The 56,277-nt window shown below is 70.1% G+C and carries 54 protein-coding genes (1 of these 54 only partly in view); 24 read left to right on the top strand and 30 right to left on the bottom strand.

Annotated features, from left to right (window positions below; all coding sequences use genetic code 11):
• The 7 genes from MKL09_RS15110 to MKL09_RS15080 all read right to left on the bottom strand — a co-directional run.
• Positions 1–336, bottom strand: the beginning of a protein-coding gene (locus MKL09_RS15110) for an HD-GYP domain-containing protein (protein ID WP_244021334.1). Its footprint begins 732 nt before the window's first position; the window shows 336 of its 1,068 coding nt (coding positions 1–336); its start codon is at positions 334–336; its stop codon lies off the left edge, out of view.
• 114 nt (positions 337–450) lie between these two features.
• Positions 451–1,176 (bottom strand): 6-phosphogluconolactonase, encoded by a 726-nt coding sequence (pgl, locus tag MKL09_RS15105; RefSeq protein WP_244021331.1) that lies wholly within the window; start codon positions 1,174–1,176, stop codon positions 451–453.
• A gap of 11 nt (positions 1,177–1,187) precedes the next feature.
• Entirely contained in the window at positions 1,188–2,168 is a 981-nt protein-coding gene (gnd, locus tag MKL09_RS15100) for a phosphogluconate dehydrogenase (NAD(+)-dependent, decarboxylating) (RefSeq protein ID WP_244021329.1), read from the bottom strand.
• A 141-nt stretch (positions 2,169–2,309) separates the two neighbouring features.
• Positions 2,310–5,156, bottom strand: coding sequence for a bifunctional transaldolase/phosoglucose isomerase (locus MKL09_RS15095; RefSeq protein ID WP_244021327.1), 2,847 nt, complete (start codon positions 5,154–5,156; stop codon positions 2,310–2,312).
• Positions 5,157–5,307: 151 nt separating this feature from the next.
• Positions 5,308–7,383, bottom strand: a complete 2,076-nt coding sequence (tkt, locus tag MKL09_RS15090; RefSeq protein ID WP_244021325.1) for a transketolase — start codon at positions 7,381–7,383, stop codon at positions 5,308–5,310.
• Complete coding sequence (locus MKL09_RS15085; protein WP_244021322.1) at positions 7,380–9,269, bottom strand: glycoside hydrolase family 15 protein; 1,890 nt, start codon at positions 9,267–9,269, stop codon at positions 7,380–7,382. The genes tkt and MKL09_RS15085 overlap by 4 nt, the downstream gene beginning before the upstream one ends.
• A 125-nt stretch (positions 9,270–9,394) precedes the next feature.
• Positions 9,395–9,988 (bottom strand): hypothetical protein, encoded by a 594-nt coding sequence (locus tag MKL09_RS15080; protein WP_244021321.1) that lies wholly within the window; start codon positions 9,986–9,988, stop codon positions 9,395–9,397.
• Positions 9,989–10,173: 185 nt separating this feature from the next.
• Here MKL09_RS15080 and MKL09_RS15075 point away from each other — a divergent pair, with 185 nt between their 5' ends.
• From MKL09_RS15075 to MKL09_RS15025, 11 genes are all read left to right on the top strand, one after another.
• On the top strand, positions 10,174–10,761 hold the full coding sequence (locus MKL09_RS15075) for an ANTAR domain-containing response regulator (protein WP_244021320.1): 588 nt from the start codon (positions 10,174–10,176) through the stop codon (positions 10,759–10,761).
• Positions 10,758–11,771: a CmpA/NrtA family ABC transporter substrate-binding protein gene (locus MKL09_RS15070; protein WP_244021319.1), complete on the top strand. Its 1,014-nt coding sequence runs from the start codon at positions 10,758–10,760 to the stop codon at positions 11,769–11,771. The genes MKL09_RS15075 and MKL09_RS15070 overlap by 4 nt, the downstream gene beginning before the upstream one ends.
• A gap of 66 nt (positions 11,772–11,837) precedes the next feature.
• Positions 11,838–12,080, top strand: a complete 243-nt coding sequence (locus MKL09_RS15065) for a hypothetical protein (RefSeq protein ID WP_244021317.1) — start codon at positions 11,838–11,840, stop codon at positions 12,078–12,080.
• Positions 12,081–12,591: 511 nt separating this feature from the next.
• Entirely contained in the window at positions 12,592–13,860 is a 1,269-nt protein-coding gene (locus MKL09_RS15060; protein ID WP_244021316.1) for an NAD(P)/FAD-dependent oxidoreductase, read from the top strand.
• Between the two features lie 14 nt (positions 13,861–13,874).
• Positions 13,875–15,686 carry a NirA family protein gene (locus tag MKL09_RS15055; RefSeq protein WP_244021314.1) on the top strand — a complete coding sequence of 604 codons (1,812 nt, stop codon included), beginning with the start codon at positions 13,875–13,877 and terminating at the stop codon, positions 15,684–15,686.
• A complete protein-coding gene (locus MKL09_RS15050; protein WP_244021305.1) occupies positions 15,683–17,287 on the top strand; it encodes a sulfite reductase subunit alpha in 1,605 nt (534 codons plus the stop codon). Before MKL09_RS15055 ends, MKL09_RS15050 begins: the two co-directional genes overlap by 4 nt.
• A 267-nt stretch (positions 17,288–17,554) precedes the next feature.
• Positions 17,555–20,251: a nitrate reductase gene (locus MKL09_RS15045; protein ID WP_244021303.1), complete on the top strand. Its 2,697-nt coding sequence runs from the start codon at positions 17,555–17,557 to the stop codon at positions 20,249–20,251.
• 211 nt (positions 20,252–20,462) lie between these two features.
• A complete protein-coding gene (cysG, locus tag MKL09_RS15040; RefSeq protein WP_409566933.1) occupies positions 20,463–21,941 on the top strand; it encodes a siroheme synthase CysG in 1,479 nt (492 codons plus the stop codon).
• A gap of 89 nt (positions 21,942–22,030) precedes the next feature.
• On the top strand, positions 22,031–22,276 hold the full coding sequence (locus MKL09_RS15035; protein ID WP_244021301.1) for a type II toxin-antitoxin system Phd/YefM family antitoxin: 246 nt from the start codon (positions 22,031–22,033) through the stop codon (positions 22,274–22,276).
• Positions 22,266–22,553 carry a type II toxin-antitoxin system RelE family toxin gene (locus MKL09_RS15030; RefSeq protein ID WP_244021299.1) on the top strand — a complete coding sequence of 96 codons (288 nt, stop codon included), beginning with the start codon at positions 22,266–22,268 and terminating at the stop codon, positions 22,551–22,553. Before MKL09_RS15035 ends, MKL09_RS15030 begins: the two co-directional genes overlap by 11 nt.
• 157 nt (positions 22,554–22,710) lie before the next feature.
• Positions 22,711–23,205, top strand: coding sequence for a cupin domain-containing protein (locus MKL09_RS15025; protein ID WP_244021297.1), 495 nt, complete (start codon positions 22,711–22,713; stop codon positions 23,203–23,205).
• A gap of 15 nt (positions 23,206–23,220) precedes the next feature.
• Here MKL09_RS15025 and nudC read toward each other — a convergent pair whose 3' ends face one another.
• The 5 genes from nudC to MKL09_RS15000 form a co-directional block, all read right to left on the bottom strand.
• On the bottom strand, positions 23,221–24,120 hold the full coding sequence (nudC, locus tag MKL09_RS15020; protein ID WP_244021295.1) for an NAD(+) diphosphatase: 900 nt from the start codon (positions 24,118–24,120) through the stop codon (positions 23,221–23,223).
• Between the two features lie 6 nt (positions 24,121–24,126).
• Positions 24,127–24,546 (bottom strand): HIT domain-containing protein, encoded by a 420-nt coding sequence (locus MKL09_RS15015; protein ID WP_244021293.1) that lies wholly within the window; start codon positions 24,544–24,546, stop codon positions 24,127–24,129.
• 86 nt (positions 24,547–24,632) lie between these two features.
• Complete coding sequence (locus MKL09_RS15010; RefSeq protein ID WP_244021291.1) at positions 24,633–25,238, bottom strand: hypothetical protein; 606 nt, start codon at positions 25,236–25,238, stop codon at positions 24,633–24,635.
• A gap of 61 nt (positions 25,239–25,299) precedes the next feature.
• On the bottom strand, positions 25,300–26,163 hold the full coding sequence (locus tag MKL09_RS15005; protein WP_244021290.1) for a universal stress protein: 864 nt from the start codon (positions 26,161–26,163) through the stop codon (positions 25,300–25,302).
• A gap of 27 nt (positions 26,164–26,190) precedes the next feature.
• Complete coding sequence (locus MKL09_RS15000; protein ID WP_244021288.1) at positions 26,191–27,339, bottom strand: acyltransferase family protein; 1,149 nt, start codon at positions 27,337–27,339, stop codon at positions 26,191–26,193.
• A gap of 210 nt (positions 27,340–27,549) precedes the next feature.
• Here MKL09_RS15000 and MKL09_RS14995 point away from each other — a divergent pair, with 210 nt between their 5' ends.
• Complete coding sequence (locus tag MKL09_RS14995) at positions 27,550–28,254, top strand: DUF4142 domain-containing protein (RefSeq protein WP_244021286.1); 705 nt, start codon at positions 27,550–27,552, stop codon at positions 28,252–28,254.
• 515 nt (positions 28,255–28,769) lie between these two features.
• Here MKL09_RS14995 and MKL09_RS14990 read toward each other — a convergent pair.
• The 3 genes from MKL09_RS14990 to MKL09_RS14980 all read right to left on the bottom strand — a co-directional run bounded on the left by MKL09_RS14990 (position 28,770) and on the right by MKL09_RS14980 (position 30,825).
• Positions 28,770–29,432, bottom strand: a complete 663-nt coding sequence (locus tag MKL09_RS14990) for a carbonic anhydrase (protein WP_244021284.1) — start codon at positions 29,430–29,432, stop codon at positions 28,770–28,772.
• A gap of 43 nt (positions 29,433–29,475) precedes the next feature.
• Positions 29,476–29,991: an NUDIX hydrolase gene (locus MKL09_RS14985; RefSeq protein WP_244021279.1), complete on the bottom strand. Its 516-nt coding sequence runs from the start codon at positions 29,989–29,991 to the stop codon at positions 29,476–29,478.
• Between the two features lie 93 nt (positions 29,992–30,084).
• Positions 30,085–30,825, bottom strand: a complete 741-nt coding sequence (locus MKL09_RS14980) for a DUF429 domain-containing protein (RefSeq protein ID WP_244021274.1) — start codon at positions 30,823–30,825, stop codon at positions 30,085–30,087.
• A gap of 105 nt (positions 30,826–30,930) precedes the next feature.
• Between MKL09_RS14980 and MKL09_RS14975 the strand changes: the two genes are divergently transcribed.
• From MKL09_RS14975 to MKL09_RS14965, 3 genes are all read left to right on the top strand, one after another.
• Positions 30,931–31,812: an HpcH/HpaI aldolase/citrate lyase family protein gene (locus tag MKL09_RS14975; RefSeq protein ID WP_244021272.1), complete on the top strand. Its 882-nt coding sequence runs from the start codon at positions 30,931–30,933 to the stop codon at positions 31,810–31,812.
• On the top strand, positions 31,809–32,279 hold the full coding sequence (gene dut / locus MKL09_RS14970; RefSeq protein WP_244021270.1) for a dUTP diphosphatase: 471 nt from the start codon (positions 31,809–31,811) through the stop codon (positions 32,277–32,279). The genes MKL09_RS14975 and dut overlap by 4 nt, the downstream gene beginning before the upstream one ends.
• A 392-nt stretch (positions 32,280–32,671) precedes the next feature.
• Positions 32,672–34,846, top strand: coding sequence for a TonB-dependent receptor (locus MKL09_RS14965; protein WP_244021269.1), 2,175 nt, complete (start codon positions 32,672–32,674; stop codon positions 34,844–34,846).
• A gap of 214 nt (positions 34,847–35,060) precedes the next feature.
• On the opposite strand, the gene MKL09_RS14960 is transcribed toward MKL09_RS14965, so the two are convergent.
• A complete protein-coding gene (locus MKL09_RS14960; RefSeq protein ID WP_244021267.1) occupies positions 35,061–35,927 on the bottom strand; it encodes an ATP-binding protein in 867 nt (288 codons plus the stop codon).
• A 144-nt stretch (positions 35,928–36,071) separates the two neighbouring features.
• Here MKL09_RS14960 and MKL09_RS14955 point away from each other — a divergent pair, with 144 nt between their 5' ends.
• The 5 genes from MKL09_RS14955 to MKL09_RS14935 all read left to right on the top strand — a co-directional run bounded on the left by MKL09_RS14955 (position 36,072) and on the right by MKL09_RS14935 (position 40,016).
• The gene (locus MKL09_RS14955; protein WP_244021266.1) at positions 36,072–36,515 is read left to right on the top strand and encodes an OsmC family protein; all 444 of its coding nucleotides are present in this window, start codon (positions 36,072–36,074) and stop codon (positions 36,513–36,515) included.
• Between the two features lie 220 nt (positions 36,516–36,735).
• Entirely contained in the window at positions 36,736–37,101 is a 366-nt protein-coding gene (locus MKL09_RS14950; RefSeq protein WP_244021262.1) for a YybH family protein, read from the top strand.
• Positions 37,102–37,192: 91 nt separating this feature from the next.
• Positions 37,193–38,608 carry a serine--tRNA ligase gene (gene serS, locus MKL09_RS14945; RefSeq protein WP_244021260.1) on the top strand — a complete coding sequence of 472 codons (1,416 nt, stop codon included), beginning with the start codon at positions 37,193–37,195 and terminating at the stop codon, positions 38,606–38,608.
• A complete protein-coding gene (surE, locus tag MKL09_RS14940; RefSeq protein WP_244021258.1) occupies positions 38,608–39,372 on the top strand; it encodes a 5'/3'-nucleotidase SurE in 765 nt (254 codons plus the stop codon). The genes serS and surE overlap by 1 nt, the downstream gene beginning before the upstream one ends.
• Positions 39,369–40,016: a protein-L-isoaspartate O-methyltransferase family protein gene (locus MKL09_RS14935; RefSeq protein ID WP_244021256.1), complete on the top strand. Its 648-nt coding sequence runs from the start codon at positions 39,369–39,371 to the stop codon at positions 40,014–40,016. The genes surE and MKL09_RS14935 overlap by 4 nt, the downstream gene beginning before the upstream one ends.
• Before the next feature lie 134 nt (positions 40,017–40,150).
• On the opposite strand, the gene MKL09_RS14930 is transcribed toward MKL09_RS14935, so the two are convergent.
• The 6 genes from MKL09_RS14930 to MKL09_RS14905 form a co-directional block, all read right to left on the bottom strand.
• Positions 40,151–41,029 carry a phytoene/squalene synthase family protein gene (locus MKL09_RS14930; protein ID WP_244021252.1) on the bottom strand — a complete coding sequence of 293 codons (879 nt, stop codon included), beginning with the start codon at positions 41,027–41,029 and terminating at the stop codon, positions 40,151–40,153.
• Positions 41,029–41,427 (bottom strand): Mth938-like domain-containing protein, encoded by a 399-nt coding sequence (locus tag MKL09_RS14925; RefSeq protein ID WP_244021250.1) that lies wholly within the window; start codon positions 41,425–41,427, stop codon positions 41,029–41,031. Before MKL09_RS14925 ends, MKL09_RS14930 begins: the two co-directional genes overlap by 1 nt.
• A gap of 12 nt (positions 41,428–41,439) precedes the next feature.
• Positions 41,440–42,381 (bottom strand): protein translocase subunit SecF, encoded by a 942-nt coding sequence (secF, locus tag MKL09_RS14920; RefSeq protein WP_244021248.1) that lies wholly within the window; start codon positions 42,379–42,381, stop codon positions 41,440–41,442.
• Between the two features lie 235 nt (positions 42,382–42,616).
• On the bottom strand, positions 42,617–44,221 hold the full coding sequence (gene secD, locus MKL09_RS14915; RefSeq protein ID WP_244021246.1) for a protein translocase subunit SecD: 1,605 nt from the start codon (positions 44,219–44,221) through the stop codon (positions 42,617–42,619).
• 57 nt (positions 44,222–44,278) lie between these two features.
• Positions 44,279–44,614: a preprotein translocase subunit YajC gene (yajC, locus tag MKL09_RS14910; RefSeq protein ID WP_244021244.1), complete on the bottom strand. Its 336-nt coding sequence runs from the start codon at positions 44,612–44,614 to the stop codon at positions 44,279–44,281.
• A gap of 120 nt (positions 44,615–44,734) precedes the next feature.
• The gene (locus MKL09_RS14905; protein WP_244021242.1) at positions 44,735–45,619 is read right to left on the bottom strand and encodes an alpha/beta fold hydrolase; all 885 of its coding nucleotides are present in this window, start codon (positions 45,617–45,619) and stop codon (positions 44,735–44,737) included.
• Between the two features lie 123 nt (positions 45,620–45,742).
• On the opposite strand from MKL09_RS14905, the gene MKL09_RS14900 reads away from it, so the two are divergent.
• Complete coding sequence (locus MKL09_RS14900) at positions 45,743–46,135, top strand: YidB family protein (RefSeq protein WP_244021233.1); 393 nt, start codon at positions 45,743–45,745, stop codon at positions 46,133–46,135.
• A gap of 81 nt (positions 46,136–46,216) precedes the next feature.
• On the top strand, positions 46,217–46,558 hold the full coding sequence (locus MKL09_RS14895; protein WP_244021232.1) for a YidB family protein: 342 nt from the start codon (positions 46,217–46,219) through the stop codon (positions 46,556–46,558).
• A gap of 79 nt (positions 46,559–46,637) precedes the next feature.
• On the opposite strand, the gene MKL09_RS14890 is transcribed toward MKL09_RS14895, so the two are convergent.
• Positions 46,638–48,110, bottom strand: coding sequence for a peptidoglycan DD-metalloendopeptidase family protein (locus MKL09_RS14890; protein WP_244021231.1), 1,473 nt, complete (start codon positions 48,108–48,110; stop codon positions 46,638–46,640).
• Positions 48,111–48,300: 190 nt separating this feature from the next.
• Here MKL09_RS14890 and MKL09_RS14885 point away from each other — a divergent pair, with 190 nt between their 5' ends.
• Positions 48,301–48,867: a GNAT family N-acetyltransferase gene (locus MKL09_RS14885; protein WP_244021230.1), complete on the top strand. Its 567-nt coding sequence runs from the start codon at positions 48,301–48,303 to the stop codon at positions 48,865–48,867.
• Between the two features lie 47 nt (positions 48,868–48,914).
• On the opposite strand, the gene MKL09_RS14880 is transcribed toward MKL09_RS14885, so the two are convergent.
• The 7 genes from MKL09_RS14880 to MKL09_RS14850 all read right to left on the bottom strand — a co-directional run bounded on the left by MKL09_RS14880 (position 48,915) and on the right by MKL09_RS14850 (position 54,449).
• Positions 48,915–49,223, bottom strand: a complete 309-nt coding sequence (locus MKL09_RS14880; protein WP_244021229.1) for a hypothetical protein — start codon at positions 49,221–49,223, stop codon at positions 48,915–48,917.
• 296 nt (positions 49,224–49,519) lie between these two features.
• A complete protein-coding gene (locus tag MKL09_RS14875) occupies positions 49,520–50,797 on the bottom strand; it encodes a porin (RefSeq protein WP_244021228.1) in 1,278 nt (425 codons plus the stop codon).
• Positions 50,798–51,021: 224 nt separating this feature from the next.
• Complete coding sequence (locus tag MKL09_RS14870) at positions 51,022–51,870, bottom strand: 23S rRNA (adenine(2030)-N(6))-methyltransferase RlmJ (protein ID WP_244021227.1); 849 nt, start codon at positions 51,868–51,870, stop codon at positions 51,022–51,024.
• Between the two features lie 66 nt (positions 51,871–51,936).
• Entirely contained in the window at positions 51,937–52,599 is a 663-nt protein-coding gene (locus tag MKL09_RS14865; RefSeq protein WP_244021226.1) for a ribonuclease T2, read from the bottom strand.
• 2 nt (positions 52,600–52,601) lie between these two features.
• Entirely contained in the window at positions 52,602–53,063 is a 462-nt protein-coding gene (locus tag MKL09_RS14860; protein WP_244021225.1) for a hypothetical protein, read from the bottom strand.
• Between the two features lie 93 nt (positions 53,064–53,156).
• Positions 53,157–53,396 (bottom strand): hypothetical protein, encoded by a 240-nt coding sequence (locus MKL09_RS14855; RefSeq protein ID WP_244021224.1) that lies wholly within the window; start codon positions 53,394–53,396, stop codon positions 53,157–53,159.
• A gap of 63 nt (positions 53,397–53,459) precedes the next feature.
• A complete protein-coding gene (locus tag MKL09_RS14850) occupies positions 53,460–54,449 on the bottom strand; it encodes an extensin family protein (protein ID WP_244021419.1) in 990 nt (329 codons plus the stop codon).
• 111 nt (positions 54,450–54,560) lie between these two features.
• Here MKL09_RS14850 and MKL09_RS14845 point away from each other — a divergent pair, with 111 nt between their 5' ends.
• A complete protein-coding gene (locus MKL09_RS14845; protein ID WP_244021222.1) occupies positions 54,561–55,793 on the top strand; it encodes an amidase in 1,233 nt (410 codons plus the stop codon).
• Positions 55,794–56,277 lie beyond the last annotated feature (484 nt).

Below are 56,277 nucleotides of genomic sequence, written 5' to 3'. Positions count from 1 at the left end.
CGCCCGCAGGGCCTCGACCACGGTTCCGACCGGCGTGTCCTCCGGCAGGCAGAGCTGCGCTCCGAGCCCGCGCGCCGCCGACAGGCTGCGGGCGCCCATGCTGCGCATCAGGAAGATTCGCGGCAGGGCCGGGGAGGCGGCGATCAGCGTCCGCAGGCCGACAAGCGGAGAGGGCTGCAGCAGGTCGAGGTCGGCCACCAGAGCGAGGCAGGGGCCGGCGGGCGGCATCGCGGCGGCGTCCAGCACCGTGCAGGGGGCGATCGGCTGCAGCGCCAGCAGCAGATCGGCGCGGCGGGCGGGCTGATCGGTGTAGAGGACGACGGTGCCCGCGCGCATCTGGCCCTTCGTGGCATGGAACCGCCGCCGCCCCGCGGGCGGATCCGGACCGCGGGGCAGGCGACCCGGTCTAGCGCGACCGCCTTGCCAGACCGTAACGGCCCGCGCGGGACTTCACCGCGCGGCGGCCTCGTCGAGCAGCCAGGCCACATCACCCAGGCTGGTGACCCGGCCCGCGGGCAGATCCTCCCCGGCGGCGAGCCGGGCCAGGGGTTCGCGCTTGCCGGCGCCGGTGACCAGGAACAGCACGTGCCGCGAGGAAGCCAGGGCCGGGAGCGTCAGGGTGATGCGCGGCACGAACGGCGCCAGGCCGGCCTCGGGCACGGGGGCGACCAGGCGCGTGGTCTCGTCGACCGCCGGCTTGCCGGGAAACAGCGAGGCGGTGTGCCCGTCCTCGCCGAGGCCGAGCAGGGCCAGATCGAACAGCGGCTGCGCGGGGTCGAGGGTCTCGGCGCCGTAGAAGTCGAGCAGGGTGCGCTCGTAGGCCCGGGCCCCGATCTCCGCGCCCGCGTCGGACGGGATGAAGTGCAGGTGCGTCGACGGGATCCGGGAGCCGTGGCCGAACGCCTCGCGGACCATCCGGACGTTGCTGCGTTCATCGTCCCAGGGGACCACCCGGTCGTCGCCGAAGAACCAGTGGATCCGCTCCCACGGCACCCGGGAGGCGTAGTCCGGGCCGGCGAGCAGGCCGTAAAGGACCTTCGGGGTCGAGCCGCCGGACAGGCCGATCGCGATCCGCTCGGATTCAGTCTCGCCGCAGGCCACGATCAGCCGCTCGGCCGCCTCGCGGGCGACCGCCTGCGGGTCGGGCAGGACATGGGTTCCGGTGGGGAGGCTCATGGGGCCGGACCTCAGGACTTCTTCGGCTCCTGGTGCCCGCCGAACCCCTTGCGCATGGCCGAGAGCAGCTTGTCGGCGTAGCTCTCCTGCTCGCGGGAGCGGAAGCGGCGGTACAGGGCGTTGGACAGGACGGTGGCCGGCACGCTCTCCTCGATGGCCGCGTTGATCGTCCAGCGGCCCTCGCCCGAATCCTCGACGTAACCGGAGAAATCCTCGAGGTTCTCGTCGCCGGCCAGCGCCTGGGCGGTCAGGTCGAGCAGCCAGGAGGAGACGACGCTGCCTCGCCGCCAGACCTCGGCGATGTCGCCCATGTTGAGATCGAAGCGCCGCGCGGCCGGGAGCGATTCGGAATTGGCGTGGCGCAGGATGTCAAAACCCTCGGCATAGGCCTGCATCAGGCCGTACTCGATGCCGTTATGGATCATCTTGACGAAATGGCCCGCGCCGGTCGGCCCGGCATGGATGTAGCCCTGCTCGGCGCGGGGGTCGCGGCCCTCGCGGTTCGGCGTTTTCGGGATGTCGCCGATGCCGGGCGCCAGGGTCTTGAAGATCGGGTCGAGGCGGTCGACGGTCTCTGTGTCGCCGCCGATCATCATGCAGTAGCCGCGCTCCAGCCCCCAGACGCCGCCCGATGTGCCGACATCGACGTAGTGCAGGCCCTTGGCCTTCAGCGCGATGCCCCGGCGGACGTCGTCGCCGTAGAACGAGTTGCCGCCGTCGATGACGCAGTCGCCCGCCTGCATCAGGCCGGCCAGCGTCTCGACCGCCTCCTCGGTGATGGCGCCCGCCGGCAGCATCACCCAAGCGGCGCGCGGCACCTCCAGCTTCGAGACCAGATCTTCCAGGCTCGAAGCGCCGACCGCGCCGGCCTCCACCAGCCCGGCCACCGCCGCCGGGTTCTGATCGAACACCACGGCCGTGTGCCCATCGCGCAGCAGGCGCCGGACGATGTTGCCGCCCATCCGGCCGAGGCCGATCATGCCGAGTTGCATTGCCGTCATCTCCTCGGGATTTTCCCTCCCCCTTGCGGGGAGGGGTCAGGGGTGGGGGTGGTTCAGACGGGACCGCTGAGCATCATCCGGAAGCACCCCCACCTCCGGCTCCTCCCCGCAAGGGGAGGAGAGAGCCGGCGCCTAAGCCACGGCCGCCTTCAACGCCGCCGCGATCCGCTTCAGCCCGGCGTCGAGGTCGCCCTTGATGTGGACCCGGAGCGCCCGGCGGCCGCGCTCGGCCAGCACCGCAAAGTCGCCCCGGGCCTGGGCGGCCACCACGGTGGCGAAGCCGAGGGTCCGGCCGGGGATCGGCAGGTCCTCGGTCGGCGCCGAGGTGATCTGCAGGAACACGCCGGTATCCGGGCCGCCCTTGTAGGCCTGGCCGGTGGAGTGCAGGAACCGCGGCCCGAATTCCAGGCAGGTCGCGACCTTGCGGGCGTCGCGCACGGCGATCCGCGCCTCTTGCAGGATCCCGGCGGCCTTCGGGTCGCGCGGGACATAGGCCAGCAGCCCGAGATAATCGCCGTCCTTCAGCCGGGCGACCTGCGCCTTGAGCGCCGCCTCCAGGCCGTCGGACGCCTGGGGCAGGGCCTCGGCGTTCTTCGGGTCGGCGTAGAGGGCGATGGACTCGTCCTCGAACAGCGGCGTCTCCGCGGGGAGGGCGCCGTCGCGCTCGGCCTCCGAGAACAGCTTTTTCGTCTCGATCTTGCTGGCCTCGACATCGGGCTGGTCGAACGGATTGATGCCGAGCACCGCGCCGGCCACCGCGGTGGCCATCTCCAGGCGGTAGAATTCCTGCGGCAGCTGCTCGACCGAATCGAGGGAAATGCGGGCGATCGGGTGGCCGTCGCGTTCCAAAGCGCGCAGGGCTTCGTCCTGCGCCTCCTCGGCATGTCCGTCGAGGCGGAGATAGATGAAGAACCGGTCGCGGCCGTAGACCGCCGGGACGCTCACCGGTTCGCCGTCCACCGGCACCAAGCCCTTGCCCTGCTTGCCGGTCGATTCGGCGATGAGCTGCTCGGCCCAGGCGCCGAAGCTGTCGATGCCCGGCGAGGCGATGATCGTGACCTTGTCGCGGCCGGCGAGTCCCGCCGCGCCCATGGCGGTGCCGAGCAGCACGCCAGGGTTCTGGGCGGGCGGCACCACCGGCCCGCAGGATCGGACCATGATCCGGGCCGTCTCCAGCAGCGCCTTCACGTCGAGGCCGAGGGCCGCGGCCGGCACCAGCCCGAAGGCCGACAGCACCGAGTAGCGCCCGCCGATCTGCTTCACGCCGTAGAAGATTTTTTTGAACCGGTCGGATTGCGCGGCGCGCTCCATGTCCGAGCCCGGGTCGGTCACGGCGACGAAGTGATCGCCCGCCCGGTCGCCCAGCGTCTCCTTGACCCGCCCCAGGAAGTAGTCGCGAAAAACGTTCGGCTCCAGTGTCGAGCCGGACTTGGACGAGACGATGAACAGGGTCCGGCCGAGATCGATGCTCGCCTCCAGGGCACGCACCTGATCCGGATGGGTCGAATCGAGGATCTGGAGCTTCGGAAATCCCTCGCGCTGGCCGTAGGTCAGGCTCAGCACCTCGGGTCCCAGGCTGGAGCCGCCCATGCCCAGTACCACCGCATCGGTGAAGCCCTGCTGCTTCACCCAGTCGGAGAAGGCAGCGTAGTCGGCGGCCTTCTCGAGTTCCTCCTCGACGATGTGCAGCCAGCCGAGCCAGCTCGCCTCGTCGTGGCCGGACCAGACGGTTGCGTCTCCGGCCCAGAGGCGGCGGATGGCGCCGCTCGCCCGCCAGGCCTCGACGGTCTTCTTCGCCTCCGCGGCGAGGCTGTCGTCCATCACCAGGCTCTGGCCGTCGAGGCGCTGGCCCAGCAGCGCGGCGCGCTTGCCGGCGACCGCGCCGAGCAGGTTGTCGGCGGCGTCGATGAAGAGCTGCACGCCCTCCTTCACCAGCTGCTCGGCGACCGTCTCGATGTCGATGCCGGCGCGGGCGAGGCGGGCCATGACGGCCTCGGCGCCCGGCACGTCCTCCTCGATCGTCGCCCGCACTGTGCCGTGGTCGCGGAACGCGTCCATGGTCGCGGGCGGCATGGTGTTGACGGTGTTCGGCCCGATCAGCTCCTCGACATAGAGCACGTCGGAATAGGCCTTGTTCTTCACCCCCGTGGAGGCCCAGAGCAGCCGCTGCGCCTTGGCGCCCTTCTCGGCCAGGGCCGTCCACTTCGCCTCAGAAAAAATCTTGCGGTAGCGCTGGTAAGCCAGCTTGGCGTTGGCGATCGCGACCTTGCCCTTGAGCTGGCCGAGCGCCGCCTTCTCGTCGGGGTCGTTGGCCTGGGCGATCTTCTCGTCGAGCAGCTTGTCGACCAGCACGTCGATCCGGCTGATGAAGAAGCTCGCGACGCTCGCGACCTTCGACACGTCGTGGCCGGCCTTGGCCCGTTCGTCGAGCCCGTCGATGAAGGCGCGGGCCACCGCCTCGTAGGCCTCCTGCGAGAACAGGAGCGTCACGTTGATCGAGATGCCCTCGGCCGTGAGCTGGCGGATCGCCGGGATGCCCTCGGGGGTGGCCGGCACCTTCACCATCAGGTTGTCGCGGGCAACCGCCTTGTGCAGGCGCCTTGCCTCGTGGAGCGTCGCCTCGATGTCGAGCGCCAGGTAGGGCGACACTTCGAGGCTGACGTAGCCGTCCGCGCCGTCGCTCGCCTCGTAGACCGGGCGAAGCACGTCGGCGGCCGCCTGGATGTCGGCGATGGCCAGGCCCTCGTAGAGGTCGATCACGCGGCTGTCGCCGGTCTCCTGAACGGCCTTCAGGCTGGCATCGTACTCGTCCGAATGGCCGATCGCCTTCTCGAAGATCGACGGGTTGGACGTGACCCCGCGCAGGCCGTCCGCCTCGACGAGGCGCTTCAGCTCACCCTTCTGGACGAAGCCCCGGGCCACGAAGTCCAGCCAAACCGCCTGATCCTGTTCGTCGTGCAGGGCCTTGAGCGCGTTCATGTCGGTTCCTCGTCCTTCCCTGATCACGCCCTGCTCTCCTCCCCCTTGCGGGGAGAAGTTGGAGGTGGGGGTGGTGCCGGATGAGGCTCGGCGGTTCCTTCTGAACCACCCCCACCCCTGGCCCCTCCCCGCAAGGGGGAGGGGACACGCTTTATCGCTTGTGCTTGGCGAGCTGCGCCCGGGCGGCTTCCAGCACCTTGTCGGGGGTAAAGCCGAACTTGGTCTGGAGATCCTTGATCGGGGCGGAGGCGCCGAAGGTGTCCATGCCGATCACCGTGCCCTCGGTGCCGGCGTAGCGATCCCAGCCGATCATGCTGCCCTGCTCGACGGTGACGCGTGCCTTGACGGCGGGGGGCAGGACCGAATGCCGGTAGGCCTCGTCCTGCCGCTCGAACAGATCCCAGGACGGCATCGAGACCACCCGGGCCTTCACGCCCTCGGCCTTCAGCGCCTCGTAGGCGCCGACGCAGAGCTGTACCTCGGACCCGGTGCCGATCAGGATCACCTCCGGGGTGCCGTCGCAATCGCCCAGGATGTAGGCGCCCTTGGCGGTGCCGGCGGCCGCGCCGTACTTGGTGCGGTCGAGGGTCGGCAGCGGCTGGCGGGAGAGGGCCAGCACGGACGGCTGATCCTTCAGCGAGAAGATCACCCGGTAGGCCTCGGCAACCTCGTTGGCGTCGGCCGGGCGCAGGGTGACGAGGCCCGGGATGCAGCGGAGCGACAGCAGCTGCTCCACCGGCTGGTGGGTCGGCCCATCCTCGCCCACGCCGATCGAATCGTGGGTGAAGATGTGGAAGATCGGCAGCTCCATCAGCGAGGCGAGCCGGATCGGCGGGCGCATGTAGTCGGCAAACACCAGGAAGGTCGCGCCGTAGGCCCGCAGGCCCGACAGGCCGAGACCGTTCACGATCGAGCCCATCGCATGCTCGCGCACGCCGAAATGCAGGTTGCGGCCGCCCGGCGAGAACGGCCCGAGCGAGCCCGCCCCCTCGAAGGTGAGGTTCGACTTGTTGGACGGCGCCAGATCGGCCGAGCCGCCGAGCATGAACGGCACGTGCTGCGCGATGGCGTTGAGCACCTTGCCGGAGGATTCCCGGGTCGCGATGCCCTTGGCGTCGGGCTCGAAGACCGGGATGTCCTTGTCCCAGCCGTCGGGCAGGCGCCCTTCCAGCAGGGCGGCGAGATCCTCGGCGTGGTCGGCATCGGCCGCCCGGGCCTTGGCGAGCAGGTCCTGCCAGGAATCGTACAGGGCAGCGCCGCGCTGGCCGATGCCATCGCGGAAGTTCTCGTGCACGCCGTCCGGGACCAGGAACTGCGCGTCCTCGGGCCAGCCATAGGCGCGCTTGGCGCCCTTGACCTCGTCCTCGCCCAGCGCGTCCGAATGCGCCTTCGAGGTGCCCTGCTTCTTCGGCGCGCCGTAGCCGATCACCGACTTCACGACGATCAGGGTCGGCCGGTCGTTGGTGGCGAGGAAGGTCTCGAGCGAGCCAGCCAGCGCCTGCAGGTCGTTGGCGTCGGCCACCCGCAGCACCTGCCAGCCATAGGCGAGGAACCGGGTCGCGACCTCTTCGCCGAAGGCGAGTTCGGTGTGGCCCTCGATGGTGACGGTGTTGTCGTCGTAGATCCAGCAGAGGTTGCCGAGCCGCAGATGGCCGGCCAGCGAGGCGGCCTCGGAGGCCACGCCTTCCATCAGGTCGCCGTCCGAGCAGATCGCGTAGACGTTGTAGTCGAACAGCGGCAGCTCGGGCCGGTTAAGACGCGCGCCGAGGAATCGGCCGCCAATCGCCATGCCGACCGAGTTGGCCACGCCCTGGCCGAGGGGGCCGGTGGTGGTCTCGACGCCGGTGGTGAAATGGTACTCGGGATGCCCCGGGGTCCGGCTGTCGAGCTGCCGGAATTTCTTGATGTCTTCGAGCGTCACCGCCGGCGCATTGCCGCCGTCGCCCTCGGCGACGTTGGCGAGGTGCAGCAGCGCGTAGAGCAGCATCGACGCATGGCCGCAGGACAGCACGAACCGGTCGCGGTTCGGCCAGTGCGGATGGGCCGGATCGTAGCGGAGGTAGTGGTTCCACAACGTGTAGGCGACCGGGGCCAGGGCCATCGGCGCGCCGGCATGGCCGGAATTGGCCTTCTGCACCGCGTCGATCGCGAGCGTCCGGATGGTGTTGATGCTGAGCGTATCGATCTCAGCGAAGCCCGCCTTGGCGGGAGTGTCAGCGCCGCTCATGATGTCGCGTCTTCCAGTTCGCCTCTTGCGTGCCGCTTGTCGGCTTCACGCTGCCGAAGGACGGCGGGAGGGGCTCCGTTGGCCTTACCACCCTGCCGATCCGCCGGCCCTTCGCCGCGCGTATAGCTGAGGAGCGTGTTGACGAGCGCGACATGGGTGAACGCCTGGGGGAAGTTACCCACAAGACGCTTGGCTTGCACATCGTATTCCTCGCTGACGAGGCCGAGATCGGTGCAGATGCCGATCAGGCGCTCGATGATCGCCCGGGCCTCGTCCCGGCGGCCGAGGCCGATCAGGTTGTCGGCGTACCAGAACGTACAGGGCAGGAAGGCGCCCTCGTTGCCGGACAGGCCGTCGGTGGTCTGGCCCTCGGTCTCGTAGCGGAGGATGAAGCCGTTGCGCATCAGTCCTTTGCCGATCGCCTCGACGGTGCCGACCACCCGGGGATCGTCCTGCGGCAGGAAGCCGGTATGGGCGATGAGCAGCAGGCTCGCGTCCAGCGCCTTCGATCCGTAGGACTGGACGAAGCTGTTGAGGTCGGGATCGAAGCCCTTGGCGCAGACCTCCGCGTGGATCTCGTCCCGGAGGACGCGCCAGCGCACGGCCTGCTCCTCGGTGGCGCCGGATTCGTGCATCGCGTGCATGCGCAAGGCCCGGTCGAACGCGACCCAGGCCATCACCTTCGAATGGGTGAAGTGGCGCGAGCCGCCGCGCACCTCCCAGATGCCCTCGTCGGGTTTGCGCCATGCCGTTTCCAGGTGGCCGAGGATCGCCAGCCCGACCCGCAGGCCGTCCTTGCTCACCGGCAGGCCGCGGGCATGGGCCTGGTAGAGCGCGTCGAACAATTCGCCGTAGACGTCGATCTGGAACTGCGAGGCCGCGGCGTTGCCGATCCGCACCGGCTTCGAGTTCTCGTAGCCGGGCAGCCAGTCGAGCTCGATCTCCGGCAGCAGGCGCTCGCCGCCGATGCCGTAGAGGATATGCGCCTGTTCCGGGTTGCCTGCCACCGCGCGCAGCAGCCAGCCCAGCCAGTTGCGCGCCTCGTCGATATAGCCGGCATCCATCAGGGCGATGAGAGTCAGGGTCGAGTCGCGCAGCCAGCAGAAGCGGTAATCCCAGTTGCGCGCGCCGCCGAGCCCCTCGGGCAGGGAGGCGGTCGGCGCGGCGACGATGCCGCCGGTGGGTTCGTAGATCAGCGCCTTCAGGGTCAGGAGCGAACGCTGCAGCATCCGGTCCCAGGCCGTGCCGCCGGCACAGCGCGCCGACCATTCGCGCCAGGATTGGTCGGTTTCCTCGAGGCTCTTGCGCGGCTCGAGCGAGGTCGGATCGTCCTCGTGCGAGGCACCGTAGCTCAACACGAATCGGTGGCGCTCGCCGGCATGGACGGTGAACTCGGACACCGTCGTCTGCGTGTCCGAGCCCTTCAGGTGGACATCGGTGCGCAGCACGACCTTGTGCGGCCCGGAGACGGCGCGCAGGTCGCCCAGCTCCGAGCGCGAGACCCACGGCACCGCAGAGCCGTAATCGAACCGGACCGCCATCTCCATCCGCATGGCGACCCGCCCGTGCACGCCCTCGACCAAGCGCACCAGATGCGAACCGTCGCCGACCGGCATGAAATCCGTGACCAGGACCTCGCCCAGCCGGGTCTTGTGCCGGGTCTCCAGCACCAGGCTTCCCGGGCGGTAGGCCCAGCTGGTCTCGACGTGTTCGGCTTCGGGGAAGATCTTCCAGAAGCCGTGCGCCTCGGTGCCGAGCAGGCTCGTGAACAGCGCGGCGGCGTCGAAGCGCGGCCAGCACAGCCAATCGACGCTGCCCTGCCGGCTGATCAACGCGGCGCTGCGGCAATCGCCGACCAGCGCGTAATCCTCGATGCGTGCAGCCATTCGGCCCCGGCTCCGGCGAGGCCAGGTGCCCCGGCCATCCGCTGCAACGCACCTAGGACGCCCGGTTGCGAGGTCCAGGGGGCGCTAGTCCCGACCAGGTGCGATGCCGGATCGCGGTGGGCGGCTCAGCGCAGGCAGTCGGCCACCACCAGGGCGACGGAACCCTGCACGGCCGCCGCGCCATCGCGCATCAGGCTGGCCGCATCGCCGACGGCGCGGGCGGCAGGCGCCAGCGTCTCGACCACCGACGCGGCAAACGGCAGCGCGGCCGGCGGCAACAGCCCGGCCTCGTCGGACTCGGCCGTCTCGGCGCGGCCGGCGGCAAGGGGATCGGTCACGCGTTGCGGCGTCTCCGGGCAGCGGCGACCCGGGCACGGGTGCCGGCCCACGGCCGCGATGTGCGGACCCGCACGCCCGGCGAGCGTCGGCCGGGCAGGCGGCGAAGCGGCGGGCGGGCTGAGCGGATAGGCTTCGGCAAAGGCCAGGGCCGCTGGGCGGCGGACCGGAGCCGTGACCGGCGCGTCCTTGACGAAGGCGGTGGGCGAGGGCGCCTCGGGCACGCTCAGAGCGGCGTGGGCCTCCGGCGGCGTCGGTTGCGAGGACGGACAGTAGAGCGAGGCGACGCCCAGCATCGCCACCACCACCAAAGTCGGCAGGAACGGCATCGACACGCGCCCGGAGGCGGTGTCCGTCAGGGCAAGCTGGTCTGGCCTGCGCATCCGTTTCACCGATCCCCGCGATAGTTTCGAGATCGGCAGAATGCCCCCAGCATTGCGGCGGAAGCTGGACCGTTTGTTTGCGCGCCGGTAACGCCGCCGCCGCTCGCGGGGCATACGCCTTGCTTATCCGATGGCGGCCGAACCGGGCCGCCCCCCACGAGAAGACCCGCCCCGACCGGGCCCCGATGACCGAATCCAATCTCACCGTCGCCGTGATCGACCCAAGCCGCGCCCGCGCGGCGATCCTGGAGGAGGGCCTGCGCGCCGCCGGCATCGGCCGGATCGTGGTGATCCCCGACACCGCCGATCTGCTGGAGCGGGTGACCGCCCTCAAGCCCGACGTGGTGGTGATCCACCTGGAAAGCCCGAGCCGGGACATCCTGGAGCAGATGTCGGGAGTCTCTCGGCAGGTCGAGCGGCCGGTGGCGATGTTCGTCGACCGGTCGGACACGACCATGATGCAGGCGGCGGTCGATGCCGGAATCTCGGCCTACGTGGTGGACGGGCTGCGGGCGGAGCGGATCAAGTCGATCCTGGACATCGCGATCCTGCGCTTCAACGCCTTTGCGCGGCTCCAGCGGGAGTTGTCGGAGGCCCGCAGCGAGCTCGCCGACCGCAAGCTGATCGAGCGCGCCAAGGGCATCCTGATGAACCTGAAGGGGCTGACCGAGGACGAGGCCTACAAGCAATTGCGGCGCAAGGCGATGAACGAGAAGCGCAAGATCGCCGACATCGCCCGGGCCATCGTCACCACGGCGGATCTGCTCGGATGAGGCTCCAGCTCGGCTACGTCCCCCTCTGCGATGCCGCGCCGCTGATCGCGGCGCACGAATTCGGCTTCGCCCGGGCCGAGGGGCTGGACCTCGACCTCTCGGCCGAGCCGTCCTGGGCGACCCTGCGCGACCGCCTCGCCCTCGGGCATCTCGACGGCGCACACATGCTGGCGCCCCTGGCCCTGGCCAGCCGGCTCGCCCTGTCCGGGCCGCCCTCCGACATCGTCGTGCCGCTGCAGCTCAGCGCCAACGGCAACGCCATCACGGTGTCCCGCGCGCTCTGGGCCGCGATGGAACCGGCGAGCGAGGCCCTGGCCGACGTGGCCCGCGCCTTCGCCCGGGTGGCGGCCGAGCGCCGGGACACGGGCCGGCCGCTGACGCTGGGGACCGTGCATCCGTTCTCCTGCCACAGCTACCAGCTGCGGCTGTTCGCCGAAGCCGGCGGCCTCGATCCGTCGGCCTTCCGCACCGTCGTGGTCCCACCCCAGCACAGCGTCGAGGCCCTGGCCCGCGGCCTGGTCGACGGCTACTGCGCCGGCGCTCCCTGGAACGACGTGGCCGTGGCGGCGGGCCACGGGCGGATCGCGGCGCTCAGCTGCGAGCTGACACCCGACGCCCCCGAGAAGGTGCTGGCCGTCTCCGCGCGGCTCGACGGCGCGACGCTGCCCCTGGTCCGGGCGGTGGCGCGGGCCGGCCAATGGTGCGCCGACCCGGCCAACCACGCGGATCTGATCCATCGCCTGGCGCACCGGACCTATCTCGACCTGGATGCCGGCCTGATCGGCCGGGCCTTCGACGGCGAGGCGATCCTCGACGCAGCCGGCACCACCCGGCCGATGCCGGGACGTCTCGACCTTGGCGCGAGCGTACAGGAGCCGCGACCGGAAGCCGCCCGCTGGCTTGTCGCACAGATGCATGCGTCGCATCAGATCCCGGCGGGTAACCTGTCCGAAGAAGCCGCGAGCGCCGTCTACAGGCCCGATCTCTACCAGGCCGCTCTGACGGTCTGAGACCCGTCAGACAAACCGGCCCTTTCGTCATTTGCCGGTCGCGTCGAGGCGTCAGAGCACGGAACGTTGCCGAGTCTCGGCCGTTACGTCCTCGCCATGCCCGGATGCCGTAAACTCGATACCGACTCGTCGACATCGCATCCGCCCAGGCGGGTCGAGCTTCGACGCTATGTTCGCCGCGGCGCCAAGGCCCCGCGCGCCAGCAACGACAACCGCCGTCAAGGCGGTGTCCCCTCCTGGTATTGGGTCCTGGTGGCTGGCGCCATGCCGACGCTCGGCCTGCTGGCGATGCTCTCGACGCTGATCTGATCTGGTTCAGGTATCGGATCCGAAGACCGAGCGTCGGCTGCAGCCCCTGCATCGTTGCGGGCGCAGCGTAGCGACTTCGGGCAGCACGCAATCTCCGAACCTATTCGCATCATGGGATCGCCTCGCCGTGTCGGCGTGAAGCGATCCCTCTGCGCTCGGCCTCCGATCCGAACAGCGGCCGGATATCCTCCCCTTACCGACCGCGCTGATCGTTTAAGCGACCACCAGCCTGCTTTTTGTGCAGTGCGGCGCTCGGGCTGCGGGCAAGCTCATCCCGTCAGGCCACCGTCATTTAATTAACATTTGGAATAACTTATAAGTAATCACCGTGCCTGGCACGGGATCTGCACGTGTCACCGCGTCCGTCAACGACGACGGGCAGCGCCGTCAGCGAGGCCGCTGATCCGGTTCTCCTGAGGCAGAAGCCTGCCCCGGGGAATGACCGGCAGCGGCTTTTTCGTGGGCGGTCCGCCGACGATCCTGCAATCGAGGTTCCAGACGCGATCCAGAGATGGCGACATCCCCTATGGACACCAGCGTACACGATGCGCGCGCCGAGACCGGCCTTCCGCGCGAGAGGCTCGTCGTCGTCGGCAACGGCATGGCCTCGCTCCGATTCCTCGAACGCCTGACCGAAGGGTCGCCCGGCCGCTTCGACGTCACCTGCGTCGGCGCCGAGCCGAAGGCCGCCTATAACCGGGTCCTGCTCTCCTCGCTGCTCGGCGGCGAAGTTGACGAGGCGGCCTGCGAGTTCCGCGGCCTCGACTGGTACGCCGGCCACGGCATCCGCCTCATCACCGGCGCCCCGGTCACCCAGATCGACCGCGAGAACGGCCTCGTCCTGGTCGGCGAGACCCATGTCCTGCCCTTCGACAAGCTGGTCCTCGCCGTCGGCTCCCTGCCGATCCGGCTACCGAAGCCCGGCATGGACCTCCCCGGGGTCATCACGTTCCGCGACCTCGCCGACGTGGCGGCGATCCGCAAGGCCGCCGTGCAGCACGCCAGGACGATCGTGATCGGCGGCGGCCTGCTCGGGCTCGAAGCCGCGGTCGGCTTGGCGCGGCTGGGGGTCGACACCACCCTGCTCCACGTCATGGACCGGCTGATGGAGCGCCAGCTCGATCACCACGCCGCCGGTCTGGTGAAGCGCGCCATGGAGGCGCGCGGCGTCCGGGTGTTGCTGAAGGCCGACACCGCCCGGGTCGAGGGCGACGGCAAGGTCGAGCGCCTCGTCCTGGCCGACGGAACCGTGCTCCCGGCCGACCTCGTGGTGATGTCGGTGGGCGTGCGCCCCTCGGTGGCTTTGGCCCAGGGGGCCGGGCTGGAGATCGGCCGCGGCATCAAGGTCGACGACCGGATGACCACTTCGGATTCCCGCGTCTTCGCGCTCGGCGAATGCGCCGAGCATCGCGGTCTGATCTACGGGCTGGTCGAGCCGGCCTACGAGCAGGCCGACACCCTGGCCCGGCACCTCGCCGGCCACAATGCCGCCTATGCCGGCACCTCGCTCGCCACCAGCCTCAAGGTCTCGGGCCTGCCGGTGTTCTCGGCTGGCCTCGTGGACACCCCCGAGGATGCGGAGGCGATCGTCCTCTCCGATCCCGGCGCCGGCCTCTACCGCAAGCTGCTGGTGCGGGAGGGCAAGCTGATCGGTGCCGTGTTCGTCGGCGACATCGCCGAGCAGGGCGCGTGCAAGGGCCTGATCCGCTCCGGCGATCCGGTCGAGAATCTCGATGATTTGATGTTCGGGCGCCCGGCGCCCGAGCAATTGGCTGCTTAGGTAGGGAGGCGCAGATGGCCGAGACCACCACACAGACCGCCCCGGACGGCTTCAATCCCGAGCAGAAGCGCTACCTCGAAGGCTTCGCCTCGGGCGTCGCCGCGGCCCGCCTGACCGGCGGCTTAACGATCGGGCAGGGCCCGGCCGCGCCAGCCGAGCCCACCGGGCCGGACGCGATCCACATCAAGGCGCAGGACAAGACCGTCAAGGACGGCGGCAAGCTCTGCGAGCAGGAGAAGTGGAAGCGCGCCGAGAGCCCGTTCGACAGCCATAACCGGCTGATCGCGGAGGCCGCCGCCGGCAAGCAGCCCAAGCCCGAAGACAATTTCCGCTGGCGCTACCACGGCCTGTTCTGGGTCGCCCCGAACCAGGTCAGCTACATGGCCCGGCTGCGGATCCCCAATGGGATCCTGCACCATTGGCAGTTCGCAGGCGTCGCCGACCTCGCCGACCAGCATGGTGGCGGCTACGTCCACGTAACGACCCGGGCCAATCTCCAGGTGCGCGAGATCGGCCCCGAGCACGCCCAGCCGTTCCTCGACGGGCTGGTCGATATCGGCCTCACGGCGCGCGGTTCCGGGGCCGATAACATCCGCAACGTCACCGGCTCGTCCACCGCCGGCATCGATGCCCAGGAATTGCTGGACACCCGCCCGCTGGCGAAATCCTGGAACAACTGGATCATCAACGACCGCTCGCTCTACGGCCTGCCGCGCAAGTTCAACGTCGCCTTCGACGGCGGCGGCGTCATGCCGACCCTGGAGGAGACCAACGACATCGGCTTCCAGGCGATCGAGGTGCTGGACGGGGCCGCGGTGGCGCCGGGCGTGTGGATGCGCCTCGTGCTCGGCGGCATCTCGGGCCACCGGGACCTCGCCCGCGACACCGGCATCGTGCTCAAGCCCGAGGATTGCAACGCGGTCGCGGACGCGATCATCCGGGTGTTCATCGAGAACGGCGACCGGACCAACCGCAACAAGAGCCGGATGAAGTACGTCCTCGACGCCTGGGGCTTCGACAAGTACCTCGCCGCCGTCGAGGACAAGCTCGGCCGCAAGCTCGACCGGGTCGATCCGGCCCATGTCGCGCCGCGCCGGCCCACCGACCGGTTCGCCCATGTCGGCGTCCACGCCCAGAAGCAGCCCGGCCTCAACTGGATCGGCGTTGTCCTGCCGGTGGGCAAGATGACCAGCGACCAGGTCCGGGCGCTGGCCGAGATCGCCCGCGACTGCGGCGACGGCCAGATCCGCCTCACCGTCTGGCAAAATTTTATTTTTTCGGGGATCCCCGATGCGCGGGTGGCGGAGGTCGAGAGCCGCGTTCTTGAACTCGGCCTGACCATCAAGGCGGCCGGCATCCGCTCCGGCCTCGTCGCCTGCACCGGCGCCCGGGGCTGCAAGTTCGCCGCCTCCGACACCAAGGGCCACGCGCTGATCATCGCCGACCATGTCGAGCGCACCGTCACCGAGCTCGACGTGCCGGTGAACGTCCACCTCACCGGCTGCCACCATTCCTGCGCCCAGCACTACATCGGCGATATCGGGCTGATCGGCGCCAAGGTGGTCGTCTCCGAGGAGGGCGACACCGTCGAAGGCTACGACATCGTGGTCGGCGGCGGCTTCGCCGAGAACCCGAAGATCGGCACCGAGATCTGGAAGGCCGTGAAGGCCGAGGACGCGCCGTTCCGCGTCGAGGCGCTGCTGCGCACCTACCTGGCCCGCCGGGAAAGCCCGGACGAGAGCTTCCAGTCCTTCACCGCCCGCACCGGCGCCGAAGCCCTGCGGGACGCCGCCGAGGAACAGCCAGCCCTGAAGGCCGCAGCATGAGTGAGCACGTCGCGCCCCCCCTCGTCCTGATCCCCGAGACCGCGCCCTTCGACGCCGACCAGCGCTCGTGGCTCTCGGGCTACTTCGCGGCTTTGCTCGGTCCTGCCGTGACCGGAGCCACCGCCCTCGCGCTGGGCGAGGCGCCCCCCGGCGGCCCCAAGCTCGCCGACAACGACGACGCGCCCTGGCACGACCCCTCGGTGCCGATCGGCGACCGGATGGCGATGGCCCAGGACCGGCCCGAACCGCAGAAGCTGATGGCCGCCATGGCCCAGCAGGATTGCGGCCAGTGCGGCTACAACTGCGCCGACTACGCCAACGCGATCTTCCTGAAGAACGAGGAGCGCCTGAATCTTTGCCAGCCCGGCGGCAAAGAGACCTTGCGCATGCTCAAGAAGCTGGACGAGGAGTTCGGCGCCTCTTCCGGCGTGCCAGCCGCCGCCAAGGCCGAGGACGACGCGCCGAAGCCGGCGGCCGATCTCGGCCCCCTGGGCTTCTGCCGCGAGAACCCGGTCGAGGCCCTGTTCCTGTCCCGCCGCCGCCTCAACGATCCGGGCGGCGAGAAGGAGACCTGGCACATCGAGATCGGGCTCGACGGCACGCCGATCACCTACGAAGCCGGCGATTCGCTCGGCTTGTTCCCGGCCAACGCCCCGGCCCTGGTCGACGCGGTGATCGCCGAGCTCGGCGCCCGGCCCGAGCGGATCATCGAGACCAAGACCCTGCGCGACCACCTGCTCAAGGACTACGCGCTTGGCGCCGCGCCGGACAACCTCTACCAGCTGCTGTCGCTGCTCACCTCGGGCGCGGCCCGCAAGAAGGCGCAGGCTCTGGCGTCCGGCGAGGACCCGGACGGCGATGCCGCCTATCTCGACGTGCTCGGCGCCCTGCACAAGTTCCCCGGCGCCCGGCCGGACGCGGAGGTCTTTTTGGAGGCCCTCGACGAGCTGCAGCCGCGGCTCTACTCGATCTCGTCCTCGCCGAAGATGGATACCGGGATCGTGTCCCTGACCGTCGATGCGGTGCGCTACAACCACCGCTCGCGGCTGCGGCTGGGCGTCGCCTCGACCCATCTCGGCGAGCGCCTGCCCGAGCAGACCCACGTGAAGATCTACCTGCAGAAGGCCCACGGCTTCGCCCTGCCGGCGGACCTGTCCAAGGACGTGATCATGTGCGGCCCCGGCACCGGCATCGCGCCGTTCCGGTCCTTCCTGCGCGAGCGGGCCGCGACCCAGGCGCCCGGCCGCAACTGGCTGTTCTACGGCCACCAGCGCCAGGCGACGGACTTCTTCTACAAGGACGAGCTGAACAAGCTGAAGGACGACAAGATCCTGACCCGCCTGTCGCTCGCCTGGTCCCGGGACGGCAGCGAGAAGACCTACGTCCAGGACCGGATGCGCGAGAACGGCGCCGATTTGTGGAAGTGGCTCGAAGGCGGCGCGCATTTCTACGTCTGCGGCGATGCCAAGCGCATGGCCAAGGACGTGGAGCGGGCGATCATCGACGTGGCGGCCAGCCACGGCGGCAAGAGCCCCGAGGATGCGGTCGCCTACTTGGCCGCGCTCAGGAAGACCGGCCGCTACCAGGCCGACGTGTATTGAGCTGCGCCCTCTCCGTGCGAACCACGGTGGTCACACCGCGGTTCATGCGGAGCGCGACGCGCCCCCTCTCCCGTGCGGGAGAGGGTTGGGGTGAGGGGTCAGGTCTCTCCGGAGAGGTCGCATCCCTCACCCTGTCCCTCTCCCGCACGGGAGAGGGGACCCGCGCCCCATCCGGTAACGGGGACGAACCACTCGCAGTCGGATGACAGCGAGCGCGGCTCGCCTCTTGCGGCGGATGTCGAACAAAAGACTTTCGAGGACCCAGCCATGACCCTGTCCGTGGCAGACCCGACGGTGCGGACGACCTGCCCCTATTGCGGGGTCGGGTGCGGCGTGCTCGCGACCCCGGACGGGGCCGGGGGCGCGGCGATCGCGGGCGACACCGAGCATCCGGCCAATTTCGGCCGGCTGTGCTCCAAGGGCTCGGCGCTGGGCGAGACCCTGTCGCTGGAAAACCGCCTGCTCCACCCGGAGGTCGACGGCGTGCGGGCCTCGTGGGACGTAGCGCTCGCCACCGTCTCGGATAAACTCCGCGCGGTGGCCGAGGCGCACGGGCCGGACTCGATCGCCTTCTACCTGTCGGGGCAACTCCTCACCGAGGATTATTACGTCGCCAACAAGCTGGCGAAGGGCTTCATCGGCACGCCGCACGTCGACACCAACTCGCGGCTGTGCATGTCGAGCGCGGTGGCGGCCCACCGCCGCGCCTTCGGCTCCGACACGGTGCCGGGCTGCTACGAGGATCTCGACGAGGCCGACCTGATCGTGATGGTCGGGTCCAACACCGCCTGGTGCCACCCGATCCTGTTCCGGCGCATGGCCGACGCCAAGACCCGGCGCGGCACCAAGTTCGTGGTGATCGACCCGCGCCGGACCCAGACCGGCCAGGAAGCCGACCTGTTCCTCGGCATCCGGCCCGGCAGCGACGTGGCTTTGTTCTCCGGGCTGCTCGTGTACCTCGCCGATAACGGCTTCCGCGACCGGGCCTTCGTGGATTCCCACACCGCCGGGCTCGACGCTGCCCTCGACCGGGCCCGCCTCATCGGGCCGGACCTGGCCGCGGTCGCCGCCACGACCGGCGTGCCGGCATCCGACATCGCCGCCTTCTACGACCTGTTCGCCGGCACCCGCCGGGTGGTCACTGCCTTCTCGCAGGGCGTGAACCAGTCGGCGCAAGGGACCGACAAGGGCAACAGCATCATCAATTGCCACCTGATCACCGGCCGCATCGGCGAGACCGGGATGGGGCCGTTCTCCCTCACCGGCCAGCCCAACGCCATGGGCGGCCGCGAGGTCGGCGGGCTCGCCAACATGCTGGCCGCGCACATGCACTTCGCCCCCGAGGAGGTGGACCGGGTCCGCCGGTTCTGGGGTGCGCCCCGGATCGTCACCGGCGAAGGCATGAAGGCCGTGGCCCTGTTCGAGGCGGTCGCCCGGGGCAAGATCAAGGCCCTGTGGGTGATGGGCACCAACCCGCTGGTCTCGATGCCGCAGGCCGATCGGATCCGCGACGCGCTCCAAGGGCTCGACCTCTACGTCGTCTCCGAGGTGATGGCCGATTCCGACACGGTGCTGGGCCTGGGCAAGACCACGGTGCTGCTGCCGGCACTCGGCTGGGGCGAGAAGGACGGCACGGTCACCAATTCCGAGCGGCGGATCTCCCGGCAGCGCCGGTTCCTGGCCGCCCCCGGCGAGGCGCGAGCGGACTGGGCGGTGCTGTCCGAGGTCGGCCGCCGGCTCGGCCACGGCCGGGCCTTCGCGTTCGACTCCGCGGCGGCGGTGTTCCGCGAACATGCCGGGCTCTCGGCCTACGAGAACAACGGCACCCGCGACTTCGACCTCGGCGCGCTCACCGACCTCAGCGACGCCGCCTACGACATCAACCTGCCGGTGCAATGGCCGATCCCGAAGCGCTCCGGCCCGAAGGGCGCGCCGCAGGGCAAGGCGCGGCTGTTCGGCGACGGCCGGTTCTACACCTTCGACCGACGCGCCCGCTTCGTGGCGGTGCAGCCGCCGGGCCTGGCGCAGGTGGTCTCGGACGACTTCCCGTTCGTGCTCAACACCGGCCGGGTGCGCGACCACTGGCACACGATGACCCGGACCGGGAAGAGCCAGCGGCTCTCGGCGCACCGCGCCGTGCCGTTCGTCGAGGTGCATCCGGATGACGCAGCCGGGCTCGGCCTGACCGAGGGCGGCATCGCGCGTCTGCGCACCGAGCACGGCGAGGCCGAGCTCGAGGTGATGATCACCGACACCGTGGTGCCGGGCGGCCTGTTCATGCCGATGCACTGGGGCAGCGCCTACGCGTCGAAGGCCCGGGTCGGCGCCCTGGTGCGCGGCGTGCCGGATCCGGTCTCGGGCCAGCCCGAGCTGAAGGCGACCCCGGCCGCCCTGGAGCCGGTCGCCTACCGGGCCCGGGGCTTCCTGCTGTCGCGCCGGCAGGTGGCGCTGCCGGAGGGCTGGTGGTGGGCGCGGGCGTCGATCACCGGCGGCTGGGGTGTGCAATTCGCCACGGCGGCGAGTTCCAGCGCCGTGGCGCTGCTGGTGCGCGGGCTGATCCAGAGCGACGCGCTCGCCGGCTTCGAGCTGGCCGAATATGCCGACCACGCCCGCGACCGCTACCGCTGCGCCGTCTATGACGGCGCGCGACTCGTCGCCTGCCTCGCCTACGCCCCCGCGGAGGCCCGCCCCGACTGGGAGGCGGCCAAGGCCTTGTTCGCCATCGAGGAGCCCGAGGCGGCCGAACGGCGGGCGCTGCTGTCGGGCCGCGCCGCCACCGCCTCGGCCGGTCCGGTGGTCTGCGCCTGCCACGGCGTCGGCGCTGACGTGATCGCCGCCACGATCGGAGCGGGGGCGGGGTCAGTCGAGGCAGTGGGCGCCGCCTGCAAGGCGGGCACGAATTGCGGATCCTGCATCCCGGAGATCCGCAAGATGCTGACGGGGGAGACCGCCCGCGCCGCGTGATTTTCTGATATGATGTCGACGTGAGGACGGACCGGCCTATCCCATCCGCATCCTCATCCTGAGGTGCGGCGAAGCCGCCTCGAAGGAGCCCTCCAGCCAGCCCCGCGATCCCTGGAGATCTCCTTCGAGGCCCTGCGATCTTCGATCGCCGGGCAACTCAGGATGAGGGGTCTGTATGGGACGGCCGACAGGGACGACCCAGGACAGATTCGTGACCGAGACACAGGCCCCCTTGCGCGCAGCCCGCGCGCCCCGCGAGACCCAATCCGCCGGCCTCGAGCCGCTGGCGGTGCTGCCGGTGTTCGTGCCCCTGCGCGGCAAGCGGGTGGTGCTGGCGGGCTCCTCGGGCGGGGCGCCGTGGAAGGTGAAGGTCCTGGCCGCGGCCGGCGCCCATGTCGATGTCTACACGCCTCAGCCCAGCGAGGAACTCCGTGCGGTGCCGGGCGAGATCGTCGACGGCCGCGTCGATCTGCACGAGCGCGCCTGGACGCCGGACGACCTCTGGGGCGCGGCCTTCTGCATCGGCGCCATGGAGGACGAGGCCGATTGCGTCGCCTTCGTCGTGGCCGCCCGCGGGGCCGGGGCGATCGTCAACGCGGTCGACCGGCCGCATCTCTGCGACGTGAAATTCGGCGCCATCGTCAACCGCTCGCCGCTGGTGGTCGGCATCTCCACGGAGGGCGCCGCCCCGGTCTTCGGCCAGACCGTGCGCGCCCGGATCGAGGCGATGCTGCCCCGCGGGTTCGCCCGCTGGGTCGGGGCCGCGCGCGATTGGCGGGACGGCGTCACCGCCCGATTCCATGGGTTCGCGGAGCGGCGCAGCTTCTGGGAGCGCTTCACCGACCGGGCCTTCGCGGAGCCCGACCGGGCGCCGACGCAGCAAGACCTCGCCGAGCTGCTCGGCGAGACCGAGGCGGCGCCAAAGGGCGGTGCGGTGACGCTGGTCGGCGCCGGCCCGGGCGACGCCGAACTCCTCACCCTCAAGGCCCTGCGGGCGCTGCGCAACGCCGACGTGATCCTGTACGACGACCTCGTCGCCCCCGAGATCCTGGATTATGCCCGCCGCGAGGCGCGGACCATGCTGGTGGGCAAGACCGGCCACGGCCCATCCTGCCGCCAGGACGACATCAACGCCCTGATGGTGCAGCTCGCCCGCACCGGCAAGCAGGTGGTGCGGCTGAAATCCGGCGACCCGCTGGTGTTCGGCCGGGCCGGCGAGGAGATCGAGGCCTGCCGGGCCGCGGGAATTCCCGTGACCGTCGTGCCGGGCATTTCGGCTGCGCAGGGGGCGGCGGCGGCGCTGGGCCTGTCGCTGACCCATCGCGACGCCGCCCGCCGCCTGCAATTCGTCACCGGCCACGACCGCCGCGGCGCCCTGCCGGACGATCTGAACTGGGGGGCGCTCGCCGATCCGAGCGTGACCACGGTGGTCTACATGCCCAAGCGGACCTTGAGGGCGCTGCTGGCCCGGGCGGTGGAAGAGGGGCTGGCCCCCACGACCCCGGCGCTGCTGGTCTTCAACGTCAGCCGCCCTAACCAAGCCTCGCTGCGCGGCACCGCCGCCGACCTCGCCGATCATGTCGAGGCCGCCGGCCTCGACGGGCCGGCGCTGCTGATGGTGGGCGAGGCGTTCTCCGAGATGCGGGCCGCGGTGCCGGTCGAGGCGGCGCCGGAGCGGGTGGCGATCTGAGGCAGCGAGCTATCGTTCGTCAGGTCGAAATTCGGTACCGAAAGCGGTATTGAATTCTCTCGCCAGAACGGAACCCTTCGGAGCTCGAGATGCAGACCGTGTTGGCGAACGTTGCCGTGAGCGTGTCGGATCTGAAGAAGAGTCCTGCCGGCGTGTTGAGCGAGGCGCAGGGCGAGACCGTCGCGATCCTCAACCACAACCGCGTCATGGCCTACATGGTCCCTCCAGCCGCCTACGAGGCGATGATGGAGTTGATCGACGACGCCGAGTTGGCAGCATTGATCCAGGCACGGTCCAACGAGGTGCCGGTCAAGGTCACCTTGGATGACTTATGAGCTGCAATTCCTTCCCTCTGCCCTGAAGGAATGGCGCAAGCTCGGCGATACGATTCGCCAGCAGTTCAAAACCAAGCTCGCCGAGCGTCTGGAGACGCCACACGTCCCAGCCGACAGATTGCACGGCGCGGAGCTGAAGCGGTGCTACAAGATCAAGCTGCGCGCCTCCGGCTATCGCTTGGTCTACCAAGTCAGTGATGCAGCGATCACGGTGACGGTGGTCGCTGTGGGCAAGCGCAGTCGGGATGACGTGTACCGGACAGCTCAAAAACGCTGACCGCCGTCGATCGGCCCGCGGTCTCCGAAAGGCTGAAGCGGCAGCCACACAAACCCGCGACGATCCGCGCCGGCGCCCCCACCTAGGAAACCGCCAAGCCAGCACCAGAAAAAGCCGGCGGAGGCGAAAGACACTCGCGGGATCTGGGAGGCACTCCATGGAAAAACGTTCTTGGCTTGCCGGCGGGGCTCTGCTGATCGCGATCGGACCAGCGCTGGCTGCGGACAACGACGCGCCGGGGATGGTGGTGAAGCCTGACGGGGCGTCGGTCGTCTACGAGCCGGGGCCGGCGAACCTGCCCAAGGGCACGCAGATCAGCCGGGTCGCCGGGGATCCGGCCAAACCAGGGCCGTTCGTGCTGCGGCTGAAGTTTCCGGCCAACACGGTGATCGCGCCGCACACGCATTCCAAGCCGGAGACGCTGACGATCCTGTCGGGCTCGATCTACCACGAGCACGGGCGGACGCTCGACAAGGCCAAGGGCGCGGCGCTGAAGGCCGGCGGCTTCGTCTACCTGCCGGAGGACATGCCCCATTCCCTCTGGACCACCGACGAACCGGTGGAACTGCAGGTCAACGGCTCCGGCCCGTTCGGGCTGAACTACATCAACCCCGCCGACGACCCGAGCCGGCAGGCCGGCGGTAAGGGCTAGACCCGCGCGACACGTTCAGGTCTCGCCGGCCACGAAGGCGCGCATCAGGTAGTTGGCGATCGCCATGGGCGGCGGGGCCTGGATGCCCTCGGGATGGGTCCCGGCCAGCATGGCGGAAACGTCCGCGCGGTCGAACCAGCGGGCGTCCTCCAGCTCGGTGGGATCGGTCACGATGGTGCCGTCGAGGGCCTCGGCGGCGCAGCCGAGCATCAGCGAGGACGGGAACGGCCAGGGCTGGGAGGTCCGGTAGGTGACCGCGCCGACCCGGATCCGCGTCTCCTCGAACACCTCACGGCGCACCGCGTCCTCGATGGTCTCGCCCGGTTCCAGGAAGCCGGCGAGGCAGGAATACATGTGCGGCCGGAAATGCGGGCCGCGGCCAAGCAGGCAGGTCTCGCCCCGGCGCACCAGCATGATCACCACCGGGTCGACCCGGGGGAAGTGGTGGGCGTTGCAGGACGGGCATTCCCGCCGGAAGCCGCCGGCCTTCGCCACGGTGGCGGTGCCGCAATTGGGGCAGAAGCCGTGGCGGGCGTGCCAGTCGAGCATCGACTTGGCCACGGCGAGAAGGCCCAGCTCCTCGGCCTCGACGGCGGATTCGGTGGCGATGGCGCGCAGATCGAGGGTGCGTGCCTCGGCATCCGAAAACCCCTCCGCGGCCTCGGCCGGGGCGGACGCGGCGAAGACCGGCCTTCCGTCCCGGTGGCCCAAAAAGATCCGGTGCCCGGAAAGCTCAGGCGCGTCGGCGGGGGAGATCAGCGCGGTCGGCCCGCGCAGCACGATCCGGTCGCCGCAGATCAGGACGAGGCGCGCGTCCGGCGCATCGAACAGGGGCACCGCCTCCTCGGGCTGCTCGGCCGAGTGCCGGTCGAGGCGGTTGCGGACGAAGCCGAGGGTATCGCGGGGATCGGTCATTCGGGTTCAGGCCGCGGAGAACAGGGCACCGGCGCGCTCGATCAGCTGGGCGCGGGCATGGAACGGGTAGGGCTTTCGCGTCTCGAAGCCCCAGACCGGGCCCGGCCAGGCCGGGTCGGAGCGGAAGCGGCCGACCACGTGGACGTGGAGCTGTGCCACGACGTTGCCCAGCGCCCCGACATTGACTTTGTCGGGCTTCGATAGCGCCTGCATCACCCCGGCGGCGATGCGGGTCTCCCGCCACAGATCCGCGGCGTCGGCCTCCGACAGGTCGGTGATCTCGGAGACATCCGGGCGACGCGGCACCAGGATCAGCCAGGGGAACCGGGCATCGTCCATCAGCAGCACGCGGCACAGGGCGAGGTCGCCCACCTCGACGGTATCGGCAGCCAGGCGTGGATCCAGGGCAAAGGCAGATTCGGTCATGGACAGACGATGTAGCGCAGCTTGCGCCGCCGCGCGCCTCCCGATGCCCGGAGCGATGCCGCAACATCGGTCATGGCCCGGCCTCGTCAGAAGGACGGCACGGCGCCCTGACGACCCACCGCGATCGTGCCGACCGAGAGCGCGCCGTCCGGCCCGGACTGGGTGAACAGGGTGACGGCCGCGCCGGGCTCGAGCAGGGCTTTTTCGCCGGGGGCGATCGCGGTGACCGGGGTCCCGGCCGGGATCTCGAAACTTGCCTGCCCGCCGCCAAAACCCAGCGTCAGCCGGAGCGGACGGCCGCCCCTCAGGTCGGCGACCCAGCCCGCCGTGAAGGTCGCGCCCGGATCGGTATCCCAGGGCTGCGTCCCGGCCTCGAAGCCGCGCTCGGAGGGGGAATACAATGTCACCGCCTTGGCCCGCAGCGGCTCGGCCCCGGGGGTGGCCAGCACGCTGACGTAGCTCTCGGGCTTGATGTTACGCAAAGCCGCCTCGGTCACCGCGAAGACGCGGGTCCGCGGGTTCATCCGCAAGGTGAGGGTGCTGCCGCCGGGGCGGCGGATCTGGATGCGGTCGGCCTCGGCCCAGTCCACGATGCCGCGGAACCGGGCGGTGGTCGGCTGCGCCCACGCGGTAGTCACCGCCGAGACGGCCAGCAAGGAAGCGAGGAGGAAGCGGGTCAAGGCTGTCGTCACGGGGATCCTGGTCCGGCTGCGCTGGCCGAACGCCAGGCGCGCGCGGCGGTTCCGGATCCAATCAATGCGCCAGCAGCACCGGCATGTCGGCATGGGCCAGCACGTGGCTGGTGACGCCGCCGAAAATCATCTGGCGCAGGCGGCTCTGGGTGTAGGCTCCCTTGATCAGCAGATCGCAGCCGAACGCCTTGGCTTCCGCCAAAAAGGTCTCGCCCGGGGCGCGCCGGCCGGCCGGGAGGGCGCGGTGCGAGGCGGCGACGCCCTCGCAGGCCAGCGCCTGGGCGAGGTCCTGGGCACTCGGCCCCGGGACCATGCCGCCCTCGACGCTGAGCACAAGCACCCGCTCGGCCCGGCGCAGGAACGGCATGGCGAAGGCCACCGCCCGGGCGGTCTCGGTGGAGCCATTCCAGGCGATCAGGATCGCATCGCCTAGCGTCGCCGGGGTGGACGGGGGGGCGAGCAGGATCGGGCGGCCGCCCTCGAACAGGGCGGTCTCGAAGGTGGTCATGCGCGGAGCGTTATCGGTGGTCCCCGGGCGCCCGACCACGGTGGCCGAGAACAGCCGGGCATACTGGCCGAGGAACGCGTCGCCGGTGGGCACGTCCTGCCGCCAGCGGTAGCGCGGGCCGGCATCCGCCACCTTCTCGGGGATGCACAGGCCGTCGCGGGCGTGCCGCGGGATCCCGGCCCCGTCCATGAAGGCGACGAAGCGGCTGCCGGCCTCCTCGGCCTCGGCCCGGTCGGCCTCCTCGTCGCGCAGCCAGGTCATGCCGCCGACCATGTCGACGGGGACGTACTCGGCGAGCGCCGGGCGCAGGGACACGCCCTCGATCAGGCTGCCGAAGCGGGACGCCGCGAGCCGGGTCGTCTCGAACACGGAGGTCAGGCCGTCGTGCATCGCGACGGGAACGAGCAGGGTCTTCATCGCGGCATCCTCCTCCGGTGCGCGAGGCTAATCCGCCCGGCGCCCGGGGGGAACCGGGGTCGGGGCGGCGCGCACACGGTTTTGCGCGGCGCCGTGATCCAGGCGGTCGCGCACCCACCGGCTCAGCGGCCGCTCGACGAACCGATGGACCAGCAGGGCCACCGCGACGCTGGCCGCAAGCATCGCGGCGAGGCCGCCCCAGGGATGCAGGACCGGGGCGAGGCCGAGCCGCAGCAGCGCTTCGCGCCCGAGGCGCAGGGCGAAGGGATGAACGAGGTAGAGCGCGTAGGAGGCGTCCCCGAGGATCACGAGGCCCCGCAGCGGTACAGGCAGCGCCGCGACCTGCGCTGCGTCCCGCTCCGGCCCAAGGGCAGCGGCCACCAGCAGCGCCGCCGGAACGCTGACCAGCAGCGGGCGCAGGAAGCCGTCGGCGGCCCCTTCGCCGCCGAGCAGGCGGGCGGCTAGGAGCAGCCCGACGACGCCCAGACCCGCAAGTCCCAGGCGAAGCGAAATGCCCGGCCGAAAACCCTCCCGGTGGGCGAGGGCGAGCCCGGCGCCCAGCAGAAACTCCAGCACGATCGGGTTCGCCCAGAACCGGACCGGCACCGGCAGCCCGGGCACGAGCGCCCCCAGGGTCACCAGCAGCACCAGGGCCAAGGCGAGCCACACCACGGCGCCGCGCCGGCCGAAGCCGAGCCCGAGGGCGAACAGCCCGTAGAAGAACGCCTCGTAATTGAGGGTCCAGCCGAGGCCGTAGAGCGGCTGGATGGTGCCGTCCGGCCGGGCCGCCGGCCAGAACAGGAACCCGGCCAGGATCGTGCCGGGCGCGTGCACCAGGGCCGCCGCATCCCCGAGCAGTTCGGGACGCGCCAAGGCGAGGGCGAGGAAGACCAGGCTCACCAGCCAGTAGAGCGGCACCACCCGGGCGACCCGGTGAGCCAGGAAGCGCGCGCGTCCACCCGGAATCCCGAACAGCCTCCCGCTCGCATACACGATGATGAAGCCAGAGATTACGAAGAACAGATCGACCCCACCCCACCACGGCAGGAGCATGCCGGGGTCGAGGTCCGGGCCGGCACCGCGCGCGGCCAGCAGACCGGCCTCGTGCCGCGCATGGTGCCAGACCACCATCAGGGCGGCCGCGGCGCGCAGGATCTGGATTTCGATCAGGATCACGGAGCCGCCAGCATCAATAGAGTCCCTTTAATCCCGCTCCCTAAGCAAAAAACGGCAGGAACCATAAGCCGATGGCCCCGTTGACGAACCAATTCGCGACTGTATCGCCGCCCGGTTTCGGCAGCGAGGTCTTCGTCCTCGGAAGAGGCCCAGGCTTTTGCGCCCAGCCCAGCGTGCGGGTTCGCGTTTCCACCACCTACTGAGGTCACAATGCTGAAGAATTACGCTGCCGCGTCCGCGCTCGTGTTGGCCCTGTCGACCCCCGCCTTCGCGCAGGGTGCCAACGATTTCCGGCTGCAGTCGATGCAGGCGAACGCCTTCGAGATCCAGTCCTCGCAGATCGCGCTGTCGAAGTCGCGCAACCCGAAGGTGCGGTCCTACGCCCAGGAGGCGATTCGTGACCACCGCGCCGCCAACGTCGCGCTGGCCGGCGGCGAGAGCAACTACATGGCAGCCCGCGACGAGGGTCTCGGCGGCCTCGTGACCGCCCCGCTGTCGGTGGCCGGCAGCGCCGTCGGCGCGGGCGTCGGTGCGGCGACCGGCGTGGTCGGCGGGACCCTGTCGGGCGGCCCGGTCGGCGGCCTCGAGGGAATCGGCTCCGGCGCGGCCAATGGCGCGCAGGCGGGCGGCCGCCTCGGCCGCGGCGATGCCATGGCCACCGGCTCGTCCACCGTCATTCCGCCGAGCCCCGAGCAGCAGCAGATGCTCGCCGAGCTGTCGGCGACCCCGGCCGGCCAGCGCTTCGACCGTCTCTATGCGAACCAGCAGATCCAGGCGCACCAGATGACGATCGCCATGACCCAGGCCTATGCTCAGGGCGGCCCGAACCCGGCCCTGCGCAACTACGCTCAGCAGGCCCTGCCGGCCCTGCAGATGCACTACGACCACGCCCAGCGCCTGCCGGGCGCCATGTAATTTTTATAAGATCGCCCGGCCTCGGCCGGGCGCCACGGCGAGAGGCGGCAGGCGCGAGCCCGCCGCCTTTTTCGTGTCTGGTAGCGCCTGTCACCGTCCTTGAGAGCCCGCGAAGCAATCCAGCGCCGGCAAGCGCCCTCAGATTGTGGCGTGTCCCTGGGTCACTTCGCTGCGCTCGTGATGACGGCGCGGAACGATAAGCCAGTGCATCAACGGCACGGCCCGTGAGACCGGCGGGCGTCTCGATTCCTCACCAGCTTCGATAAGGCGCAACGCGCCCCCTCTCCCGCACGGGAGAGGGGACCCACGCCACATCCGGAAATGTAAGGATGCGGCAGACCCGGACGTGGGTACAGCGCGTCGTGCCCTATAAGAGCAGGAGCGCCTCGCAGGCCATCGCCCTTCCACAAGGCAAGGGACGGCGTGGTGCACGTGTCAGATGCCGGCCACCGCATCGCGCATCCGCCCCCCGGCTTGAGATGCTGTACGAGCACCTCAAGCCGTTCAACACACGCTCAGTCGCAGGCGACCGCGGTCGGCAGGATCTTGCGGCCGGCGTCGTCCACCGCCGGATGGAAGTCGCCGGTCGCCGGATCGCGCACCAGCAGCACGCCGTTGGCGACGCCGAAATGCGCGCCGTGGATGTTGAGGCGGCCGGCTTCGACCCGCTCCTTGATGAACGGGAAGCTCAGCAGGTTCTCCATGCTCTGGCTGACCATGGCGTGCTCCATCCGGGTCAGGTAGTCCGGCGCGCTCGAATCGCCGGCCTTCGCCTCGGCGGCGCCCACGAGCGAGACCCACTTGCCGATGAAGTTGCTGCTCGAGAGCGGCGCGGCCTTGTTGGCGAAGGCCTTGATGCCGCCGCAGGTGGCGTGTCCGAGCACGACGATGTGCTTCACCTCGAGCGCCTGGACCGCGAACTCGATCGCCGCCGAAGTGCCGTGATAGGCGCCGTCCGGCTCGTAGGTCGGCACGATGTTGGCGACGTTGCGGATCACGAACAATTCGCCCGGGCCGGCATCGAAGATCGCCTCGGGGGCGACGCGGCTGTCGCAGCAGCTGATCACCAGGATCTGAGGCTCCTGGCTCTGGGCGAGCTGCGCGAAGCGCCGGCGCTCGGTCTGGAACCGGTCCGCCAGGAACGCGCGGTAGCCCTCGGTCAGGAATTCAGGGAACATGCCATCTCCTCAAGGTTGCGATCTCGCGGGGGCGAGACCCGAATCAGTGATCGTGCCAAGTCAGAACGCGCGGCCGGGTCGGAATCATCCCTGCGGCAAGATCGGCGGCGAGGTCGGCGAGACCCGACGGCTCGACGCGCTCGCCGCTCGCCCGAAGCTCGGCCAGCGGCCACCAGCGGGTCCCGATCACCGGGTTGTCCTCGGTTTCGGCAAGCCGGCTGGTATCGACTCTTTCGTCGGGCAGGCGGACCAGGAAGTAGCGCTCGCGGGCGTCCCGCGACTGGCGGAACAGGTGGAACGGCCCGTCGCAGGCCGCGACCTGCGGGCCGATCTCGGCATCGTCGCGGCCGATCTCCTCGCCGAGCTCCCGCCGGCAGGCGGTGACGTGGTCCTCGCCCGGCTCCAGGCCGCCACCCGGCATGAACCAGAACCGTAGAGGCGTGCCGTCCGGCCCCCTGGCATGGATCGACGCGTAGGCGATCAGCAGGATCCGGTCCTGCGGATCGAGGACGATCGCCCGGGCGACGTGGCGGATCGGGAGGGGGCTCGCGGCGCTCATGGGTCAGAGCTAGAGCGCGATGGCCCGGACGGACATGGGTCGAACCGCGCGATTGGGAAGACTTGAGCGGTCACAAGACCTTGAGGCGGGCGATTACGGCTCCCGCACGGCCGGTGCCCAGATCACCACGGGCAGCCCGTAGGAATCCCGCTCCGGCGGATCCGGCAGGGGCACCGCGCGGCCTTCGAGGATGTCCCGAGCCACCACCAGGGCGGCGAGGGCGTCGAGATGGTCGTCGGCCGGCACGCCCTTGGCGCGGGCATCGAGCAGCGCCGTCGGCAAACCGACCGCTTCGAGCAGGCTCCGGCGCAGGGTTAGGCCCTCCCGGGCAAGGGCGCCCTTCTTCGGCAGGCCGAGGGGGCGGCCGCCGTTGAGGGCGTGGAACGCCACCTCCGGGTGGACCTCGTGGACCCGCGCCAACGCCTCCGGGCGGTCGCGCAGGAGCGTGTCCACGGCGCGAACATAGCGGAAGATGTTGTAGCCCTGGATCGAGGGCGCGAAGGGCGGCTCGCTCGCCGCCCGCGAGGCGGCCTTCGCGGCATCGTAGTCCGGCGCATAGACCGCCGCGCGGGGCGGCATCGGGAAGACCGAGGACCGCGCGGCCCCGAGCCGGGCTCGGGCGGCCCGGTCGGCGGCCCGGCCGCCGCCGAGAACGCGGTCCGGCAGACCGATCGGCACGTCGATGCCAACGATCAGCGGCTGCTCCGGCGCGTCGAGCAGCGCCGCCACGTCGGGAAACAGCGCGCAGCGGTGACGGGTCGGGTCGTCGAGGTCGAGGAGCGCCCCCGCCCAGGCGCCCCGGCAGCCGTCGAGCCCCGCGACCCAGCGCGCCATTCGATCCTCCCGGGCGGCATTGGCCCACGATGCGTTCTTGCCCGAGACGCGGCGGAAAGCTATCGGCGACCCAGAGGGCGCCAACGCCGGCCCGGGAGAAGCGTGATGAGCGAGATCCGTCCCCGCCGCAGCGTGCTGGCCATGCCCGGCTCGAATGCCCGCGCCCTCGAGAAGGCGCGCACGCTCACCGCCGACGTGATCCTGATCGACCTGGAGGACGGCGTCGCGCCGGAGCGGAAGGACGAGGCCCGCACTTCGGTTGCCGCCGCAGTCTCGGCGCGGGGTTTCGGTTCGCGCGAGGTGGTGGTGCGGATCAATCCGCCCGAGACCGAGGACGGCGAAGCCGACCTCGCGGCGCTCGCAGGCGCCGGCCCGGACGCGATCCTGGTGCCGAAGGTGCGCAGCTCCGACGCGCTGATCACGGTCGGTTCGCGCCTGCGCCGGCTCGGGGCGCCGCTCGCGACGCGGATCTGGGCGATGATCGAGACGCCGATGGCGGTGGTCAACGCCGCCGAGATCGCCGGGGCCGCCCGGGACGTGGACGGACGGCTCGCCGCCCTGGTGATCGGCCCCAACGATCTCGTGAAGGCCGCCCGGATCCGCCCTCCGGGGCGCGCCGCCCTGCGCCCCTGGCTGATGACCGTCCTGGCCGCCGCCCGGGCCTACGAGATCGAGGCGATCGACGGGGTCTTCACCGACCTGCGGGACGCCCTCGGGTTCGAGGCGGAATGCGCGGAGGGCCGCGATCTGGGCTTCGACGGCAAGATGCTGATCCACCCGAGCCAGATCGGTCCGGCCAACGCCGCCTTCGGGCCGGACGAGGCCGAGATCGCCGAGGCGCGCCGGGTGGTCGCGGCCTTCGAGGCACCGGAGAACCAGGCCCACGGGGTCATCGCCCTGGATGGCCGCATGGTCGAGCGACTCCACGTCGAGGCCGCCCGGCGCAGCTTGGCGCTCGCCGAGGCGATCGCGCGGCTCGGCGCGTGAGCGCTCTGCCGGAGGTCGGCCTGCGCCTCCTCGACCCGCGCCTGGCCGGCTGGGGGTTTCCCCGCTGGGGCTCGGCGGCGGCCGCCGGCCTCGACCTGCATGCCTGCCTCGACGAGCCGCTGATCCTCCCGCCCCGGGGGGCGCCGGCCCTGATCCCGGCGGGCTTCTGCGTGCTGATCCGCGATCCGGCTTGGTGCGGCCTGATCTTCCCACGCTCCGGCCGCGGCCACCGCGAAGGGCTGTTACTGGGCAACGGCACCGGCGTGATCGACGCGGATTACGAGGGCCCCCTGATGGTCTCGGCCTGGAACCGCGACGAAGCCAATCCGGTCCGGATCGAGCCGGGCGACCGGATCGCGCAACTGGTCTTCACCCGCGTGACGCGGCCGGTCCTGACCGTGCTGGCGGACGATTTTAGTTCGGGCTCGGGCCGGGGTGTGGGCGGGTTCGGGTCGAGCGGGCGGTAGGCGCGCTCCGGATCCGATACCGGACAAGAGCGCCGGACATCCAGATCACCGCCCCGTCCCGCGTGCCGGCCGATCCCATTCAACCCCCTCATCCTGCTGCGCCACGTCAGGATGAGGGCGAAGATTGCGTGTTTTTCTTCGACTAAAAGGCTTTTATTGAAATATTCCAACCGAATTATAAAAATTACTTAAATAACAGGCAAAATTATTGATATTGGATCGTTCAATCAGCTTGTAATTTATAAAATCTAGGTTTTATTTCTTGCGCGAACAGTCCGCCGCTGCTAGCGGCGACGTGTTGGCGCGCTAATGATTCCCACGCCGATCTGCTTTGCGGAGAGAGGAATCGATCGCCGACCTGGTTTCGCGACTCGATCGGCGCTCATTCCTTTATGACCTGCACGCGCATCCGCAACGTTACACTTCTGGCAACGCTTCTCCTGACAGCGAACCACGCTGCGCTGGCACAGGAAACCTCGGTCCAGCTCGAGACGCTCTCGGTCGAGTCGCGCAATCCGGCCGCGGGCCGGGTCGGCCAGGGGGAGGCGGGCGGCCTGCCGAAGGCGTTCGTCGGCGGGCAGGTCGCCCGGGGCAGCCGGCTCGGGATCCTCGGCAACCGGGACTACATGCGGACGCCGTTCAGCACGGCGAGCTACACCGAGAAGACGATCCGCGACCTGCAGGCGGTCAGTGTCGGCGATGTCCTGACGCGCACCGACCCGTCGGTGCGCGCCTCGATCGGCAGCGGCAACCGCTACGACGCGCTGACGATCCGCGGCTTCCGCGTCGACAACCGCGAGTTCGCCCTGAACGGCCTGTACGGCCTCGTGCCGGATTACCGGATCGATCCCGCCCCCCTCGAACGGGTCGAGGTGCTCAAGGGTCCGGCCGCGTTCCTGTTCGGCGCCTCGATCTTCGGCAGCGTCGCCGGCACGGTGAACGTCGTCACCAAGCGCGCGCCCGACGAACCGCTGACCCGGGCGACCGTGGACTACGCCTCCCCGACGCGCGGCGGGGCGGAGGTCGACGTGGCGCGGCGCTACGGCGACGCGAAGCAGATCGGCGTCCGGATCAACGCCGCGGGCCTGGGCGGCGCGACGCCGATCGACCGCACGGCCCAGCGCAACGGCGTCGGCTCGCTGGCCCTCGATTATGACGGCGACCGGCTCCGGCTGTTCCTCGACGTCATCGGCCAGCACGACGCCTACGACGCCCAGACCCGCGGCGGGAATCCCCAGCCGGGCCTGCGCGTTCCCCGGGCGCCCGACCCGCGCCGGAACATGTCCCAGAATTTCGATTTCTCCCGCGCCGGCAGCCTCACCGGGCTCGGGCGGGCGGAGTTCGACCTGACCTCGGACATCACGCTGTTCGCGGCGGTCGGCGGCAACCGCTTCACCTACGACAAGCAGGAGAACCCCGCCTTCACCCTCTTGGACCGGACCGGGCGGACCAAGGTGAACTCGATCTTCCAGACCGGCGGCACCGCGACGCTGTCGGGCGAGACGGGAGCCCGGGCGCGGTTCGACACGGGCTGGATCAAGCACGAGGCCGTGTTCACCGCGACGTACCTCGACCAGGACCTGACGCTCGGCCAGATCACCTACCCGGACTATGTCTCCAACCTCTACGCGCCGGCCCGCCTGGCCTGGCCGGGGCAACCGCTCGCCGCCTTTCCCCGCGGCCGGACGAGCTACAACCGGATGACGAGCTACGCCGTGGCCGACACGATGTCGGTGGCCGACGGGCTGGTCGAGCTGATGGTCGGCGCGCGCCGGCAAGAGATCGAGCTCGGCAACTACGCTCCGGTCACCGGCCTCCTGAGCAGCACCTACGACAAGAGCGCGACGACGCCGGCCTTCGGCCTCGTGGTGCGGCCGACCGAGGCCCTGTCGCTCTACGCCAACGCGGTGCAGGGCCTGACGGCTTTGCGGGCGCCCGGCACCGCAACCAACACCGGGCAGACCTTCCCGCCGGCCCGGTCGCGGCAATACGAGATCGGAGCGAAGCTCGACTTCAAGACCTTCGGGGCGACGCTCGCCGCCTTCCAGATCACCCAGCCGGCCGGCACCGTCGATCCCGTGACCAATGTCTTCGGCGTCGGCGGCACTCAGCGCAACCGCGGCTTCGAAGGGACGATCTTCGGCGAGATCGTGCCGGATCTCCGCGTCATCGCCGGCGCGACCCTGCTCGACGCCCGCTGGCGCCGGACCCGGGGCGGCCTCTACGACGGCAATCCCGCCACCGGCGCCCCGCGCTTCCAGGCCACCACAGGCCTCGAATGGGACACGCCGTTCCTGCGCGGCCTCACGGCGATCGCCACGATCGTCTATACCGGCGCGTCCTATGCCGGCACGACGTTCACCAACCTGCCCTTCTCGAAGATCCCGGACTGGACGACCCTGGATCTCGGCCTGCGCTACGCAACGCTCGTGCAGGACAAGCCGGTCACGCTGCGGGCGACGATGACCAACGTCACCGACAACCACTACTGGATCGCCAACCCGAACGGCGCCCTCATCCTCGGCGCCCCACGCACGGTGTGGCTGTCGGCGTCGGTGGATTTTTGAGCGGCCCGGGCGGCGCACGGTCCGGATCTGGCGATCGACCCGACGGGTCCTTCCCATCCACCCCCTCATCCTGGGGCAACGGAGCGCAGCGAAGGCCTCGAAGGAGGCCTCCAGGGATCACAGAGGCTTCTGGAGAGCTCCTTCGATCGCCGGGCACCTCAGGATGAGGGCGCGGGTGAGATATCTCAAATCGATCAGGTGCTTACAAGAATCCTCAATCCATCACCTTCCCCATCCGCCCGGCGAGGTCCTGGATGAACTGGAAGGCGGTGCGGCCGGAGCGGGAGCCGCGGGTGGTGGCCCATTCCAGCGCCTCGGCGCGCAGGCGCTCGGGGGGCAGGTCGAGGCCGTAGCGCTCGGCATAGGCCCGGATCATCGCCAAGAACTCGTCCTGGCTGCATTTGTGGAAGCCGAGCCAGAGGCCGAACCGGTCCGAGAGCGAGACCTTCTCCTCGACGGCCTCGCCGGGGTTGATCGCGGTGGAGCGCTCGTTCTCGACCATGTCGCGGGCAAGCAGGTGCCGGCGGTTGGAGGTGGCGTAGAACAGTACGTTGCCGGGCCGGCCCTCGATGCCGCCGTCGAGTGCGGTCTTGAGCGACTTGTACGAGGTGTCGTCGCCGTCGAAGGACAGGTCGTCGCAATAGACCAGCCAGCGATGCGGGTCGGGCCGCAGCAGCGCCATCAGGTCGGGCAGCGCCTCGATGTCCTCCCGGTGGATCTCCACGAGCTTCATCGGCAGCGCGCCCGCGGGCCGGCGGGCGTTGATCTCGGCATGGGTCGCCTTGACCAGCGAGGACTTGCCCATGCCGCGGGCGCCCCACAGCAGGGCGTTGTTGGCCGGCAGGCCCCGGGCGAAGCGCTCGGTGTTCTCGATGAGGGTGTCACGGGCGCGGTCGATGCCGGTGAGCAGGCCGATCTCCACCCGGGCCACCAGCGGCACCGGAGTCAGCCGCCGCTCGGGCCCCCACAGGAAGGCGTCGGCCGCGTTCGGATCGAAGGCCGGCAGGGCGGGCGGCGCGGCCCGCTCCAGGGCGGTGGCGATCCGCTCCAGGAGCGGCATCAGGGTCTCGAAGCTCATCATCGGATCGGGGGGTTTTGCTGCCGGATCGGTCGAGCGACCGTACTACGGCGTTCGGCTGCGGAAAGCATCCGTCGCGGCGTCGTCCGAACGCGAAGCCGGATCGGGCGTTGGATCCTCCGCGAGGGCGAGCCGGGGAGGGCGTCGATGGAGGTGGGACCGACGATCCGGATCACCCAGGTCGGCGATTACGTCTTCACCGTCGATTTCGGCGCGACCCTGCCCGACCTGCTGACCGACGAGGCGCCCCCGGTCGGCGGCGGCACCGGCCCGGTGCCGGAGCAGCTGTTGGCCTCCGGGGTGGCGAACTGCCTGTGCGCCAGCCTGGTCTTCGCGCTGGGAAAATTCCGGCAGGAGGCGCAGGGCCTCGCCGCCGAGGCGACCTGCCGGATGGCGCGCAACCCGGAGGGCCGCCTGCGGATCGCCGGGATCGACGTGCGCATCCGCCTCGGCGCCGCAGCCGAGGCCATGCCCCGCATCGACCGGGTGCTGGCGCAGTTCGAACGCTTCTGCACGGTCTCGGAGAGCGTCAAGGCCGGGATCCCGGTGGCCGTCTCGGTGGAGGATGCCGGCGGGACGCGGCTCGCATGAGCGCCGGCGGGACGGATGGGGTTTCGGAGCCTCCGCAGGAATGCGAGCAACATGTCGGCTCTGATGTGTGGATACGGATCCCTGTGCCGCAATTGCGGGGCAGCAGTCTTTGACACTTCGCGTTGTGAAGACCGCGACGGGCTCCCTCTCCCGATCGGGAGAGGGGACCCGCGCCTCGTTCTGAGATGCGGAAAAACCATAGCTCACACAGGAATCAGAGATGGCCCTAGACAACCGAGACGCTGCAACCGAGCCGGGCGCCCTAGCCCAGCTCTTCAACCAACGGGCCAATGCCGGCGATGTCGAGGGGCTGGTGGCGCTCTATGAGCCGGAGGCGGTGCTGGCGGCCGGCCGCGTCGTGGCCAAGGGCCACGCCGAGATCCGGGCCTTCTACACGGACCTGCTGGCGCGCAAATCCGACTTCCCGGCCGCCGAGGCGCTGGAGCCCGTCCGCAACGGTGACCTCGCCCTGACCATCGCCCGATTGCCCAACGGTGCCCTATCCGTGGAGGTCGCCCGGGCGCAGCCGGACGGCACTTGGCTCTGGGCGATCGACCAGCTGAAGATCGCGCCGCCGAAGGCGTGAGGGCGGCCCGCGCTTGTCCCACCGGACGCGATGCGGCAAAGCGGGGGCCGCGCGCGCCGAGCCTCGCGCGCCACCGATCCGAGCCGACACGATGCACGACATCCGCGCCATCCGGGACAACCCGGACGCCTTCGACCGCGACCTCGCTCGCCGGGGCCTCGCGCCGCTCTCGTCCGCGCTGATCGCCCTCGACGAGGCCCGCAAATCCGCGGTCTCGGCGGCCCAGGCCAACCAGGAGCGGCGCAACGCGCTCGCCAAGGAGATCGGCGGCGCCAAGAAGGCGAAGGACGAGGCGCGCGCCGCGGCTCTGATGGCGGAGGTCGCTGCGCTGAAGGCGGCCGAGCCGGAGCTGAAGGCCGCGCAGGATCAGGCCGACGCGGCGCTCGCGGAAAAACTCGCCGCGATCCCGAACCAGCCAAAACCCGACGTGCCGGACGGGGCCGACGAGCACGGCAACGTGCTCTACCGCAGTCACGCTTCCACCCGTGAGCGGCTGACCGAGGGTCGCGAGCATTTCGAGCTTGGCGAGGCCAGCGGGCTGATGGATTTCGAATCCGCCGCCAAGCTCTCGGGCTCGCGATTCGTGGTGCTGAAAGGTCAGCTCGCCCGGCTGGAGCGCGCGCTCGGCCAGTTCATGCTCGACCTGCACACGCAGGAGCACGGGTATCTGGAAGTGACGCCGCCGGTTCTGGTGCGGGACGCCGCGATGTTCGGCACCGCACAGCTGCCGAAATTCGCCGACGACCAGTTCTTCTCGTCGAACATCCAGAGCCGGGCCGAGATGCTGCACGAGGCCCTGGCCCATGCCGGCGAGGCGGATCAATCCGCCTTCCGCGACGGCGCCCTCGGGCTCGCCGACGTGGTCGACCGGGCTATCGAAGCGGCACCCACACGGGAGGATTTCTGGCTCATCCCCACCGCCGAGGTGCCGCTGACCAACCTCGTGCGCGAGTCGATCCTGAAAGAAGAGGAGCTCCCCCTGCGCTTCACCGCGCTCACGCCCTGCTTCCGGGCCGAGGCCGGGGCGGCGGGGCGGGACACCCGCGGCATGCTGCGTCAGCACCAGTTCAACAAGGTCGAGCTGGTCTCGGTCACCACGCCAGAGGAATCTGCCAACGAGCACGAGCGGATGCTCACCTGCGCGGAGGCGGTCCTGAAGAAGCTGGATCTGCCCTACCGGGTGATGACGCTCTGCACCGGCGACATGGGCTTCGCCTCCCAAAAAACCTACGACATCGAAGTCTGGGTGCCCGGCCAGCGCACCCATCGCGAGATCTCGTCGTGTTCCGTCTGCGGCCCGTTCCAGGCCCGGCGGATGAACGCCCGCTACCGGGGCAAGGACGGCAAGCCGGCCTATGTCCACACGCTCAACGGCTCAGGGGTCGCGGTCGGCCGCGCCCTGATCGCCGTCATGGAGAACTACCAGAACCCGGACGGGAGCATCACGATCCCGTCGGTGCTCCACCCCTACATGGGCGGGCTCAACCGGATCGAAGGGGCCCGCTGATGCGCATCCTAGTCACTAACGACGACGGCATCCACGCGCCGGGGCTCGCCACCCTGGAGGAGATCGCCCGGGAGCTGTCCGACGACGTCTGGGTGGTGGCGCCGGAGAGCGACCAGTCCGGCGTGTCGCACTCGCTCTCGCTGAACGACCCGCTGCGCCTGCGGCAGATCTCGGAGCAGCGCTTCGCCGTGAAGGGCACGCCCTCCGACTGCGTCATCCTGGGGGTGCGCCACATCCTGGGCGATCACGGGCCGGACCTGGTCCTGTCGGGGGTCAACCGCGGCCAGAACGTCGCCGAGGACGTGACCTATTCGGGCACGATCGCGGCCGCCATGGAGGGCACGATCCTCGGCATCCGGTCGATCGCGCTGAGCCAGGCCTACGGGGCGGGCGGACGCACCAATCTCAAGTGGGACTGCGCCCGGGAGCACGGCCCGAAGGTGATCCGCAAGATCCTGGAGACCGGAATCGAGCCCGGCATCCTGGTCAACGTGAATTTTCCGGATTGCGAGCCTGACGCCGTCCAGGGCATCGCGGTGGCGGCGCAAGGCTTCCGGAACCAGGCGCTGCTGTCGATCGACGCCCGGGTCGACGGGCGCGGCAACCCGTATTTCTGGCTGGCCTTCGCCAAGGCCCGGTTCGAGCCGGGCCACGGCTCGGACCTGAAGGCGATCGCCGAGAAGCGGATCTCGGTGACGCCGCTCCGCCTCGACCTCACGGACGAGCCGACGCTGACGCGATTCGCGCAGGCCTTCTCGGCGTGATCGATCTGGGCGGCCTCGAGGAGGCTGCCGGCAACGCGGCCTTCGTCATGGCGCTCCGGGGCCGGGGGATGCGGGACACCGCGATCCTGCGGGCCATGGAGCAGGTCCCGCGGGAGCCGTTCGCCCCGGTCGCCCATCGCGCCCGGGCCCGGCGCGACATCGCCCTGCCGCTGCCCTGCGGCGCCTCGATGACCGCGCCGACCCTGGTGGCGCAGATGCTGGCGCTGCTGCGCGTCGAGCCCGGGAACCGGGTGCTGGAGATCGGGACCGGCTCGGGCTACGCCACAGCCCTGCTGGCGAAGCTCGGGGCCGGCGCGGTCCTCAGCCTGGAGCGCTACGCGACCCTGGCGCGGGAGGCCGCCGCGCGGCTCGCTGCCCTGTCCGAGGTGCACGTGGTCCAGGCCGACGGCCTCGCCCCGGAGTTGCCGGACGGCGGCTTCGACCGGATCCTCGTGCATGGCAGCGTCGAGGCCATCCCGCCACACTGGCGCGCGGCCCTCGAACCGGGCGGTCGCCTGGTGACCGGCCTCAGCCAGGATGGCCGCTGCCGGATCGCGACCCTGGCGACCCCGGAGGCCGAGGCGGAGCTCGGCCCACCGACGCGTTTGGCGGCGCTGGTGCCGGGGTTGGCGTTGGTGCTGTGACGTCCCCGTTCCACGCCGTCATTGCGAGCGTAGCGAAGCAACCCAGGGAAACGCCACCATTCTGAGATCGCGCGCTGCACTGGGTTGCTTCGCTGCGCTCGCAATGACGGTGAGGGTCGTTCGCTCGAAGGTGTTCACCCAATCCGCCGCGACGCCCGCCACAGCCGCCACAGCCGGCGCCAGCGCGGCAGATCGACGAGCGTGTTGAGCGGATCGTAGCTCGCCCGCTCCATCGTGACGAGGTAGGGCTCGACCAGGGCCACCGGCAGGAACGCCGTACCGGCGAGCGGCGCGATGGCCGGGCGGGCGGCCTCGAAGGCCTTGAGATGGGTCCGGGCGAGGTCGCGCAGGTCGGCGCAGGCCCGGCGCAGGCCGGGGCCGCCGCGGCCGCTGGTGATATCCTCGCGGGTGACGCCGTAGCGGGCCAGCACGTCGGCCGGCAGGTAGACCTGGCCGGAGCGGGCGTGCCACGGCAGGGCGCGCAGCAGGCCGGTGAGGCCGTAGGCCACGCCGGCATGGCCCGCGGCCCCCGCGCCGCCCGGCTCGGTTCCGTTGCCGATCACCAGGCTCGCCAGCCGGAACAGGGCCGAGGCGGTCTCGCCGCAATAGCCCTCCAGGTCGTTCACCCGGGGCATCGGATCCTCGTAGAGGTCGAACACCCGGGCGTCGATCAGGTCCACGAAGGGCTGGCGCAGCAGGCGGTTCACCCGGATCGCCTCCTCGAGGGCTGCGGCCACCGGGTTGGCGCGGACATCGCCCCTGGCCTCGCCCTGGAGGGCGTCGCGCCACCATTGCAGGCGGATCTCCCCGGCCATCGGGTTCGAGGCGGCCTCGCGCACCCGCGCGATGGTCAGGCTGAAGGCGTAGAGAGCGAAGAGATGCGGCCGAGCGGCAGCCGGGGCGAACAGGGTCGCGTAGTAGCGGTCTGGGTCGCCCTCGCGGACCAGCTGCTCGCAATGGGCCTGCGCGAAGGCCAGGCCGGTCTCCGCGGGCTTGTCGTCGACCTGCGGCATCACGCGACCACGATCAGGGCGGCCGCGACCTTGCGGTTCTCGGCCACCAGGATGTTGTAGGTGCGGGCGGCGGCCCCCGTCTGCATCACGTCGAGGCCGACGCCGGCATCCTTGAGCCAGCCGCGCAGGGACGGGTCGATCGCCGCGATGTCGAGGCCGGTGCCCACCAGCAACAGCTCGATCCCCGCCGCCTCGGCCTGGACCGGGCGCAGGGCCGTGCGGTCGATCGCCTTCGGCGAGGTCACGTCCCAGGCGCGCACGCCCGACGGCAGCAGCAGGAGCGAGCCGCGATGCGACATCCCGGCGAAGCGGAAGCCGCCATTGCCGTAGGTGTCGATGATGTGCCGCCCCGGCACGAAGCCGGATTCGAAGCCCTTGGACGTCTCCTGCTCGGCCATGTCCGAAAAAAACTACTCCGCGGGTTGCGGGACGCCGGAGCGCTCGGCCGCCGCCCGGGCGCCCGAGAGCATCAGCCCCAGGTAGATCAACACCGGAGTCGAGACGAAGATCGCCGAGTAGGTGCAGATCACGACGCCGCAGAGCATCACGGTGGCGAAGCCCTTGATCGCCTCGCCCCCGAACAGGACCAGCGCCAGGAGCGACAGGCCCGACGAGATCGAGGTCATAACGGTCCGCGACATGGTCGAGTTGATCGACAGGTTCAGCAGGTCGACGGTGGGGATGGTCTTGTAGCGCCGCATCAGCTCGCGGGTCCGGTCGAACACCACCACGGTCTCGTTGAGCGAGTAGCCGACGATGGTCAGGATCGCGGCGATCGAGGTCATGTTGAACTCGATGCGGGTGATGATGAACACGCCGACCGTCAGCACGATGTCGTGCAGCGTGCCGACGATGGCGCCGAGCGCCAGCTCCCGCTCGAACCGGAACCACAGGTAGAGCAGCACCGCGACCACCGACAGCACGACGCCGAGCGTTCCGGACTGGACCAGCTCGCCCGACACGCGCGGGCCGACAGTTTCGGTGCGGCGGAAGTCGTAATCGGCGTCGAAGGCGGCGTGCGCCTTGTTCATCACGGCGGTCTGGCCCTGCTCGCCGGGCTGGAGCGGCAGGCGCACCAGCACGGTGCCCTGGTTGCCGAGTTCCTGCACCTCCGGCTCGCCGAAGCCGAAGCCGACCGCGGTATGCCGGATCGCGGCCACGTCGGCGGTGCCGGACTTGGCCTGCAGCTCGACCAGGGTGCCGCCCTTGAAGTCGATGCCGAAGTTCAGCCCGATGGTGAGGAACAGCACTACGGTCGCGAGCGACAGCAAAGCCGACAGCGGAAAGGTCAGCCGCCGGAAGCGCATGAAGTCGAAATGCGATTCATCGGGCCAGAGGCGGAGCAGGCGCATTGTTTCGGACCTAACGTGTGGAGAAAGTCAGCACCGGCGCAATCCAGCCGTCCCACCCGCAACCTCATCCTGAGGTGCTTGCGCCTCGCGCAAGCCTCGAAGGAGGCCTCCAGGCTGCGCGCGGTCCCTGGAACCCTCCTTCGAGGCCCGCTGGCGCGGGTACCTCAGGATGAGGTCCGGGGTTTGGAGCGGCGGATCACACCGGCGACGATGCATCTCCCCAAAGGAAGTTCATTCAGAACGGCAGGGCCTTCGGCCTGAACGTCTTATACCACACCGCGATCATCATCCGGGTCAGCGTCACGGCGGTGATGACGGTGGTCAGGATGCCGAGGATGAACACCACCGCGAAGCCCTTCACCGGCCCGGAGCCGAGGAAGAACAGGATCAGCGCGGCGATCGCCATGGTCGAGTTCGAGTCGATGATCGTCGCGAAGGCGCGGTCGAAGCCGGCCTGGAGCGCGGAGATCAGCGAGCGGCCGGCATGGCTCTCCTCGCGCATGCGCTCGTAGATCAGCACGTTGGAATCCACCGCTGTGCCGATGGTGAGCACGATGCCAGCGATGCCCGGCAGGGTCATGGTCGCCTCCAGCACCGACATCAGGCCCAGGATCAGCCCGACATGGACCATCAGGGCGATGTTGGCGATGAACCCGAAGGTGCCGTAGGTGGCGAACATGAAGCAGACCACGAGGCCCGCCGCCACCAGGGTCGCGAGCTTGCCGGCCTGGATCGAGTCGCGGCCGAGGCCGGGGCCGACGACGCGGCGCTCGACCACGGTGAACTTCGCCGGCAGGGCGCCGGCCCGGAGCAGGACCGACAGGTCGTTGGCCTGCTGAACCGTGAAGTTGCCGGTGATCTGGCCCGAGCCGCCGGTGATCGCCGAGCGGATCACCGGGGCCGAGACGACCTCGTTGTCGAGCACAATCGCCATGCGCCGGCCGACATTCTCCGAGGTTGCTTGGCCGAAGCGCTGGGCGCCGCGCAGGTTGAATTTGAAGCTGACCATCGGCTCGTGCGACTGCTGGTCGAAGGCCGGCTGGGCGTCGGTCAGCTCGCCGCCATCCGCCATGACCCGGCGCTCGACCGGGACCTTGGCGCCCTTCTCGTCCTTGGAGGGCAGCATGTCGACGTCACCCGAGGGGCTGTCGGCGAGCATGCGGAATTCGAGCTTGGCGGTGGAGCCCAGCAGCTTCTCCAGCCGCTCCGGGTTCTGCTCGCCCGGGACCTGGATCAGGATCCGGTCGGCGCCCTGCTGCTGGATCGAGGGCTCGGTGGTGCCGGTGGAATCGAGGCGTCGGCGAATGACCTCGATGCCCTGGCTCACGGCCCGGCGGGTGCGCTCGGTGATGCCGACATCGGTGAGCGTCAGGCGGATCACGCCGCCGGGCTGCTCGGTGATGTCGAGGGTGCGGGCGGCGGTCTGGCCGATCGACGTGGTGATCGGCAGCGACAGGTCCTGCAGCTTGGGCAGGACCTTGGCCCGGGCCGCGTCGTCCGCGACCTTCACCTGGACGCCGCGCTGGAGCAGACCGATGCCGCCGTCGGCGCGCACGTTCTCCTGCTGGAGCGTGCGGCGCACGTCGTCGCGCAGGGCCTTGGCCTGGGAGGCGACCAGCTCGTTCTGGTCGACCTCCAGCAGCAGCTGCGAGCCGCCCTGGAGATCGAGGCCGAGCACGATGCCCCGGGTCGGGACGATCCAGGTCGGGAACCAGGACGGCAGGCTCGCCACGAAGCCCTTGCGCTGCTCCGGCGAGAAGAAGCTCGGCACCGCGAGCATCAGGCCGATCAGGATCGCCGCGAGGGTCGTGATGATCTTCGCACGGGAGAAGCGCAGCATCGGCCGGTGTTTTCTCTGTCAAGCCGGCGGGTTACGCCGGCCGCTTCATGGAAGGTGTCAGGCGGCCTTGGCCGGCCCGCCCTTGGCGCGGACCTCGGAAATCATCGTCCGCACGACCCGCACGCGGACGTTCGGGGCGATCTCGACCTCGATCTCGGACTGGTCGTCCACGGCCTTCGTCACGCGCCCGACCAGGCCGCCATTGGTGACGATCGTGTCGTCCCGGCGCACGGCCTTGATCAGCGACTGGTGGTCCTTGACCCGCTTCTGCTGCGGTCGCAGGATCAGGAAATACATGATCACGAAGATCAGGACGAACGGGATCACCTGAAAGGCGATCTCCGCTCCGCCAGCGGCCGTAGCGGCCCCTTGCGCGAAGGCGGGGGTGATCAACGAGCGTCTCCTGCGATTGGCGCGCAGGCCTGCCGCCGGATGCGGCGTGTGCAGACCTGTCTGAAAGCGCGCGGACTATAGCCAGGGGCTTCCCGAAAGCAACGCCCCGCGCTCCAGCCCTCACAGCAGGCCGAGCACCGCCTCCGCGAAGGCGTCCGGCGCCTCCTGGGGAAAGTTGTGCCCGACCCCCGCGACGATGGCGCGCCGGTACGGCCCGGTGAAGTGCCGGGCGTCGGTATCCTCCGCCGGCGGTGGCCCGACCCCGTCGTCGGCCCCGAGCAGCACCACCGACGGCACCGTGATCTCCGGCTGCGCGGCCAGCTTGGCCTCGATCGCGACCAGCGCCGGGTCGCCGGGGACCAATCCGAAGCGATGGCGGTAGGAATGGACCACCACGTCCACGAAGTCCGGGTTTTCCGCGAAGGACTGGGCGGTCCGGGCGTACGTCTCTTCGCCGAACAGCCAAGTCGGCGACCACAGCCGCCACAACAACGCGCAGAATTGCGCCCGGTTGGCCGCCAAGCCCGCGCGGCCGCGCTCGCCGTGGAGGTAGTACTGGTACCACAACCTGTGCTCGACATCCGGCGAGGCCGGATTGCCCGCGGCCGGGATATTCTGGATGTTGTAGCCCACGCCGCAGCTCACCAGACCGGCCGCCCGCTCCGGCCAGAGCGCCGCGACCACGCAGGCGGCCCGGCCACCCCAATCGTAGCCGGCCAGCACGGCCCGCTCGATGCCGAGCGCATCCAGGAAGGCCAGGAGGTCGGCCCCGAGGGCCGCCTGCTCGCCGGAGCGCAAGGTGGCCGCGTCGCGGAACCGGGTCGGCCCGTAGCCCCGCAGATACGGGATCAGGCAGCGCACGCCCTCGGAGGCGAGGCGCTCGGCCGCCGCGTCGTAGGCATGGACGTCGTACGGAAAGCCGTGGAGCAAGACGGCCAGCTTGCCGTCCGGCGGGCCAACTTCCAAGTACGCGACATCGAGAACACCGGCCTGAACGCGCTTCACGGATCGCTCCTTCGCTGGCCCGGCATCCTATCCCGATTCCCGCGCAATTGCCGCATCCGCTCTTGCCGAAAGCCCGATCCGCCCGACCTTGGGCGCGGTGATCGAACCGGGAGATACGACACGATGGGCCTGCTCGACGGTGTGAAGACCATGATCGGCGACGTGGTCGCGGCGGCCGACCGGGCGGTCGTGAACACCGGCAGCGGCAAGCTCGCCCTGGCGCTGGCCAAGTTCTACCCGGGCGGCCTCGTCGCATTCCTGGACCGGCTGCGCGAGACCGGCCACGGCGAGGCCGTCGAGTCCTGGATTGGCTCCGGCGAGAACCGCCCCGTCCCGGTCGACGCCGTCGCGCGATGCCTGCCGGATGCGGTCACCGAGCGGCTGGCTTACGACCTCAACCTGCCCGCCGGGCGGGTGGCGACGGCGCTCGCCGAGTTCCTGCCCGCGGCGGTCGCGGCCCAGAGCGAGGACGGCCGGCTGAAGCCGCAGCCGAACTTCAGCACGCAGATCCGCTGATCGTTATCTCGGCGGCGGCCCTCGGCCGGACCCGGTCACGCCCTATGATCCTCCCGTACGGGGATCGACAGGAGGACCAGGATGAGCATGCTCGATAGTCTCGGCGGTTCGCTAGGGCAGATTGCGCTCAAGGCGCTGCCCGGCATCATCCAGCAGGTCCTGCCGGGTGGCCTCAACGCGCTGCTCGATCAGCTCCGCCGCTCCGGCTACGAGAGCCAGGTGAATTCCTGGCTGGGCCGCGGCCCGAACGAGCCGATCACCGCCGACGACCTCCACAAGGTCCTGGACAACGAGCAGGTCCGCCAGATGGCGCAGAAGCTCGGCATTCCGGTCGACCAGCTGTTCCCGACCCTGGCCAGGACCCTGCCGGAGGCGGTGGACCACCACAGCCCGGACGGAACGCTGCAGGCGCCCCAGACCTGATCGCGCGACCTAGACCGTCGCGAACGAGAACGGCGGCCCCTCTCGGGACCGCCGCGCGCAACGCATCGACTGCGTCGTCTCAGTTGCTGGCGAGCTGGGACATCGGGTCCACCGGCGAGCCGCCCTTGCGGATCTCGAAGTGCAGCTGCGGCGAGGTCACGTTGCCCGAGGCGCCGGACTTGGCGATGGTCTGGCCGCGCTTGACCTTGTCGCCGGGCTTCACGTCGATCTCGCCGTTATGGGCGTAGGCCGAGACGAAGCCGTTGGCGTGGCGCACCAGCACCAGCTTGCCGTAGCCCTTCACGTCCGAGCCGGCATAGGCCACGGTGCCTTCCTCGGCGGCCTTGACCGGCGTGCCTTCCGGCACAGCGATGTTGATGCCCTCGTTGCCCGAGGTGCCGTAGCCCGAGATCACCCGGCCCTTGGCGGGCCAGCGGAAGCTCTCGGATGCGGAGGCCTCGGCGACCGACCCGGTGGCGGCGGGCTCGGGCTTGGCGGGCGCTGCCGCGGCGACCGGCTTCGGCGCCTCCTTGGCGGCGACCTTCTCGGGCTTCTCGGCGGCGGCGGCCTTCTGGGACGCCTCCTTGGCGGCCTTGGCCTCGGCGAGTTTCTGGGTGGCCTCGGCCTTCGCGGCCGCCTTGGCCTCGGCTTTGGCTTCGATCTTGGCTTCGATCTTGGCTTCCTGGGCCTTCGCCTCGGCCTTGGCCTTGGCGCCCGCCTTCGGATCGGCCTTCTTCTCATCCGCCTTGGCGACCTGGCCCGGGCGCACGTGCTTCTTCTTGTCGGCCTCCTTCAGGGACGCCTCCTTGCGGGACTTCTCCTCCGCGACCTTGCGGGCGGCAGTATCCCGGGCGAGCGCCTCCTTGCGGTCCGCTTCCTTCTCGGCGGCGGCCCGCTTGGCCTCTTCGCGCTTGGCATCCTCACGCTTGGCCGCCTCCTTGGCGTCCTCGCGCTTGGAGGGAACCTTGGCTTCGATCTGCCGGGCGTCCTCGCGCTTCTCCTCGGCGGCCCGGGCCGGACGCGCGGTCATCGGGGCCGCGGCCGGGTTCAGCCCGGAGGCGTTGTAGACCGGGATCACGATCTGCCGGCCGGGGGTGATCTGGCTCGCGTTGGACAGGCCGTTGGCCGACAGGATCGCCGAGGCCGGGACGCCGAAGCGCGTCGACATCTGGTTCAGGCTGTCGTTCTTCGACACGGTGATCTGGGTGCCGCCCTGCGCATTCCAGCCGGGGTTGCCGGTGGAGGCGACGCGGGTGGTCGGCGCCGCCGAAGCGCTCGGAGCCGGGATCGCCGAGGCAGCCGGGCGCGGGGCCGCGCCGGGGGCGCCGAGCGCCTCGGACTGGATCCGGCCCGTGCGGATCGCCGGCGCCGGCTTGAGGCCGCCCTCCGGCAGGCTGCCGGTGGCGGCGGGCTCCGACGAGAAGGGGTTGGAGAATGGGTTGCTCAGGCGCGATGCGTCCGAGGAACAGGCGGCGGCACCGCCGCCGATGATGCCGATGAGGGCGACGCGCGACAGCGTCCGTAACCCTCGACCCGTACCGCGCACCCGCATCGACGCACCCGTTTGCCTGACGCAACTTGATGCCCCAATGAAGACGGATTCAGGTTAAGCAACCGTTCCCGTCCGGCCTATCCGTGACCGCGCTGCGCTCTGTCTGAGTAGTGGCCAGCGTGTTCGCGGGATGAAACGCGGGGGCCTGACCGTGCCTTTTCCGGTCCGGCCGCCACCCCACATCGAAGCGATGTTTACCATTCGCGCCGCCCGCGACAGCCTCGCCGACCTGCCCCGGCTCGAGACCGCCCGCTTGTCGATCGCGGCCCTGCGCCCGGAGGACGCCCAGGACCTGCGCCGGCTCACCGACGACCCGGCGATCACCGCGGCGGTCGATTTCCTGCCGACGCCCTTCACGATGCGCGATGCCGAAGACCTGATCCGCAGCGGCAGCCGCGGCCAGGACCGCTTCCTCGGGGCCTGGATGCGTCGCCCGGGCGCGCCACAGGCCGGCGAGGCGGCGTCCGCGGACGGCATGGGATCCGACCTCGTCGGCGTCGTGGGCACCCATCTGCGCGGTCCCGGCGCGATCGAGATCGGCTACTGGATCGGGGGTGCGGCCCGCGGGCGCGGCTTCGCCTTCGAGGCGGTCTCGGCGATCGTCGCGCTCCTTGCCCGGCGCTTCCCGGGGCGCATCATCGTGGCGGAATGCCGCCCCGGCAACGTCGCGTCCTGGGGCCTCCTGCAGAAGCTCGGATTTCGCGACACCGGGGAGGAGGGGCACCGCCCCGGCCGGCGCCTGCTCCAGCGGGGCTGAGCGGCACCGATCGTGTTTCCCCCGACGCGGGACGGCCGCGGCCGCCTTCAGTTCAGCGCCTCGCCCGCCACAGCCTCGGCCGTCTTGGCCCGACGCGGCTTCTTCTTGTGTCCATCGACCTTGATGGTCCGCTCATCCTCGGACACGCGCTCGACCAGGGCAAAGCCGTGCAATTCGGCCAGGCAGGCCAGATCCTGCGACTGCTCCTCGATCAAGGCATAGAAGGCGGCCCGGACGATATCCTTCTTGGACGCATCGGGATGCCTGTCCCGGACAGCGGCGCGCAACGCCTTCGGCGACATGCCGGGCGCGGCGACACTCCGCAACGTGTCCGACAAAGCCTTGATCTGCGGCATCTTCAGAGGTCCTCAGCCTGTTCATGCATGACAGGCGAAGTCTAATACGTGACGCCGTGGCATCACCGCAAGTTCGACGCGATCTCGCTCGCAGCCGAAATGCCAAGATCTATGACAGAGCACTTATCAATACTATCTGATTGGAGCAATTCTATATTTTAATTCGACGATCGATCCGAAACAAGATCAATAGCCCGCAACGAATTCAAATTTTTCTCCGCGCATGAAAAAACCCCCGGACGCATGCCCGGGGGTCTTCGATAGATCCGGCCCGAGGGCCGGCAGGGAGAATCGGATCAGAACGTGATGCCGGTCTCGACCATGTAGCGGTCCTGAGTCGTGCGGTTGCCGGTGCGGCCGAAGCCGGTGCCCAGCGTGCCCTCGGCAATATTGCCGCGGGTGATGCCGCCGAGTTCGACATGGGCGTATTCGACCCGGAAGAAGTAGCGGTCGAACGTGAAGGTCGGCGTGACGGTGACCGAGAAGGCGTTGCTGCCGGCGCCGAAGCCCAGGAGATTCGTTCCGCCGGAGCCCCGCACGCCGGTCTGCTCGGTGTACTCGACACGGCCGGCCAACGAGAAGTTGTCGGTGAAGGAATAGGCCGCCAGCAGGGCACCGCCATAGGTCGACGCGGTGTTGTTGATTCCGAGGCGGACGTCACGCTCGACGTTGGTGAACTGGAAGTACGGCGAGACGATCCACGGACCGTTCGCGTAGGTGTAGTTGACGTTGAAGATACCGCTGTTCTGCTGCGCGTTCGGCGTTGCGAACTGGTAGCGGGCGCTGCGGTCGAGGGCATTGGTGCGCCCGACGTTGAGGCCGCCGTTGACGCCGATCGTGTTGAAGTCGTCGAGCTTGTAGGCGACGTTGCCGGTGAACCAAGAGATCTCGTTGGAGAAGAAGCCGTCGGTACCCGCGAGCGAAACCGAGAGCGGGCCGCTGCTATAGTTGACCTGCACACCCTGGTTGATGAAGTTCTCCTGCACGAACAGGAGGCCGCGGTTGATGTTCAGGTTCTGGTAGGTGAACAGCAGCTCGGTGCCGATCAGAGTGAACATCCGTCCGCCCTGGACCGACCACTCGTCGTTGATCTGGATCTTGCCGAAAGCGACCGGGACCGGGCCGAACAGCAGGTCGGTCTGGGTGAACGTTCCGAGGGTCGGGAAGCCGAGCTGCGGGATCGAGTAGCCGCCAGCCTGGATGTAGAACTGGAACGCGCCCTCGGGCTTCTGAATGATTCCCTGGATGTTTGAGAAATCGAACCGCGCAGAGCGATCCCGGTCATTGGGGGCGGCCGGCGTCGAGAACGACGCGAACGGGTTGCTCTGCGTGTAGCCGTAGCCGGTGACGGCACCGCCGACATAGAGGTCGCCCAGCGGACCGGCCGAGAAGCAGGTCGGGTTCGGGTTGGCCTTGATCGTGCCGCTGTAGGTCGGGCCGAGGAGCGTGGCCTTGCAGGGCTCAGCCGGGGGGGCCACAGGCACAGGTGCCGGGGCCGCCAGATCGGCCGCGAGGATGCTGGTCGAGGAGAGCAGCACGGTGGCCAAACCGGCCAGGGTGGATCGCTTCAGCATGGTGTCGCAGCTCGTTCGAATTGGTTCCCGGCCAAGCTGACACCGACCCGTGGATGATACAAAAGCAAACTAATGGCACTTGCCTAGTTTTTAGTCATTCTTGGGGTCGTGGCGCGGGTCCGCAGAGAAATGTGGCTTTATAGCAACAACAAAGGCGGCCGCTCCTATGTGAAACCTCCTAAAGAATTGTTCCGGTCTCGCCGCCCCGAATCAATAGTGACGAATCAGCTCTCACGGCCGATCGAATCGCAGCGAAACCCGCCGAACGCCTCCCGGGCCAGCCGCTGAGCTAGGGCCGGCAAGAACAGCAGCGCCTCTTCGGCCAAGCGCCAGGGCGGATTGACTACGATCAAGCCGCTGCCGCACAGCCGCGTCGGGTCATCCGGCCGGTCGATCAGCAGGTCGAGGCGCAGGGCCGGGCGGGGCAGGGCGGCGTCGAGGTCGCGGGCCATGCGGTCGATCGCGGCCGTGTCCTTGATCGGGTACCAGGCCAGGAAGATCCCGGTCGGCCATTTCGCCACCGCGCGGGCGAGATGGCTGCCTAGCCGCTCGACCTCGCCGGGGACCTCGTAGGGCGGGTCGATCAGCACGAGGCCGCGGCGCTCGGGGGGCGGGATCTGGGCGTTGATGGCGGTCCAGCCATCGAGGCTTAGGACTTTGGTGCGCGTATCGCGCGCGTAGCGGTCCCGCAGGGTCGCGGCATCCTCCGGGTGAAGTTCCACGAACACGCCCTTGTCGCCGGGCCGCAGGGCCTCGCGGATCAGTGCGGGCGAGCCGGGATAGGCGGTGGCGCCGTAGCGGGCCTGCACCGCCGCCACGGCCGCCCGGTAGGGGGCGAGCAGTGCCTCGACCTCGGGCGCGAAGGGTTCAGCCATCCGGCCCCAGCCCTCCTGCCATTCGCCGGTGCGGGACGCCTCGTCGGCGGTCAGGTCGTAGATCCCGAGGCCCGCGAAGGCGTCGAGTGCCCGGAACGGCTTGTCCTTGAGGCGGAGATGGGCGAGCACCCGCGCCAGGACGAGGTGCTTGAGCACGTCGGCATGGTTGCCGGCGTGGAAGGCGTGCCGATAGTTCATGGCTGCGCCCTGAAGCGGATCGCACGGTCCGGGTCCAGCCTCAAACCGCGAAACCGCCCAAATAAATCAGCGGGCGGCATCCAGCGTGACGTCCGGCGCGCGGCAATTGCCGCGGGCGACATCGGGGCAGGACGTGAAGCCGCGCAGGTCCTTGGAGAAGCAGATCCGCATCTCCTGGAGCTGCCCGCGGGTGCAGATCACCGCCATCATGTCGGGGCGCAGGCCGCGGTTGGCCGCCACGAATTGCCGGGCGATCTCGATCGGCGCCAAAGTTTGCGGGGCACCGCCGCCCTTGAGCCCGTCGGGGATGGTCACGGCGAGGCGCGCGTCGCGGGCGGCCTGGAAGTAGCTGGTGGGGTCGAGGCCGGAGCAGGTGCCGTGGGCGCGCCACTCGTGCCGGGCGAGCCCCTCGCTCGGATAGACCTGGCCGGCCACCTCCAGCGCCTGCCGGGTCGGCGCGCGCTCCACCGCGGAGCAGTTCTGCGGGTAGCCCCGGGCATATTGCGGCCAGAGCCCATGGACCACGAAGCCGAGGCCGCGGCCGGGGGTGCATTGCACGTCGTTCCGGCGCTCGCCCACGCCGGCGCAGTAGGTCGGCGACCACGACAGGGCCAGCACGTAGAAATCGAACGCCCCCGGCTCGCCCCGGCGGCTGAAGCCGCCGACATCCTGGGCGGCGGCCGGCCCCGCAAGCAGCAGGGCAGCGAGGCAGGCGGCGCGGGCGCGCATCCTCAGGGCCGCGCCATCCGGCAGGCCGTGGCGTAGGCGTAGGCCAGGTCGCGGTCGAGGCCGTGGACGCAGAACTCGACGCCCCAGGTCGCCCCGATGATACCGAGGCTCTCGCGCACCGAGTAATCGACCTTGCGGCGCACGCCGTCCGAGGTGGTGACGGTGGCGGTGCAGAACCGGCGCGGATAGGTGTCCAGCCCCCAGGGCCGCCAGGCGGTGCGCTCGATCGTGTCGAAGGACCGGATCGTCATCGACGAATTCCAGTACTTCGCCTCCTTCTCGGCGAAGTTGGTCGAGACCCGCTCCAGGACGCTCGGGTCCTGGCAGCCCGGGATCTGCGCGTCGAACGGAAAAATCCGCTCTTCGGCGGGCTCGACATCCTCCCGGGCCGAGCGGGCCAGAGCCGGCTGCGCGACGGAGAGGAGGGCCAGCCCGAGGGCGAGGCTGTGAAGGATCGGGCGCATGGCGCGTGCCTCGACGGGGGTGCTGTCCTGCATGCGCGAGACGATGGCTCGGCGGGGGCGCCAGTCAAGTCGATCGGCGTTGGATGTAGCAGTTTACAGGTCGGTGCGGCGCGGCGGCCACGGTGCCGGAGCGCCAGGTGCCGGTCTGTCCACTCCGGGCGGCGGACGCCGAACGATCCCGGCGGCTGCCAAGCGGCGGCGGCCTTCGGCCTTCAGCGCTTCGATATCCAACGGCGCCGAAGGGCCGCTCTCCATTCCCTCGCGGATGTCCCGCCGCAACGCATTCAGTTTGGCCGCCCGGTGGTGCTCATCCAGGATATCGCTCGCCGGCATCGCCCCCTCCGCGGAAACCGCGAGACTACCACCTCGTGATCGTCCCGCAATCCGAGGCCCGTCTCAGTAGATCGGCCCCGTGCTCGGCGGCGGCGCGCCCAGCTGCAGCGGCTCGTCGTCATCCTGCACCGGCTCCTCCGGGGCCGCCGCGGCGACGCGGGGCGCGGGCCGGACCGGCGGCGCGGAGGTGTAGGCCGTGGCCGCGGGCACGCGCGCCGGGGCGCGGGCGACCTGGGTCGGGCTCGCGGCCTTCGACATCGGCGAGACGCCGTAGGGATCGTCCTCCTCGATATCCACGGGCGCCTGCGGGGCGGCCGGTTGGCGCGGCGGCGGGACCGGGCGCGACAGGGGCCGCTCGGCCCCGGTGCCGAGCTGGGGTGTGAACTTGATCAGCGGCTGGCAGATCCGCTTCAGGCCGCGCGGGTCGTGCCGGGCGAGGTCGACATGGATGTGGTCGTAGTGGAACACGTTCGAGCCCGGCGCCAGCACCGTGGTGAAGCGCTGGCAGGCGCCCAAAAAGATCTCGCTCAGAAATCCCTGCTCGGCTTCCGTCCCGCGCCAGCCGCCCTTGACGGTGATCACGTGGCCGTCGGCGAGCTTGATCGACATCACGTCGATGGCGTTGCCGAAGCCGTGCTCGGAGAGCTTGGCGCCCGCCTGGTTGTTGCGCCCGCGGCAGGAATAGGAGCCGGCGTTGATCTCGGCCACCGGCACGCCGAAATACAGCTCGGCGGCGGGCTGGATCGTGTCGGCGAGCCAGGCTTCGGCCTCGGCGAGCGCCGGGCAGCCCAGGGTCATCCGCTGCTTCAACACCACTGTGCCGCCGGCGAGCCGCGTCACTCGGAAGGGCTGCTGCATGCCGCACGGGCCCGGCCCGTCCATCGCCGCGATCGGCGTGATGAACTCGGTCGGCTCGACGAGCTTTTTGGCCAGGCAGACCTGCTCCGCCTGGTCGCGCCACGGGTCGCGCCGCTCGAACCGGTTGATCGAGCACGCGGTGAGCCCCGCGCCGAACAGCGCCAGGGCCGAGAACAGGGATACGCCACGCCACATGACCCGGACGATGCGCACGACCGCGTAAAGCGTTCGTCAACGCCGATTCGGGAATGGCCCGGCCTGTGGCCGATCGGTTGACAGGGGCCGGGCTCGGGGACTGAATACAGAATGCTGTCACTCCTCGATCTCCGCGCCCGCATCGAAGCCGGCACCCTGACGCCCTCGGGCGCGATCGACCTGTGCCGCGCGGCGATCACCGCGCGGGAGCCGGCGCTGCGCACGCTGGTGACCCTGGACGACAACCCGGCCATCCCGGCATCCGGGCCGCTCGCCGGCATCGCGGTGGGCGTGAAGGACATCATCGACAGCGCCGGCCTGCCGACCCAGATGGGCTCCGCGCTCTACGCGGGCTGGCGACCCCGGGGCGATTCCGCGGTGGTGGCGCGCCTGAAGGGCCTCGGTGCGGTGGCTCTGGCCAAGACCACCACCACGGCTTTCGCCAGCAGCGACCCGACCGAGACGGTCAACCCGCACGATCCCGGCCACACCCCGGGCGGATCCTCGGCGGGCTCGGCCGCCGCGGTGGGCGCGGGGCTGCTGCCCCTGGCACTCGGCACCCAGACGGCGGGCTCGGTGATCCGGCCGGCGAGCTATTGCGGCTGCGCGGCGGTGAAGCCGTCCTTCCGGCTGATCCCGACGGTCGGGGTCAAAACCTATTCCTGGGCGCTCGACACGGTCGGGCTGTTCGCCGCCGGGGTCGCGGACGTCGCCCACGCCCTGGCGCTGGTCACCGGCCGCCCGGAGATCGAGGGGGCGGAGACGGGATCCGCCCCGCGCATCGGCCTCGTGCGGCAGGATTTTGCGGAAGCGCCGGAGCCCGCCGCCGAGGCCGCCCTGGTCCGCGCGCGGCAGGCCGCCGAGCGGTCGGGCGCGCAGGTCACCGACCTGACCCTGCCGCCGGAACTGGCGCTGGCCTGGGAGCACCATCGGATCATCCAGAACTACGAGGGCCGGCTGGCGCTGGCCTGGGAATACGATTCCCATCGGGACGCACTGCCGCCGCGGGTCCGGGAGCATCTCGACGCGGGAGCGGCGATCGCGGCCGCGGAGTACGACGACGCCCGCCGCCACGCCCACCGGGCCCGCCGGGTGCTCAAGGGCCTGTTCGCCGCGTACGACGCGATCCTGACCTTCTCGGCCCCGGGCCCGGCCCCCGCGACCCTGGCCTCCACGGGCGATCCGCGGTTCAACCAGCTCTGGACCCTGATGGGCGTGCCCTGCGTGAACGTGCCGGTCCCCGGCGACCACCTTCCGGTAGGCGTGCAGGTGATCGGCCGCTTCGGCGACGACGGCCGGGCGCTGGCGGTGGCGGGGATGATCGAGGCGGCGTTGCGCGGCTGACGGGCTCGCCCGCAGCGCCTCGGGATTGTGACGGGCGTTCGCGTGCGACCGACGGATCCGTAGGAGCCCGTATGAGCGAAGGCGCGGCGTGCCGGACACGTCCAGAACTCGCCTCAATCGGCTCGCCTGCACACGGGCTGCTTCCGGCCCAACCGGGTCTTACCCGTTGCTGCAAGTGCTGCCTGAAAGCAGACACAAGCCTGGGGCCTCATTGACGGTAAGCAATGCCCCTCACCGATCCTTCAGCACATCCGCGTTTGGCGGCGACGCGACCGCTCTCAGAGCCTGTTTGACTGCGTGATCGCAGTCGCGTGACGGTCCTGACTGACGTGTATCCCAATCTTCCCCTCATCCTTGTAAGTCAGTCGGCGTCCGATCTGGTAAGGTCGGATCCGCGGCGACGGGCAGGACCCCGGCTCATCCTGGGGCACTGAAGCCCGCACCTCAGCTTGGGAGCCTGCCCGTTCCTTCCACGACCCCGGAC

Source organism: Methylobacterium sp. J-048 (assembly GCF_022829515.1).
GTDB lineage: Bacteria > Pseudomonadota > Alphaproteobacteria > Rhizobiales > Beijerinckiaceae > Methylobacterium.
This window is presented reverse-complemented; position numbering and strand designations above follow the sequence as displayed.

Bases quoted from the DNA above. Each gene is read 5' to 3' on its own strand.
- MKL09_RS15025 (WP_244021297.1), top strand. From the start codon at position 22,711: ATGGAAAAACGTTCTTGGCTTGCCGGCGGGGCTCTGCTGATCGCGATC.
- MKL09_RS15055 (WP_244021314.1), top strand. From the start codon at position 13,875: ATGGCCGAGACCACCACACAGACCGCCCCGGACGGCTTCAATCCCGAG.
- MKL09_RS15015 (WP_244021293.1), bottom strand. From the start codon at position 24,546: ATGACCGAATCTGCCTTTGCCCTGGATCCACGCCTGGCTGCCGATACC.
- MKL09_RS15005 (WP_244021290.1), bottom strand. From the start codon at position 26,163: ATGAAGACCCTGCTCGTTCCCGTCGCGATGCACGACGGCCTGACCTCC.
- MKL09_RS14975 (WP_244021272.1), top strand. From the start codon at position 30,931: ATGAGCGAGATCCGTCCCCGCCGCAGCGTGCTGGCCATGCCCGGCTCG.
- serS (WP_244021260.1), top strand. From the start codon at position 37,193: ATGCACGACATCCGCGCCATCCGGGACAACCCGGACGCCTTCGACCGC.
- MKL09_RS15070 (WP_244021319.1), top strand. From the start codon at position 10,758: ATGAGGCTCCAGCTCGGCTACGTCCCCCTCTGCGATGCCGCGCCGCTG.
- MKL09_RS15030 (WP_244021299.1), top strand. From the start codon at position 22,266: ATGACTTATGAGCTGCAATTCCTTCCCTCTGCCCTGAAGGAATGGCGC.
- MKL09_RS15095 (WP_244021327.1), bottom strand. From the start codon at position 5,156: ATGAACGCGCTCAAGGCCCTGCACGACGAACAGGATCAGGCGGTTTGG.
- tkt (WP_244021325.1), bottom strand. From the start codon at position 7,383: ATGAGCGGCGCTGACACTCCCGCCAAGGCGGGCTTCGCTGAGATCGAT.
- MKL09_RS14880 (WP_244021229.1), bottom strand. From the start codon at position 49,223: ATGCCGCAGATCAAGGCTTTGTCGGACACGTTGCGGAGTGTCGCCGCG.
- MKL09_RS14865 (WP_244021226.1), bottom strand. From the start codon at position 52,599: ATGCGCGCCCGCGCCGCCTGCCTCGCTGCCCTGCTGCTTGCGGGGCCG.
- MKL09_RS14895 (WP_244021232.1), top strand. From the start codon at position 46,217: ATGAGCATGCTCGATAGTCTCGGCGGTTCGCTAGGGCAGATTGCGCTC.
- MKL09_RS15035 (WP_244021301.1), top strand. From the start codon at position 22,031: ATGCAGACCGTGTTGGCGAACGTTGCCGTGAGCGTGTCGGATCTGAAG.
- nudC (WP_244021295.1), bottom strand. From the start codon at position 24,120: ATGACCGATCCCCGCGATACCCTCGGCTTCGTCCGCAACCGCCTCGAC.
- MKL09_RS14950 (WP_244021262.1), top strand. From the start codon at position 36,736: ATGGCCCTAGACAACCGAGACGCTGCAACCGAGCCGGGCGCCCTAGCC.
- MKL09_RS14980 (WP_244021274.1), bottom strand. From the start codon at position 30,825: ATGGCGCGCTGGGTCGCGGGGCTCGACGGCTGCCGGGGCGCCTGGGCG.
- MKL09_RS15045 (WP_244021303.1), top strand. From the start codon at position 17,555: ATGACCCTGTCCGTGGCAGACCCGACGGTGCGGACGACCTGCCCCTAT.
- MKL09_RS15075 (WP_244021320.1), top strand. From the start codon at position 10,174: ATGACCGAATCCAATCTCACCGTCGCCGTGATCGACCCAAGCCGCGCC.
- MKL09_RS15085 (WP_244021322.1), bottom strand. From the start codon at position 9,269: ATGGCTGCACGCATCGAGGATTACGCGCTGGTCGGCGATTGCCGCAGC.
- MKL09_RS14965 (WP_244021269.1), top strand. From the start codon at position 32,672: ATGACCTGCACGCGCATCCGCAACGTTACACTTCTGGCAACGCTTCTC.
- MKL09_RS14930 (WP_244021252.1), bottom strand. From the start codon at position 41,029: ATGCCGCAGGTCGACGACAAGCCCGCGGAGACCGGCCTGGCCTTCGCG.
- MKL09_RS14875 (WP_244021228.1), bottom strand. From the start codon at position 50,797: ATGCTGAAGCGATCCACCCTGGCCGGTTTGGCCACCGTGCTGCTCTCC.
- MKL09_RS14850 (WP_244021419.1), bottom strand. From the start codon at position 54,449: ATGTGGCGTGGCGTATCCCTGTTCTCGGCCCTGGCGCTGTTCGGCGCG.
- MKL09_RS14885 (WP_244021230.1), top strand. From the start codon at position 48,301: ATGTTTACCATTCGCGCCGCCCGCGACAGCCTCGCCGACCTGCCCCGG.
- MKL09_RS14990 (WP_244021284.1), bottom strand. From the start codon at position 29,432: ATGTTCCCTGAATTCCTGACCGAGGGCTACCGCGCGTTCCTGGCGGAC.
- surE (WP_244021258.1), top strand. From the start codon at position 38,608: ATGCGCATCCTAGTCACTAACGACGACGGCATCCACGCGCCGGGGCTC.
- MKL09_RS14855 (WP_244021224.1), bottom strand. From the start codon at position 53,396: ATGCCGGCGAGCGATATCCTGGATGAGCACCACCGGGCGGCCAAACTG.
- MKL09_RS14845 (WP_244021222.1), top strand. From the start codon at position 54,561: ATGCTGTCACTCCTCGATCTCCGCGCCCGCATCGAAGCCGGCACCCTG.
- MKL09_RS14960 (WP_244021267.1), bottom strand. From the start codon at position 35,927: ATGATGAGCTTCGAGACCCTGATGCCGCTCCTGGAGCGGATCGCCACC.
- secF (WP_244021248.1), bottom strand. From the start codon at position 42,381: ATGCGCCTGCTCCGCCTCTGGCCCGATGAATCGCATTTCGACTTCATG.
- MKL09_RS14955 (WP_244021266.1), top strand. From the start codon at position 36,072: ATGGAGGTGGGACCGACGATCCGGATCACCCAGGTCGGCGATTACGTC.
- secD (WP_244021246.1), bottom strand. From the start codon at position 44,221: ATGCTGCGCTTCTCCCGTGCGAAGATCATCACGACCCTCGCGGCGATC.
- MKL09_RS15060 (WP_244021316.1), top strand. From the start codon at position 12,592: ATGGCGACATCCCCTATGGACACCAGCGTACACGATGCGCGCGCCGAG.
- gnd (WP_244021329.1), bottom strand. From the start codon at position 2,168: ATGCAACTCGGCATGATCGGCCTCGGCCGGATGGGCGGCAACATCGTC.
- MKL09_RS15050 (WP_244021305.1), top strand. From the start codon at position 15,683: ATGAGTGAGCACGTCGCGCCCCCCCTCGTCCTGATCCCCGAGACCGCG.
- MKL09_RS14890 (WP_244021231.1), bottom strand. From the start codon at position 48,110: ATGCGGGTGCGCGGTACGGGTCGAGGGTTACGGACGCTGTCGCGCGTC.
- MKL09_RS14925 (WP_244021250.1), bottom strand. From the start codon at position 41,427: ATGGCCGAGCAGGAGACGTCCAAGGGCTTCGAATCCGGCTTCGTGCCG.
- MKL09_RS14870 (WP_244021227.1), bottom strand. From the start codon at position 51,870: ATGAACTATCGGCACGCCTTCCACGCCGGCAACCATGCCGACGTGCTC.
- MKL09_RS15080 (WP_244021321.1), bottom strand. From the start codon at position 9,988: ATGCGCAGGCCAGACCAGCTTGCCCTGACGGACACCGCCTCCGGGCGC.
- MKL09_RS14900 (WP_244021233.1), top strand. From the start codon at position 45,743: ATGGGCCTGCTCGACGGTGTGAAGACCATGATCGGCGACGTGGTCGCG.
- pgl (WP_244021331.1), bottom strand. From the start codon at position 1,176: ATGAGCCTCCCCACCGGAACCCATGTCCTGCCCGACCCGCAGGCGGTC.
- MKL09_RS14860 (WP_244021225.1), bottom strand. From the start codon at position 53,063: ATGCGCCCGATCCTTCACAGCCTCGCCCTCGGGCTGGCCCTCCTCTCC.
- MKL09_RS14995 (WP_244021286.1), top strand. From the start codon at position 27,550: ATGCTGAAGAATTACGCTGCCGCGTCCGCGCTCGTGTTGGCCCTGTCG.
- MKL09_RS14985 (WP_244021279.1), bottom strand. From the start codon at position 29,991: ATGAGCGCCGCGAGCCCCCTCCCGATCCGCCACGTCGCCCGGGCGATC.